Source organism: Vibrio limimangrovi (assembly GCF_054064025.1).
Map to the genome: position 1 here is coordinate 1 of NZ_JBSUGF010000010.1, position 57,671 is coordinate 57,671.

General features: G+C 45.3%; 47 protein-coding genes, 2 tRNA genes, 1 other RNA gene and 1 riboswitch (1 of these 51 running past the window's edge). Of the genes, 36 read left to right on the forward strand and 14 right to left on the reverse strand.

The window, feature by feature from the left end:
* Positions 1 to 189: 189 nt before the first annotated feature.
* Positions 190 to 274, reverse strand: a tRNA-Tyr gene (locus tag ACWYU8_RS14455).
* Between the two features lie 91 nt (positions 275 to 365).
* Positions 366 to 450, reverse strand: a tRNA-Tyr gene (locus ACWYU8_RS14460).
* Between the two features lie 296 nt (positions 451 to 746).
* Between ACWYU8_RS14460 and ACWYU8_RS14465 the strand changes: the two genes are divergently transcribed.
* The 3 genes from ACWYU8_RS14465 (at position 747) to ACWYU8_RS14475 (ending at position 5,513) form a co-directional block, all read left to right on the forward strand.
* Positions 747 to 1,835 carry an efflux RND transporter periplasmic adaptor subunit gene (locus tag ACWYU8_RS14465; RefSeq protein WP_457520358.1) on the forward strand — a complete coding sequence of 363 codons (1,089 nt, stop codon included), beginning with the start codon at positions 747 to 749 and terminating at the stop codon, positions 1,833 to 1,835.
* Positions 1,836 to 1,840: 5 nt separating this feature from the next.
* Positions 1,841 to 4,954 (forward strand): vibriobactin export RND transporter permease subunit VexH, encoded by a 3,114-nt coding sequence (vexH, locus tag ACWYU8_RS14470; RefSeq protein ID WP_457520359.1) that lies wholly within the window; start codon positions 1,841 to 1,843, stop codon positions 4,952 to 4,954.
* Positions 4,955 to 5,195: 241 nt separating this feature from the next.
* On the forward strand, positions 5,196 to 5,513 hold the full coding sequence (locus ACWYU8_RS14475; protein WP_014231244.1) for a DUF1244 domain-containing protein: 318 nt from the start codon (positions 5,196 to 5,198) through the stop codon (positions 5,511 to 5,513).
* A 79-nt stretch (positions 5,514 to 5,592) separates the two neighbouring features.
* Here the strand turns inward: ACWYU8_RS14475 and ACWYU8_RS14480 are convergent, their stop codons facing one another.
* A complete protein-coding gene (locus ACWYU8_RS14480) occupies positions 5,593 to 6,687 on the reverse strand; it encodes a PLP-dependent cysteine synthase family protein (protein ID WP_457520360.1) in 1,095 nt (364 codons plus the stop codon).
* A 133-nt stretch (positions 6,688 to 6,820) separates the two neighbouring features.
* Here ACWYU8_RS14480 and ACWYU8_RS14485 point away from each other — a divergent pair, with 133 nt between their 5' ends.
* Positions 6,821 to 7,294 (forward strand): Lrp/AsnC family transcriptional regulator, encoded by a 474-nt coding sequence (locus ACWYU8_RS14485; RefSeq protein ID WP_457520361.1) that lies wholly within the window; start codon positions 6,821 to 6,823, stop codon positions 7,292 to 7,294.
* Between the two features lie 63 nt (positions 7,295 to 7,357).
* On the opposite strand, the gene tesB is transcribed toward ACWYU8_RS14485, so the two are convergent.
* Positions 7,358 to 8,218: an acyl-CoA thioesterase II gene (gene tesB / locus ACWYU8_RS14490; protein WP_457520362.1), complete on the reverse strand. Its 861-nt coding sequence runs from the start codon at positions 8,216 to 8,218 to the stop codon at positions 7,358 to 7,360.
* Positions 8,219 to 8,446: 228 nt separating this feature from the next.
* Between tesB and ACWYU8_RS14495 the strand changes: the two genes are divergently transcribed.
* A complete protein-coding gene (locus ACWYU8_RS14495) occupies positions 8,447 to 8,881 on the forward strand; it encodes a YbaY family lipoprotein (RefSeq protein WP_457520363.1) in 435 nt (144 codons plus the stop codon).
* A 41-nt stretch (positions 8,882 to 8,922) separates the two neighbouring features.
* Here the strand turns inward: ACWYU8_RS14495 and ACWYU8_RS14500 are convergent, their stop codons facing one another.
* On the reverse strand, positions 8,923 to 9,225 hold the full coding sequence (locus tag ACWYU8_RS14500) for a DNA base-flipping protein (protein WP_457520562.1): 303 nt from the start codon (positions 9,223 to 9,225) through the stop codon (positions 8,923 to 8,925).
* A gap of 244 nt (positions 9,226 to 9,469) precedes the next feature.
* On the opposite strand from ACWYU8_RS14500, the gene ACWYU8_RS14505 reads away from it, so the two are divergent.
* From ACWYU8_RS14505 to ACWYU8_RS14515, 3 genes are all read left to right on the forward strand, one after another.
* Positions 9,470 to 10,213 carry a VP0952 family biofilm-associated protein gene (locus tag ACWYU8_RS14505; protein WP_457520364.1) on the forward strand — a complete coding sequence of 248 codons (744 nt, stop codon included), beginning with the start codon at positions 9,470 to 9,472 and terminating at the stop codon, positions 10,211 to 10,213.
* A gap of 147 nt (positions 10,214 to 10,360) precedes the next feature.
* Positions 10,361 to 10,457, forward strand: an RNA gene (gene ffs / locus ACWYU8_RS14510) — signal recognition particle sRNA small type.
* Between the two features lie 321 nt (positions 10,458 to 10,778).
* Entirely contained in the window at positions 10,779 to 11,087 is a 309-nt protein-coding gene (locus tag ACWYU8_RS14515) for an NIPSNAP family protein (protein WP_457520365.1), read from the forward strand.
* A gap of 251 nt (positions 11,088 to 11,338) precedes the next feature.
* Here the strand turns inward: ACWYU8_RS14515 and hisS are convergent, their stop codons facing one another.
* Positions 11,339 to 12,607 carry a histidine--tRNA ligase gene (gene hisS, locus ACWYU8_RS14520; protein WP_457520366.1) on the reverse strand — a complete coding sequence of 423 codons (1,269 nt, stop codon included), beginning with the start codon at positions 12,605 to 12,607 and terminating at the stop codon, positions 11,339 to 11,341.
* Positions 12,608 to 13,083: 476 nt separating this feature from the next.
* Between hisS and ACWYU8_RS14525 the strand changes: the two genes are divergently transcribed.
* The 4 genes from ACWYU8_RS14525 (at position 13,084) to ACWYU8_RS14540 (ending at position 18,592) form a co-directional block, all read left to right on the forward strand.
* Positions 13,084 to 14,400, forward strand: a complete 1,317-nt coding sequence (locus tag ACWYU8_RS14525) for a flavin-containing monooxygenase (RefSeq protein WP_457520367.1) — start codon at positions 13,084 to 13,086, stop codon at positions 14,398 to 14,400.
* Positions 14,401 to 14,721: 321 nt separating this feature from the next.
* Positions 14,722 to 15,876: an acetylornithine deacetylase gene (gene argE, locus ACWYU8_RS14530; protein WP_457520368.1), complete on the forward strand. Its 1,155-nt coding sequence runs from the start codon at positions 14,722 to 14,724 to the stop codon at positions 15,874 to 15,876.
* A 35-nt stretch (positions 15,877 to 15,911) separates the two neighbouring features.
* Positions 15,912 to 17,351, forward strand: a complete 1,440-nt coding sequence (locus tag ACWYU8_RS14535) for an APC family permease (RefSeq protein ID WP_457520369.1) — start codon at positions 15,912 to 15,914, stop codon at positions 17,349 to 17,351.
* A 782-nt stretch (positions 17,352 to 18,133) separates the two neighbouring features.
* Positions 18,134 to 18,592: a nuclear transport factor 2 family protein gene (locus ACWYU8_RS14540; protein ID WP_457520370.1), complete on the forward strand. Its 459-nt coding sequence runs from the start codon at positions 18,134 to 18,136 to the stop codon at positions 18,590 to 18,592.
* 179 nt (positions 18,593 to 18,771) lie between these two features.
* Here the strand turns inward: ACWYU8_RS14540 and ACWYU8_RS14545 are convergent, their stop codons facing one another.
* The gene (locus tag ACWYU8_RS14545; RefSeq protein ID WP_457520371.1) at positions 18,772 to 19,680 is read right to left on the reverse strand and encodes a LysR substrate-binding domain-containing protein; all 909 of its coding nucleotides are present in this window, start codon (positions 19,678 to 19,680) and stop codon (positions 18,772 to 18,774) included.
* 125 nt (positions 19,681 to 19,805) lie between these two features.
* Here ACWYU8_RS14545 and ACWYU8_RS14550 point away from each other — a divergent pair, with 125 nt between their 5' ends.
* The 10 genes from ACWYU8_RS14550 (at position 19,806) to ACWYU8_RS14595 (ending at position 32,831) form a co-directional block, all read left to right on the forward strand.
* Positions 19,806 to 21,212, forward strand: a complete 1,407-nt coding sequence (locus tag ACWYU8_RS14550; protein ID WP_457520372.1) for a glycoside hydrolase family 1 protein — start codon at positions 19,806 to 19,808, stop codon at positions 21,210 to 21,212.
* Between the two features lie 253 nt (positions 21,213 to 21,465).
* A riboswitch (guanidine-I (ykkC/yxkD leader) is annotated at positions 21,466 to 21,565 on the forward strand.
* A gap of 68 nt (positions 21,566 to 21,633) precedes the next feature.
* On the forward strand, positions 21,634 to 22,719 hold the full coding sequence (locus tag ACWYU8_RS14555) for a putative urea ABC transporter substrate-binding protein (RefSeq protein ID WP_457520373.1): 1,086 nt from the start codon (positions 21,634 to 21,636) through the stop codon (positions 22,717 to 22,719).
* A 35-nt stretch (positions 22,720 to 22,754) separates the two neighbouring features.
* A complete protein-coding gene (locus ACWYU8_RS14560) occupies positions 22,755 to 23,576 on the forward strand; it encodes an ABC transporter permease (protein WP_457520374.1) in 822 nt (273 codons plus the stop codon).
* Between the two features lie 2 nt (positions 23,577 to 23,578).
* Entirely contained in the window at positions 23,579 to 24,370 is a 792-nt protein-coding gene (locus tag ACWYU8_RS14565) for an ABC transporter ATP-binding protein (protein WP_457520375.1), read from the forward strand.
* A 7-nt stretch (positions 24,371 to 24,377) separates the two neighbouring features.
* Entirely contained in the window at positions 24,378 to 25,118 is a 741-nt protein-coding gene (locus ACWYU8_RS14570) for an urea amidolyase associated protein UAAP1 (RefSeq protein ID WP_457520376.1), read from the forward strand.
* A gap of 12 nt (positions 25,119 to 25,130) precedes the next feature.
* A complete protein-coding gene (locus ACWYU8_RS14575) occupies positions 25,131 to 25,769 on the forward strand; it encodes an urea amidolyase associated protein UAAP2 (protein ID WP_457520377.1) in 639 nt (212 codons plus the stop codon).
* A gap of 91 nt (positions 25,770 to 25,860) precedes the next feature.
* A complete protein-coding gene (gene uca, locus ACWYU8_RS14580; protein ID WP_457520378.1) occupies positions 25,861 to 29,472 on the forward strand; it encodes an urea carboxylase in 3,612 nt (1,203 codons plus the stop codon).
* 12 nt (positions 29,473 to 29,484) lie between these two features.
* Positions 29,485 to 31,248 (forward strand): allophanate hydrolase, encoded by a 1,764-nt coding sequence (gene atzF, locus ACWYU8_RS14585; protein WP_457520379.1) that lies wholly within the window; start codon positions 29,485 to 29,487, stop codon positions 31,246 to 31,248.
* A 190-nt stretch (positions 31,249 to 31,438) separates the two neighbouring features.
* The gene (locus ACWYU8_RS14590) at positions 31,439 to 31,921 is read left to right on the forward strand and encodes a type VI secretion system tube protein Hcp (RefSeq protein WP_457520380.1); all 483 of its coding nucleotides are present in this window, start codon (positions 31,439 to 31,441) and stop codon (positions 31,919 to 31,921) included.
* 175 nt (positions 31,922 to 32,096) lie between these two features.
* On the forward strand, positions 32,097 to 32,831 hold the full coding sequence (locus tag ACWYU8_RS14595) for a TrmH family RNA methyltransferase (protein ID WP_457520381.1): 735 nt from the start codon (positions 32,097 to 32,099) through the stop codon (positions 32,829 to 32,831).
* Between the two features lie 74 nt (positions 32,832 to 32,905).
* Here the strand turns inward: ACWYU8_RS14595 and fdxA are convergent, their stop codons facing one another.
* The gene (gene fdxA, locus ACWYU8_RS14600) at positions 32,906 to 33,229 is read right to left on the reverse strand and encodes a ferredoxin FdxA (protein ID WP_444495767.1); all 324 of its coding nucleotides are present in this window, start codon (positions 33,227 to 33,229) and stop codon (positions 32,906 to 32,908) included.
* 222 nt (positions 33,230 to 33,451) lie between these two features.
* On the opposite strand from fdxA, the gene ACWYU8_RS14605 reads away from it, so the two are divergent.
* The 4 genes from ACWYU8_RS14605 (at position 33,452) to udp (ending at position 39,357) form a co-directional block, all read left to right on the forward strand.
* Positions 33,452 to 35,071 (forward strand): NAD(P)/FAD-dependent oxidoreductase, encoded by a 1,620-nt coding sequence (locus ACWYU8_RS14605; RefSeq protein ID WP_457520382.1) that lies wholly within the window; start codon positions 33,452 to 33,454, stop codon positions 35,069 to 35,071.
* Positions 35,072 to 35,402: 331 nt separating this feature from the next.
* Complete coding sequence (locus tag ACWYU8_RS14610; RefSeq protein WP_457520383.1) at positions 35,403 to 35,822, forward strand: CBS domain-containing protein; 420 nt, start codon at positions 35,403 to 35,405, stop codon at positions 35,820 to 35,822.
* Between the two features lie 164 nt (positions 35,823 to 35,986).
* A complete protein-coding gene (locus tag ACWYU8_RS14615; protein ID WP_457520384.1) occupies positions 35,987 to 38,293 on the forward strand; it encodes a zinc/cadmium/mercury/lead-transporting ATPase in 2,307 nt (768 codons plus the stop codon).
* Between the two features lie 305 nt (positions 38,294 to 38,598).
* A complete protein-coding gene (gene udp, locus ACWYU8_RS14620) occupies positions 38,599 to 39,357 on the forward strand; it encodes a uridine phosphorylase (RefSeq protein ID WP_457520385.1) in 759 nt (252 codons plus the stop codon).
* 81 nt (positions 39,358 to 39,438) lie between these two features.
* On the opposite strand, the gene ACWYU8_RS14625 is transcribed toward udp, so the two are convergent.
* The gene (locus ACWYU8_RS14625; protein ID WP_457520386.1) at positions 39,439 to 40,599 is read right to left on the reverse strand and encodes a DUF1887 family protein; all 1,161 of its coding nucleotides are present in this window, start codon (positions 40,597 to 40,599) and stop codon (positions 39,439 to 39,441) included.
* A gap of 153 nt (positions 40,600 to 40,752) precedes the next feature.
* Positions 40,753 to 42,744 carry a methyl-accepting chemotaxis protein gene (locus tag ACWYU8_RS14630; protein ID WP_457520387.1) on the reverse strand — a complete coding sequence of 664 codons (1,992 nt, stop codon included), beginning with the start codon at positions 42,742 to 42,744 and terminating at the stop codon, positions 40,753 to 40,755.
* Positions 42,745 to 43,056: 312 nt separating this feature from the next.
* Between ACWYU8_RS14630 and hinT the strand changes: the two genes are divergently transcribed.
* The 7 genes from hinT to ACWYU8_RS14665 all read left to right on the forward strand — a co-directional run bounded on the left by hinT (position 43,057) and on the right by ACWYU8_RS14665 (position 49,426).
* The gene (gene hinT, locus ACWYU8_RS14635) at positions 43,057 to 43,407 is read left to right on the forward strand and encodes a purine nucleoside phosphoramidase (protein ID WP_457520388.1); all 351 of its coding nucleotides are present in this window, start codon (positions 43,057 to 43,059) and stop codon (positions 43,405 to 43,407) included.
* A 235-nt stretch (positions 43,408 to 43,642) separates the two neighbouring features.
* A complete protein-coding gene (locus tag ACWYU8_RS14640) occupies positions 43,643 to 45,040 on the forward strand; it encodes a COG3014 family protein (protein ID WP_457520389.1) in 1,398 nt (465 codons plus the stop codon).
* Entirely contained in the window at positions 45,040 to 45,432 is a 393-nt protein-coding gene (locus ACWYU8_RS14645; RefSeq protein ID WP_457520390.1) for a YcfL family protein, read from the forward strand. The genes ACWYU8_RS14640 and ACWYU8_RS14645 overlap by 1 nt, the downstream gene beginning before the upstream one ends.
* A gap of 52 nt (positions 45,433 to 45,484) precedes the next feature.
* Positions 45,485 to 46,075: a penicillin-binding protein activator LpoB gene (lpoB, locus tag ACWYU8_RS14650; RefSeq protein WP_457520391.1), complete on the forward strand. Its 591-nt coding sequence runs from the start codon at positions 45,485 to 45,487 to the stop codon at positions 46,073 to 46,075.
* Between the two features lie 24 nt (positions 46,076 to 46,099).
* Positions 46,100 to 46,972 carry a thiamine kinase gene (gene thiK / locus ACWYU8_RS14655; RefSeq protein ID WP_457520392.1) on the forward strand — a complete coding sequence of 291 codons (873 nt, stop codon included), beginning with the start codon at positions 46,100 to 46,102 and terminating at the stop codon, positions 46,970 to 46,972.
* Positions 46,973 to 47,099: 127 nt separating this feature from the next.
* Complete coding sequence (gene ycfP / locus ACWYU8_RS14660) at positions 47,100 to 47,639, forward strand: alpha/beta hydrolase YcfP (RefSeq protein ID WP_457520393.1); 540 nt, start codon at positions 47,100 to 47,102, stop codon at positions 47,637 to 47,639.
* Between the two features lie 497 nt (positions 47,640 to 48,136).
* Positions 48,137 to 49,426, forward strand: a complete 1,290-nt coding sequence (locus tag ACWYU8_RS14665) for an NAD(P)/FAD-dependent oxidoreductase (protein WP_457520394.1) — start codon at positions 48,137 to 48,139, stop codon at positions 49,424 to 49,426.
* 106 nt (positions 49,427 to 49,532) lie between these two features.
* Here the strand turns inward: ACWYU8_RS14665 and ACWYU8_RS14670 are convergent, their stop codons facing one another.
* From ACWYU8_RS14670 to ACWYU8_RS14685, 4 genes are all read right to left on the reverse strand, one after another.
* The gene (locus ACWYU8_RS14670; protein ID WP_457520395.1) at positions 49,533 to 50,081 is read right to left on the reverse strand and encodes a GNAT family N-acetyltransferase; all 549 of its coding nucleotides are present in this window, start codon (positions 50,079 to 50,081) and stop codon (positions 49,533 to 49,535) included.
* A gap of 101 nt (positions 50,082 to 50,182) precedes the next feature.
* Positions 50,183 to 50,953: a peptidoglycan binding protein CsiV gene (locus tag ACWYU8_RS14675; protein WP_457520396.1), complete on the reverse strand. Its 771-nt coding sequence runs from the start codon at positions 50,951 to 50,953 to the stop codon at positions 50,183 to 50,185.
* A 7-nt stretch (positions 50,954 to 50,960) separates the two neighbouring features.
* Positions 50,961 to 54,422: a transcription-repair coupling factor gene (mfd, locus tag ACWYU8_RS14680; protein WP_457520397.1), complete on the reverse strand. Its 3,462-nt coding sequence runs from the start codon at positions 54,420 to 54,422 to the stop codon at positions 50,961 to 50,963.
* Positions 54,423 to 54,427: 5 nt separating this feature from the next.
* Positions 54,428 to 54,997 carry a PilZ domain-containing protein gene (locus ACWYU8_RS14685; RefSeq protein WP_457520398.1) on the reverse strand — a complete coding sequence of 190 codons (570 nt, stop codon included), beginning with the start codon at positions 54,995 to 54,997 and terminating at the stop codon, positions 54,428 to 54,430.
* 303 nt (positions 54,998 to 55,300) lie between these two features.
* Here ACWYU8_RS14685 and lolC point away from each other — a divergent pair, with 303 nt between their 5' ends.
* The 3 genes in view from lolC to lolE are tightly spaced (at most 2 nt apart) and all read left to right on the forward strand, a layout consistent with a single transcriptional unit that may run on beyond the window.
* Positions 55,301 to 56,509 (forward strand): lipoprotein-releasing ABC transporter permease subunit LolC, encoded by a 1,209-nt coding sequence (gene lolC / locus ACWYU8_RS14690; protein WP_457520399.1) that lies wholly within the window; start codon positions 55,301 to 55,303, stop codon positions 56,507 to 56,509.
* Positions 56,502 to 57,209, forward strand: a complete 708-nt coding sequence (gene lolD, locus ACWYU8_RS14695) for a lipoprotein-releasing ABC transporter ATP-binding protein LolD (protein WP_457520400.1) — start codon at positions 56,502 to 56,504, stop codon at positions 57,207 to 57,209. The genes lolC and lolD overlap by 8 nt, the downstream gene beginning before the upstream one ends.
* A gap of 2 nt (positions 57,210 to 57,211) precedes the next feature.
* Positions 57,212 to 57,671, forward strand: the 5' end (the start) of a protein-coding gene (gene lolE, locus ACWYU8_RS14700; RefSeq protein ID WP_457520401.1) for a lipoprotein-releasing ABC transporter permease subunit LolE. The gene runs 785 nt beyond the window's last position; only the first 460 of its 1,245 coding nucleotides appear in the window; it begins with the start codon at positions 57,212 to 57,214; its stop codon lies beyond the right edge, outside the window.

Sequence of the window (57,671 nt, forward strand, 5' to 3'; positions counted from 1 at the left end):
CGGATTCGAACCATCGAAGGCGGAGCCGGCAGATTTACAGTCTGCTCCCTTTGGCCACTCGGGAACCCCTCCAGGGTGTTTTTATGCTCTAAAAAGCATACTCAGAAAAGGTTTTCCCAACACGTTTTCCAAGGGTTTCTCACAATCTATCCAAAGGCTATTAACCGAAAGGAAGTCGCAAGAAGAATATGGTGGAGGGGGACGGATTCGAACCATCGAAGGCGGAGCCGGCAGATTTACAGTCTGCTCCCTTTGGCCACTCGGGAACCCCTCCAGGGTATTTTTATACTTAAAAGGTGTTTTCCCAACGCAATCTTTCAAGTGTTTCCCACAATCTATCCAAAGGATGATCACAAGAAGAAATATGGTGGAGGGGGACGGATTCGAACCATCGAAGGCGGAGCCGGCAGATTTACAGTCTGCTCCCTTTGGCCACTCGGGAACCCCTCCAGGGTATTTTTCATGCTCTAAAAAGCATACTTAACAGATGTTTTCCCAACTCATCTCTCAAGTGCGGAGCGAATCATAGCAAACTCGCTCGGGCTGTAAAGCGTTTTTCTTACGTTTTCGCATTGAACGCTGTCTTTTTAGGCAAAGATGTTAGAAAGTCAGCGTTTTGTTTGTCCTTTATACAGAGAAACTTACACTTTTTTCCTTAATTTACACTACTTGACGTTAGACGACGTAACTATTGATAAACTGTATCTAGTTTAATGACATGAATTTATTCGTTAAGTAATCAAAATATGAACATGAAAGCCACTTTACCCTTATCAGTTTTATTGCTTTCTATATTAATGGCATCGCAAACCTCATTGGCGGCTCAGCGAGGCCCATCTTCTGTAACAGTTGTGACAGAACAAGTAGAAACGCACGAAATCAATCAGTCTTTGTCTCTTATTGGCAAGTTAGAGGCAGCGGAGTCTGTTGTCGTTGCTTCGGAAGTCTCGGGCAAAGTAGAGGCCATTGCCGTCAAAGCAAATCAGAATGTTCAGCAAGGACAGCTAATGATTAAGCTTAACGACGATAAAGCTCGCGCAGCGCTTGTGGAGGCACAGGCTTACCTGAAAGATGAGAAGCGTAAACTCACTGAATTCCAGCGTTTGGTTAAGCGCAATGCGATCACCCAAACCGAGATTGATGCACAAAAGGCCAGTGTTCAGATAGCTGAAGCACGCCTGGATTTAGCAAAAGCAAATCTCGCCGATCTTCACATCGGTGCGCCTTTCGCCGGCACGGTTGGTTTTATTGATTTTAGCCGCGGGAAAATGGTTAGTGTCGGTACTGAACTCTTAACGCTTGATGATCTCTCTGTTATGGAACTTGATCTACAAGTGCCAGAGCGCTACTTGTCGATGCTCTCGGTCGGGATGCAAGTACAAGCAAAAACGAGTGCATGGGGAGATCAAACCTTCGTCGGTAAAGTGACTGGAATTGATACTCGCATTAGCACCGAAACCTTAAACCTTCGCGTGCGTATTGAATTTGATAATCCGGAAAATCGCCTGAAACCGGGAATGCTAATGAATGCCTCTTTGGCATTTCCAGCGATTAAGGCCCCAATCATTCCCGTTCAAGCGCTGGAGTACTCTGGCACCAAACGATTTGTTTATGTGATTGATGCAGAAAACAAAGCGACTCGTACAGAGGTGCTACTTGGCGCTCGTGTTGAGAATGACGTAGTTATCGAATCGGGCCTTAACATCGGTGATAAGATCGTTGTGCAAGGCATCGTTAATATGCGCGATGGTGTAAAAGTCGAAGAAATTATTGCTCCCCTAAAAACCAAAAAACTGACGTCAACTGGTGCAAACAGTGAATCGGATAAGGAATAAAACTAATGTTACTTTCTGACATTTCCGTTAAACGTCCTATTGCGTCACTGGTATTGAGCATGCTGCTTTGTGTGTTTGGCTTTGTGTCATTCACCAAACTTTCCGTCCGTGAGATGCCAGATATTGAAAGCCCGGTTGTATCGGTCACAACACGCTACGAAGGTGCGTCTGCCACTATCATTGAAAGCCAGATTACTTCCGTACTGGAAGATCAGCTTTCAGGTATTAGTGGTATTGATGAGATTAGCTCAACCACGCGAAACAGCTCTTCACGAATTACTATCACGTTTGAGCTGGGTTACGACCTTAACACTGGCGTTAGTGATGTACGAGATGCTGTGGCTCGCGCTCAACGCTCATTGCCTGATGAAGCGGATGATCCGATTGTTTTCAAGAACAATGGTTCTGGAGAGGCTTCTCTTTATATCAATCTCAGTTCATCAGAAATGGATCGTACCCAACTGACGGACTATGCAGAACGCGTGTTGATGGATCGCTTTAGTCTTATCTCCGGCGTGAGTTCGATAGACCTTTCCGGTGGCTTGTACAAAGTGATGTACGTGAAGTTAAAGCCTGATCTCATGGCTGGGCGGGCGGTCACTGCATCAGATATTACCGAGGCACTGCAGAACGAAAACCTGGAGAGCCCGGGTGGTGAAGTGCGTAATGACTCGACCGTTATGTCCGTACGTACGGCAAGAACTTATAACACGCCGGAAGACTTTCAATATCTGGTCATTAAACGCGCATCGGATAACACACCTATCTATTTGAAAGACGTGGCGGATGTGTTTATCGGTGCCGAAAACGAGAACTCAACCTTTAAAAGTGATGGTGTGGTCAACATCAGTTTAGGGGTGATACCTCAGTCTGATGCTAACCCGCTGGAAGTGGCCGAGTCGGTGCGTTCCGAAGTGGATAACATTCAGAAGTTCTTGCCTGATGGCACTCGTCTGGCGATTGACTACGATGCGACGGTGTTTATCGAGCGATCGATTGAAGAGGTTTATAGCACACTGTTTATTACCGGTGGTCTGGTTATCCTGGTGCTGTACATCTTCATTGGTCAGGCGCGAGCAACATTGATCCCGGCGGTTACGGTTCCTGTATCGCTGATTTCTTCTTTTATTGCGGCGTATTACTTCGGATTTTCTATCAACCTGATCACATTGATGGCACTGATCTTGTCTATTGGTCTGGTGGTCGATGATGCGATTGTTGTCGTAGAGAATATTTTCCATCACATTGAGCGTGGTGAATCACCATTGTTAGCGGCATACAAGGGAACCAGAGAAGTAGGATTTGCTGTTGTCGCGACCACATTCGTGCTTGTCATGGTTTTCTTGCCGATTTCATTTATGGACGGCATGGTTGGTTTGCTATTTACCGAGTTCTCGGTGTTGTTAGCCATGTCGGTGATTTTTTCATCATTGATTGCCCTGACATTAACGCCTGTGCTCGGCAGCCAAATTTTGAAAGTGAACGTGAAACAGAATCGCTTCAACAGCGCAGTCGATCGGCTGTTTGCTAAACTCGAAAGCGGTTATCGTCGCGCACTTAAAAGTGCGCTAAAAGTTCGTTTAGTTGCTCCGCTGGTTATTTTAGCGTGTATCGGCGGTAGTTACGTTCTGATGAATCAGGTCCCAGCGCAGTTAACACCTCAGGAAGACAGAGGTGTGATCTTCGCCTTTGTCCGAGGCGCTGATGCAACCTCATACAACCGCATGGCCGCAAACATGGATATTGTGGAAAACCGACTAATACCATTACTTGGGCAAGGTTTCCTGAAATCATTCAGTATCCAGACTCCGGCGTTTGGTGGTCAGGCTGGTGACCAAACGGGTTTCGTGATCATGATTCTTGAAGACTGGAAAGAGCGAAATATCACGGCTCAACAGGCATTGGGTAAGATTCGTGCTGAATTAGCTGGGATTCCAGATGTTCGGGTGTTCCCATTTATGCCCGGTTTTCAGGGTGGTTCGACCGAACCTGTCCAGTTTGTCTTAGGTGGTTCAGATTATGATGAGCTGCTGGTTTGGGCGGAAGAACTGAAGAACAAGGCCGAAGAGTCTCCAATGATGGAAGGGGCTGAAATTGATTATTCTGAGAAGACGCCTGAGCTTTTAGTTACTGTCGACAGACAACGCGCTGCGGAGCTTGGCGTAAGCGTAAAAGACATCTCTGATACGCTTGAAATCATGTTGGGTGGTAAAAGTGAGACTACCTACGTTGATCGCGGTGAAGAATACGATGTGTATCTGCGTGGCGATGAGAACAGCTTTAATAATGCGGCAGATTTGAGTCAAATTTACTTGCGTACCAACAATGGTGAATTGGTGACGCTTGATACCGTGACTAAGATAGATGAAGTGGCGGCCTCAATTCGACTTTCCCACTACAACAAACAGAAATCGATCACGATTACAGCAAACTTATCGGATGGATACACACTAGGCGAAGCGCTAAACTTCCTCGACCAGGAAGCCATTGATTCGTTACCAAGTGATATTTCAGTCAGCTATTCTGGCGAGTCAAAAGACTTTAAAGAGAATCAATCCAGCATCGTCGTTGTGTTTGCGCTGGCTTTATTAGTTGCCTATTTAGTACTGGCCGCTCAGTTTGAAAGCTTCGTGAACCCGCTGGTTGTCATGTTTACCGTTCCTATGGGGGTATTTGGAGGATTCTTGGGCTTGGTGGTCATGAGTCAGGGGATGAACATTTACAGTCAGATCGGTATGGTCATGCTAATTGGTATGGTGACGAAAAACGGCATCTTGATTGTTGAGTTTGCTAACCAGCTTCGCGACCGCGGTGTTGAATTTGAAAAAGCGATCATTGATGCTGCTGCGCGTCGTTTACGCCCAATTCTGATGACGGCATTCACCACTCTGGCGGGAGCAATACCGTTGATCCTATCTAACGGGGCGGGCTATGAAAGCCGAGTCGCTGTTGGTACAGTGATTTTCTTTGGTATGGGCTTCGCGACACTTGTTACTTTGTTTGTTATCCCTGCGATGTACAGACTGATTGCGGCGAATACCCGTGCGCCAGGTCATGTAGAAGCGGAACTCAATAAGGCATTGAGTCAGGACACCAAAGGTCGTATTGCTCACCCATAGAAAGGCGAAGTTGTTGATGACAAAAAGCACCGATCGATTTTTCCATTCGGTGCTTTTTTGTTTTGTCTAAACCCGTTTTGCGTATGACGCAATGGCGTTTTGGGTAACTTGGCGCTACCCTGTGTGACGAATCATTTTTACAATAATAGTGCTTGTTGTTCACGCTTTAGCGATGGATGCGATTGCGTTACTCCAACATATGCTGGCAGCAGCAAGTAAAATAGTCGAGAAGGAAAGTAAAGTGGCTGAATTTAAATACAAAAATCTTACGCAAGAAGAGCAAGATAAACTTGATGCAGCGACATTCCGTCGTCTTTTAGCCCACTTGGATGCAAATAAAGACGTACAGAATATTGACCTAATGATCCTAGCGGGTTTCTGCCGTAACTGCTTTAGCAAGTGGTACACCGCAGAGGCAGAAAAACTGGGTGTCGACTTAGACATCGATGATGCTCGTGAGCGTGTTTACGGTATGACTTACGATGAGTGGAAGCAAAACCACCAACCAGCAGCGACACCAGAGCAGCTAGCGGCTTTTGAAGCACGTCAGAAAAAATAGCGCTATAAACGGACATTTATAGATAACAGCCCGCATCGTGCGGGCTGTTTTGTTTTTCCTATCTCGCTGTTTAGAATCTTTAGGCGACGACCGGCTCACAGCATGCAGGCTCAACACAGCCTTTCGCCTGAATAATTTCGAGTTGGGTTAGATAAGGCTGAATATCGCCGATGTTTGTCTTAACCCATTCCATATTGAAGTAAGTATCCAAGTAGCGATCACCAGAATCACACATCAGAGTCACGATAGATCCCGTTTCACCACGCAGTTTCATTTCACAAGCAAGCTGAAGCACTGCATACAGGTTAGTTCCCGTAGAAGCGCCTACCTTGCGACCAATCAAGTGAGAAACCCAATGTGCAGTCGCTACGCTTGCCGTATCTGGTATTTTGCGCATTTCATCGACCACGCCGGCGATAAAGCTTGGCTCTACCCGAGGGCGACCAATGCCTTCAATTTTGCTTCCGCTCTCGCACTTCAAATCGGAGTTTCCTGACTTGAATGCATCATAAAATACCGAGTTTTCTGGGTCGGCTACACAGAGTTTCGTTTCGTATTTTTGGTAGCGGATAAATCGTCCGATGGTTGCCGATGTACCACCTGTGCCCGGGCTCATTACCACCCAACTTGGAATAGGATGGTCTTCTAACAGCATTTGGCTGAAGATAGAGTTCGCGATGTTGTTGTTTCCGCGCCAGTCGGTCGCACGCTCTGCGTAAGTAAACTGATCCATATAATGCCCGTTCAATTCTTCGGCGAGGCGTCGAGACTCGTCATAGATTTGAACTGAGCGTTCGACTAAATGGGCTTTGCCACCATAAAACTCTATTTGTTCTATTTTCTTACAGGCCGTACTTTTTGGCATAACGGCAATAAATGGCAGGCCAAGCAGACGCGCGAAGTAGGCTTCAGAAACCGCAGTGCTTCCCGACGAGGCTTCAATGACAGTGGTTTCAGGGCCAATCCAGCCGTTGCAAATTGCATACAGGAAAAGAGAACGCGCTAAACGGTGTTTTAATGAACCAGTAGGGTGTGTGCTCTCATCTTTTAAGTAGATATCGATACCATCAAGAGAAGGAAGGTCGAGTTTAAACAGATGAGTGTCTGCAGAGCGTTGAAAATCCGCTTCAATTTTACGTACTGCATTATTGATCCACTGGTGATCAGTACACATAGCGTCTCTCCTTGAAAGTGATGATTTAGGTTTTGTTTGGAAATAATTTACCTATAATTTGGGAGAAAAACTTTGCTATATTTGTTCTATGATGATTATTTTGTAGAAATAAATTCTCTTTAAATTAGTTTTTATGGAAAATAATTTAGATAAAATTGACAGGCAGTTACTTGCTTTACTTCAGACCGACGGAACACTGTCTTTAAACGAGTTGGCCGAACGGGTTAACCTCACCACAACGCCGTGTTGGAAGCGCCTTAAGAAACTGGAGGACGACGGGTTCATTGAAAAGCGAGTTGCGCTGTTAAGTGCGGAAAAACTGGATCTGTCGTTCATTGCGTTTGTGCAACTTAAGACAATTGATCACTCTGAAGAGTGGTACCACCAATTTGTTACTACAGTGAGTGATTTTCCTGAAGTCATGGAATTCTATCGGATGGCGGGTGAGTACGATTACATGATGAAAGTGTTGGTCAAGGACATGAAATGCTTTGATAAGTTTTACAAGCGGCTGGTAAATAGTGTGAAAGGGCTGTCGAATGTGACGTCTACGTTTGCTATGGAGTCGATCAAATATACGACTGAATTACCTATTGGCCGTATTTAATCAACAGTAATCAGTGACTAAAAAGGAGCGCGCGTCGCTCCTTTGTCATATTTGAAACACAATCTATTTGGTGAAACGCATGACGCCTTCTTGGACGGCAGTTGCGACCAGGTGACCTTGTTGGTTGTATATCTCGCCACGAACTAACCCACGAGTATGACTCGCCGTTGGGCTTTCAATCGCATACAGCAACCACTCATCCATCTTAAACGGACGATGGAACCAGATGGAGTGGTCGATGGTTGCTACCTGGAAGTTTGGCGTCATCAAAGACACGCCATGTGGATGTAGTGCCGTGACAAGGAAACCCCAATCCGACGCATAAGCTAATAAATATTGGTGGATCAGTTGGTTATCCGGCATGTCACCGTTAGCACGAATCCAAAGGTACTGTTTGGGTTCTGCTTTTTCGGGTTTTAATGGATTGATTACTGTGACTGGTCGTGTCTCAATCGGTTTTTCACCACAAAACGTTTTGCGTAACCGCTCTGGAAGATATTCCGCAATATGGCTCGCGAGTTCGCTTTCAGAAGGGTAGTTTTCCGGCCCTGGAATATCAGGCATGGTCTTCTGATGGTCGAACCCTGGTTGATCACCATGATAGGAAGCCGTCAGGTAAAATATAGGGCGACCATTTTGGATGGCTTTGACACGCCTGGTACTAAAACTGCGACCATCTCGCAGGTTTTCTACATCATAAATGATGGGTTTTTCTGAATCGCCAGGATACAAAAAGTAGCTGTGAAATGAGTGTACGGTACGAGTGTCTTCGACGGTGTAACGTGCAGCAGAGAGCGCTTGCCCAATCACTTGCCCCCCGTACACTTGAGGTAAACCTAAGTTCTCGCTTTGTCCGCGGAACAAGCCTTCTTCTAATTGTTCGAGTTGTAGCAGGCTGAGCAGTTCTCTTAATGGTTTACTCATTCTCTCTCCTCACCGTGTATGTTGAACATCAAGTTAACCCATTTCCCATCAGTCTGTGAAGTGGATCTTAAACTAAATGAGTATAGACTGTAACAAAATTGAAACAAAATCAAATGCTTGGTATATCGGTACTCCGTCAAACTATTGTTAAATCAAGCAGCTATTAGAAGACAGTTTGCGATTACGACCCTATACTTAACGCGGTTTAATACTCATCCAGAGGAATATATGAAAAAAACACTATTACTTGTCACATCTTTATTTTTTGGCGCAGCGCTAATGGGTTGCCAAACTTCTCAAACAACAGAAATGGATTCTGCTGAGGTGTCAATGAAGACGATTACAGGTACAGTGGCTTACCGTGAACGTATCGCTTTGCCACCAAATGCTGTGGTTAGCGTATCACTAGAAGATGTTTCTCTGGCTGATGCCCCATCAAAAGTGCTCGCTAAACAGACCTTTGAGACGGAAGGAAAGCAAGTTCCTTTTGCATTTGAGCTTAGTTACGACAGCAACGCAATTCAAGCGAAGCATACTTACAGCGTTCGCGCGCGCATTGAAGTCGACGGTAAGTTACGATTTATCAGCGACACTCGCCACGCGGTTATTACTGATCCTGAGCAAACTCATCAACTAGATATCAGACTGGTTGGGGTGCGTTAATTGCCATTCGTTAAAGTGCGAATGAAAGATGGCAGCTTGAGTTAAGGCTGCCATTTGTATTTTCTGAGCGACACTTTTCCTATTTCAGACACTTCTATTCCTTCAGCTTCCAACTGCTTTTTCTGCCTGTCCAGATCCCTGCCTTGTAATGAAATTTTTCCCTGACTGTTTATCACCCTAAACCATGGAAGCTTGCTGCCTTCCGGCAAATTACCGAGTGCTTTTCCTACCTGGCGTGCGTATCCCGGATAGCCTGCCATTTTTGCGATCGCCCCGTAAGTTGAAACTCTCCCAGGTGGGATTTGGTGAATTACAGCAAAGATTTGCGCTAAGAATTGGTCCATACTCAAAATGTCCGTTGTGGATTGCCAAGGAATGGTAATACAGGCGGCCAGTATTTCGCCATTAGTTATTACGCTTGCTGCATTCCAGTTTATTGCGCTTGAACGCATACTTACTTTTCGCAGCGCAGTGTTATTGGTGAAATCTGTGAGATACAAAGTGATTGTCTAGACCCACTTAACGATAGATGAGCACGTGTTCTATTTATCGTTGAGTTCCAGGTTGGTGGGGAAGCCAGGAGGCGCTATGATTTTTTCAACCATTCAGTTTTTTATTGCGACTCTACTTGCCGTAGTGTGTGCCAGAGCCATGAGTTTGAGTGAGGGAGAGCTACCCGTTCTCGCACTCATGATCCCTGCGTTATGGATACTACCGCAAGGCGGTTTGGCTGGTTTTGTCTTGCTCGGCGCTATGATGGCATTTGGTGCAACCTTATCCATACAGCCGATTGCTTTGTCCGTCGGGATACTGATTCTTTTTCCTTTGTTAATGGTGGTATTTTCTCACCGAAGTTCTCTGGGTGTGTTAGTAACGACGGGGTTAATTGTCCTGACTTTGCAGGTCGGCATTATGGTGACTCAGCAGGGCGGTAAACTGGCTGGTTCTGCGTCGATAACAGTTGTTCAAACACTTGCTGTTGTTGTGATGTGGTGGTCGATAACCCATTGGAAAGCATCTAATCAGCACAGCTGGTGGCCATTATTACTCTTACTTCCTCTGTGGGTGGCCGATTTAACTTATGCGGCTCTGCTAGCACTTTGTCTTACCGGTATGCTTGCCTCGATGGAAACCCTGACCAAGTTAAAACAGTCGATTCACTGGAGCAAATTGCTTTGTTGGACATTACCGACCGTAGGCTTCGCTGCGCTGGTGGTAAGCCCGACAACAGACGTACCTAAACCAGTCTTCGTTGTTTGGATCTGTTTGCTGGGGACGGCTTGGATGACAGATTACATCCTCCGTAGTAGCGATGAGCAAGCGGAGTTATAGCTGCTGAGTAGATCCGAGATTGACCGCGTTTTGTTCAAACGATCGCTAATTGGTGAAATTAAAGGTTTTTGCCCTTGCATTATGGACACTGATACTGAATAATCGCCCCATCGTTTGAGGCAAGCCCTCAACAAAAGCATTATGGGGCTCTGGTCCTCTCGCAACAATAGCTCGTGAACTCGGTCAGGTCCGGAAGGAAGCAGCCGCAGCGTGTGACTTGTGTGCCGGGATGTGGCTGGGGTCCCACCCATCAAAAAGCCTGCAGTGTTTAAATACATTGCAGGCTTTTTTCGTTGTAGGTTTACAACAAAACAATGTTCGACCAGATCTAAAAATCGCCCCACGCTTACCATCTCTGTAGATTTATGAACTTGAAGATATTCTAAGGCTCTCTCAGAGCTAACTGGCTTATATAACAAGTGGACGGACTAGCATGTTAATTCTGAAAAGTCTGTGCCTCATTCGGCGCTAATCATTTCAATAGCTTAGCTTGAATTCCAGATTCTTTGACCAAATTTATCTAATACTCAGGATGTGAGTAGCCGATAAATAGAAGGAGCTGTCAGTGATCACCTGTTACGTTAGATACGTTATTGACCCTAAGAAAATTCCTGAATTTGAACATTATGCCCGTATGTGGATTCCACTCGTTGAACAGTTTGGTGGTATACATCATGGATATTTTTTACCGTCGGAAGGCGCTAATAACATTGCAATGGCGTTGTTTTCATTCTCATCTTTATCCGAATATGAAAAATACCGTTATGAATCCGCATTAGACGAAAACTGTAAAGCTGCATTCAAGTATGCAGAAGAAACAGATTGTGTAGTGAGCTACGAGCGTAGCTTTTTCCGTCCAATTCTTACTGAGTGATTGTTGTGTTAGCAGTGATAATTTCTGACATTAATCTGCCAATCATCGAGTCAACCAGCTCTGAGTTGACTCATCGTGCACCATTCGTAGTTATGCCTAGTTGACTCATTATTTCAAAGTGGGGGTGATTTGACATACTTAAACGTATGGCAAGATCATTCTCAAGTTCTCTTGCACAAGGTAACAGAAACGACATAAGACTTTTCGTGATACCAAATAAAAGCTAACACATCAGTCATTCGATTCATCTGTCACAAATTCGCAACTAACTGCTGAGATATAAGTGTTTGATCTACGACCCATTGTTCTCCAGTGGAGAGTTTTTTTAAGATGACGGTATTATTGTTTACTTCGTCTTCTCCAAGAGCTAACGCGAACATGGCTCTGGCATGATCAGCTCGCTTAAACTGTTTCCTGAAACTGCCACCTCCGCAATTCGTCATTATGTTCAAGTCAGGCAGTTCATCCCTAAGTCTTTCTGACAAACAGAGTGCTTTAGAAAGTACATTGTTACCTGATGCAATAATATAAACATCTACAGGTGAACGTGTTTCAGCTGGTGTTAAGGTTTCGAGCATAAGGACCAGTCGCTCTAATCCCATTGCGAATCCCACAGCCGAGGTTGGCTTTCCGCCTAATTGTTCCACTAAGCCATCATATCGGCCACCGCCACATACTGTTCCTTGAGAGCCTAGTGAGTCAGTTATCCATTCGAAAACCGTTTTGTTGTAATAATCTAAGCCTCGAACCAAGCGTTCATTGATAGTGTATTGAATTTTGGCTGCATCCAATATTGAACGAAGGCCTGCAAGGTGGCTCTTAGAATCTTCATCTAAGTAATCTGATAGTTTAGGGGCGTCATCGAGCAGAGAAATAATTTGAGGATTTTTCGTATCAAGGACGCGAAGTGGATTTGTATACATGCGACGTTTGCAATCATCATCAAGTAGATCAACGTGTTGTTCTAAAAACGCAATCAATGCATTTCTGTAGGATGCACGAGCTTCTGAAGAACCAATTGAATTCAGCTCCAGCCTTACGTGTTTTTCAATGCCCAGCTCTCTCCATAGCCGTGCAGTCATGATGATAAGTTCGGCATCAATATCAGGACCATCGACCCCAAATACCTCTACTCCACACTGATGGAATTGACGGTAGCGGCCTTTTTGTGGACGTTCATGACGGAACATCGGACCGATATACCATAAACGCTGTTCTTGATTGTAAATTAGTCCACTTTCAAGGCATGCACGAACACAACTGGCTGTTCCCTCTGGGCGTAGAGTTATGTTGTCTCCATTTCGATCGTTAAAGCTATACATCTCCTTTTCAACCACATCGGTTACTTCGCCAATAGCACGAGAAAAAAGATTCGTCGGCTCCAGAAGCGGCATACGAATTTCACTATACCCGTAAGTTCTGATCGTTTTTATTACGGTATTTTCAAGTTTTTGCCATAATGGCGATTCGTTAGGTAAGCAATCATTCATGCCGCGGATTGCTTGAATTGTTTTAGCCATAATATGTACCTGCTAAACGAAGTTTCGCACTCTGGCTTTAGAGTGCTCTCTATTAAGTAATAAATCGGTGAGCCAACTAATTGGTATGGTTTGACTTTTAATAACTATTTAAAAGGGGCAGTTTCTGTCCACATTAAAACCACTAATAAATTTCTTTGCTAGTGCTTTTAATTGTGATTGTTTTTAAAGTGATGAAATATATGCTGTTTTGTTGATTATGAAAATTCAATGTATTGGTTAGATAAAATCTATATAAGAACTAGCTCGGATGGTTAATTGTTTTATCCACGTGGCGAATTAGTCGTTTAGTTTCATTAGAAGAGAGTCATTTTAATTGGTTAAATATCTGCATAGTTTTTTTTTATGCAAAGGAGAGGGTTAATATGTTTTACAAAATCAAGAAAGATAAAGTAGTTTAATATCCATGTTACAGGAGCTATATACAACCGACTATATCAGAGGATTCAGGTATTACGATGAACAAGGAAGAATATATCAATACTGTTGTCATAGGTGCAGGACAGGCAGGAATTGCAACAAGTGAACACTTAAAAAACAACAACATTAAGCATGTTGTACTAGAAAAATCCCAAATTGCAGATAGCTGGAGAAACCGTCGTTGGGACTCGCTAGTTGCAAACGGACCGGCTTGGCATGATCGTTTTCCTAATATGACATTCGAAGGCCACGATAAAGACTCATTTGTAGATAAGGAATCCGTTGCGGACTATTTTGTTAAGTACGTTGACCAGTTTAAGCTTAATGTTAAATGCGGAATTGAAGTAAAAAAACTCACTAAATTAGAAGGCCGTTATGGCTTCAAGGTTGAAACTAACGACAAAACGTACATCTGTGAGCGGGTAGTTGTTGCAACCGGTGCATTTCAGTCTCCAGTAATTCCTCCTATTATTAACGATTCTGATGTCGAGCAAATTCACTCTGCTAACTATTTTAATCCAGAGCAATTGCCTGAAGGTAATGTTTTAGTCATCGGTTCCGGCTCTTCTGGCGTTCAGATCGCGGATGAACTGAATCGCAGTGGTAAGAAAGTGTTCTTGTCAGTTGGCCCACATAACCGTCCCCCTCGTCAATACCGAGGTCGTGATTTCTGCTGGTGGCTAGGTGTTTTAGGTGAGTGGGATGATACGGAAAGTTCGACAAACACACAGCATATTGCTATTGCAGTAAGTGGCGCTCGTGGTGGTCATACGGTTGATTTTAAGGAACTAGCAGCAAACGGTGTCGAACTACTAGGAATGAGTGCTAAGTATTCGAATGGTGTCTTATCATTTAACGATGACCTTACCGAGAATGTCGAGAACGGAAACGCAAATTATCTTAAGTTCTTAGATGATGCAGATGCCTATATCGAGAAGAATGGATTAAGCCTTCCTGAAGAGCCTGTAGCTCGTAAACAATTAAAATCTCCTGAGTGCATGTTAAACCCGACACTAGAACTGAACCTGGAAGAAGCTGGAATTACAAGTGTAATCTGGGCGACGGGTTTCAAATGTGAGTATGAGTGGTTACAAGTTAATGCATTAGATGATGCTGGTAAGCCAAATCACCAACGTGGCGTATCAAGTGAACCCGGTGTTTATTTTGTTGGGTTACCTTGGCTATCGCGTCGTGGCTCTGCATTTATTTGGGGTGTTTGGCATGACGCCAAATATGTCGTAGATCACATGCTGACGCAGCAAAGTTATTTTAATTATCATCAAGAAAATCCGAAAATAGAACTCGCTTCTGAAAGTGCAAAAGAAATACAGTCAAGTGAATCACTAGTTTATTAATCGTGGAACACGGCGTTTCGCTATGTCCATACATGCAAGAATTAGAAGACTTCATATTCCGTTTGTGAATATTGTTTACTAGTCGATTTGTATTTTAAATCAAACGTGGGCAGGTAAATTCTTGGATTAATTTTTCTTATATAGAGGAAATAAATTAGTTATTTTACTAATGGTTCTTTAATTCTTATTGTCGTTAACGCCTTTTTAAAAGCAATGGCACTCATAGGTCAGCTCGATAATTAAGGCTTGAATTCTGACGTGCCATCGATTTTGTCCAGCTTAAAAGGACTTGGATCAAGGTAGTAGACTAAAGGGTAAAACATGAAAAGCCTAACTCAAGAAATCTTAAGCAAACTGATTTCTTTCGATACCACGAGTGCGAAATCTAACTTAGAAATGATTTCCTACATTCAGGAATATTTATGTGTTTTTGGTGTGGAGTCGACTTTAGTCCGTGATCCAATCAAGAATAAAGCAAACCTCTACACTACGATCGGTCCTAAAGGTAAACCCGGAGTCCTCTTGTCCGGACATACAGATACTGTCCCCGTTACTGGTCAGGCTTGGGATACAAACCCATATGAGTTGGTAGACAGAGACGGTAAATTGTTTGGACGTGGTACGACAGACATGAAAGGGTTTATCGCTGCAGTTCTGTCTTCAGTACCCGTTATGGTTGAAAAGCCGCTAGCAACTCCTATTCACTTTGCTTTCTCTTATGATGAAGAAGTTGGATGTCTCGGTGTCAGGCACTTGCTGGAATTTTTATACAAGCAGGATGTTAGACCGAGTATGTGTATCATCGGGGAGCCTACCTCGATGAAGATCGTTAATACACACAAAGGTAAAATTGCAGCAAAAGTTACGGTGAATGGAAAAGAGTGTCACTCTGGAATGGCGCCTAAAGGTGTAAACGCTATTAATATCGCTTCTAGACTGATTTGCTGGTTAGAAGATCTCGCTAATAAAAAAGCAAGCGATGGGCCTTTTGATGATCGATATGAAATTAATCATACAACTGTCCATACAGGTGTAGTAAACGGGGGAACGGCTCTGAATATAGTACCTAAACATTGCGAGTTTGTTTTTGAAATCAGGAACATCAGTGAAGATGAACCTCAAGAGCTTTTACATGAGTTTCGCCAATATTGTGAAACTTTAGAGCTGAAAATGAAACAGATTGATGATAGCTGTTTCATAAATATCGATATTGCTACTGAATACCCAGGTTTAGATACGGATGAAAACAGTGATATCGTCAGATTTATAAAAGGTGTCACAGGAAATAATTCGATTAACTCTGTTAATTTTGGTACAGAGGGAGGCTTATTTACCGATGTGTTGGGCGTCCCTAGTGTAGTATATGGTCCAGGTTCTATGGAGCAAGGGCATAAGCCTAATGAATATATTACTAAATCTCAAATGTCAGAGGCAGACGCGTTTCTAGAGAAGTTAATATTCGAGTTAAGAGAATAAGTATTAATTTAAGCAACTTCATATTAAGGATAATTATGAATAATAATCAAAGGACTTTAGACTCCGAGCATATAAATGCAACGGAGGTAAATACTACGAATAAAAGAGACTTCAAAAGAGTACTGGGGCTTAAATCATTAATATCTGTAGCCGTTGGCTTAGTCGTAACTCAGGGTGTCATGGTTCTGATGCTGCAAGGTGTTGGCATATCCGGCCTTGGATTTATTATCCCATTGACAATTGGTTACTTACTTGCATTAACTTATATTTATTCTTTTTCAGAGCTCTCACTTATGATTCCGAGAGCGGGTTCATTAAGTAGCTATACAGAAGCCGCTATTGGTCAGTTTCCTGCAATACTTTCCGTATTTTCGGGATATGTCGTTGTTGCCATGTTCGCTCTTTCCGCCGAACTTTTACTTGTAGATTTAATATTTAGTGAAATATTCCCGGGTGTATTTCCGGATTATTTTGTCGGTTTATTTATTCTCGGCGCTTTCACTTGGTTGAACCTAATGAAAATTGACATTTTTTCAAAGATTCAAACCACATTGGCGTTTGTAATGGTGCTGACGTTGTTACTGTTTGGTTTTAGTGCGTTGACTGGTGGCTTTACCCCCCATCCAACTGACGTTGAGTTTCCAACGACATTCAATCCAATGGGAATAAGTGTATTAGGTCTTGTTGCCTTGGCGGTATGGGGATTTGTTGGTGCTGAGTTTGTTTGCCCTTTAGTTGAAGAGACTAAGAACCCTGAAGTGAATATACCTAAGTCAATGATTCTAGGTGCGACGGTTATCTTCTTTACCATTGTAATCTACTGCTTAGGCGCGCTGTTTTACATTCCTACGGAACAGTTAAGCTCTTCAGCGCTACCTCACCTTGACTATACCTTAGCCGTCTTTGGTGAAAATGGCTTAATTCTACTCGCTGTTGTTGCTGTGACAGCTACGGGCTCATCAGTTAACACTTCTTTGGCGGCTATTCCCCGAATGCTCTATGGTATGGCTGAAAATGGCCAGGCTTTCCCTCAGTTTAAAATACTGACTAAAGATAATACTCCTTGGGTTGCGGTAATCTTTGTTGCAATTATTAGTGGCGCGCCAATGGTATTGTTGGGTAACTCTGGTGTGGATACAATTGGTCTTCTCTTATTGGCTGCCTCTGTAGCTTGGTTGGTTGCTTATATCATCACTCATGTAAACGTACTGGTATTGAGAAAACGCTATCCTGACGCGAATCGTCCATTTAAAACTCCATTTTATCCACTACCTCAAGTATTAGGTATTGCTGGAATGGTATACGCGATTATTTATGTTTCTCCTTCGGATGATTTAACACAACAAATATTCACCATGGCAGGTGCTGTTCTTGGTATTACATCTGTGATTGGTTTTCTATGGGTTAAATTTGTAATGAAACAACCTTTATTTAAGCCGAAGGACATTACCGATATTTTGTATAAAACCAAATAGAAACTAAACAAAGGATATGTAAAAAATGATTATTGGTTCTCCTAAAGAAATTAAAAATCATGAGTACCGTGTTGGTCTAACTCCTGCTAGTGTCATTTAAGGTAAAGTGACTTGCTGAGAAGTTGCTGAAAACTTTAATATGGAATACGTAGAGCCAGCGAAAGCACTTGGATATAGCCGTTAGGAGCTTGTAATTGAGTTGGTAAATAAAATAATGCCTCGATGATGTTCGAGGCATTATTTTATGAGTAGATAGTAAATGACAACATCGCGGCATGTACTTCTCATGTTTTACAGAATGTTGGGCGCTCTAACCTCACTGCTTTTATTATGTACATCTCTTTCGGCTGTACCTTTAGCACCGATACTTAATAACGGCTGATAAATCAACAGGCTAAAAATTTGGCAGATGGGATTTTGGCCCTAATATCTTTTACTACACTACCAGATATCACAACCAGTAAACTCAGCTTTCAGGAAGTCAAAAGTTAGACGAAGAAGTCTAGAAATTAGTCTTTCTATCATGGTGCAATAATTTGTAATGCAACCTAATTTTTTCATTAACCTATTGATTATCAATGGAAGGGCGATAAGAAAGACTGCATCATGAGTCAATTAGAAATTCATACTTACCCAAAAGTACGTACTTACATTTTGTAAGATCAGGTGGCACACTGCATTCATTCATCATTTGAGAACATATCTGCAATACCAAATTTAAGTAGCATCAACAATAGTATCTATATTGCTATTTATTGATGATTAACCTAGAGGAATTCAATATGCGTAAAATTCTCCAAACCTTGTTGCTATCTGTTTTACTTTTCAATTTTAGTTTTTCTGTCTTTGCAGATGAACAGCTCTCTCAAAAAGAACAGAACCGTCAAACGGTTCTCAATTTTTATGATGCAGGACTAAATAAGAAGGACGCTGATACGGCGTTAAAATACGTGGGTGATCGTTATATACAGCACAACCCTAATGCTGCTGATGGCCCTGAAGGATTTCGCGGTTTCGTTACCTTTTTACGCGAGAAATATCCTGATTCCCATAGTGAAATCAAAGCCAGCTTTGTCGATGGCGATTACGTTATTCTTCACGTCCACGCAGTGAGAAATCCCGGGGAAAAAGGTGTGGCTATTGTCGATATCTTTAGATTAGAGAATGGAAAAATTGTTGAACACTGGGATGTTAGCCAACCGGTTCCAGAAAAAGCGGCGAATAATAACACTATGTTCTAACTCCGTCAGTATTGTTCGTTCACTACCTGGTGACCAAAACAGAAGAGGCTCGCCAAGGTAAATGTAACGTATCTGTACATCACTTTTGTTTTGACACGTAGGTTTGAGGATGGCCTCTTTTTAGCCATCCTTAACTTATGCCAACTTTTTCCTTTTTGCTTCTGGTAACGTTGTTTAATTTAATTACCTTCAACTAGCTGACTACGTAACCACGACGTAAATGCTTTGAACCTTGGTCGCTCTTCCATCCCTTTCGGGCAAATAAGTAAGTACTTCATGTCGGCTGGAATAACGCCAAATGGTGCAATCAGCTCTCCGCTATCAAGATAGGGCTGAATGAGCGCGACACGCCCCATACCGACTCCCATATGGTTTTTAACTGCAGATACCGCCATCTCGCCATGGTTAAAGACATAGTAGTTGGAAGTGGGACGGATCTGTTCCGTTTGCTGCTTGAGCCAGTGTTGCCATTCAAAATCGTAGCTGGCTGAGTCGATAGATTCTGTGCAGTGGATTAAATTGGCGTTAGCTAAACTACTCACCTTGCTAGTTATCTTATGTTTTTCGGCATATAGCGGAGTGCAAACAGGGGTCAGATACTCTTCAAACAGCTCTTCATTATGCATATCGGGTTGGGGGTTGCGACTGTAGTAGATAGCTAAATCCACGGGCTCGTGATGAAAGTCGAGATGGCTGGCTTTCACTCTGATTTTTAAATTCAAACTAGGGTAACGAGCCTGAAAATTGGCCAACTTAGGTAACAGCCATGACTGCGCAAACGTCGGTGCAACCCCGATGTATAGCTCTCCGGTGAGTTCATTAAAGCGAATATCATCAATGTCAGAAAAGATGGTGGCAAAAGAGCTATTAACGGTTTCGTATAGTCGCTTCCCTTCCTCCGTCAGCTCAAGTTTTCTGGTCAGCCGAACAAAAAGCTTAAATCCTAACTGCTGCTCCAGTTGTTTTATTCTCTGACTTACTGCTCCCTGAGTTAAATGCAGCTCCTCAGCTGCGTTGGTAAAGCTTAAACACTTTGCGGCAACGTTGAAGGTATACAGGTTTGAGACGACGTGCTGTTTGTTTTCCATTTTGTTCTTATCTATTAGCTTGGCTAATTCATACTGTACTCGAATTGAGTTGTGGCGATCAAAGTGTTCCTTTTAAATTAGCTTGTCTTATGTAAATTTAATAGCCAGCTTTTAAGGAGCAACCTATGTCTTTTCGTTTTCCCGATGATTTTCTGTGGGGTGGGGCAACTGCGGCTAACCAAATTGAAGGTGCGCATACTGCTGATGGTAAGGGACTGTCGACCTCCGATATTCAGCCTTTTGGCTCGTTCGGGGAGTTAAAGCATCGACAGGACAGTGACTTTAATATCAAAGACATAGCGATCGATTTTTATCATCGTTATCCGCAAGATATTGAGTTGTTTTCTGAACTTGGTTTTACCTGTTTTCGCCTTTCGATTGCCTGGAGCCGAATCTTTCCCAAGGGTGATGAATTAGAGCCTAATGAGTTGGGACTGGCTTACTACGACAAAATTTTTGATGAACTCGAAAAACACGGCATCACGCCAGTAGTCACGTTGTCCCACTATGAAATGCCATTGCATTTAGCTGAGACATATGACGGTTGGACAAGCAGAGAACTCATCGGGTTCTTTGAACGTTACGCTACTGCGGTATTCTCCCGATTTGGACACCGCGTTAAGTACTGGCTGACCTTCAATGAAATCAATGCCACGTTACATGAGTCGTTCACGGGGGCCGGAATTCCACGCGGCAGTAATGCTCAGGCACTTTACCAAGGAATACATCACCAGTTGGTTGCCAGTGCAAAAGCGGTGAAAGTTTGTCATGAGTTGCTGCCAGATGCCAAGATCGGCAACATGATGTTAGGCGCAATTCAGTATGCATTAACCAGCCATCCGGACGATGTGTTTGAAGCGATGCAACAGAACCGCGAATGGCTATTTTTTGGTGATGTACAGAGCCGTGGTTACTACCCGGCTTATATGACGCGTAAATTCAAAGAAATGGGCGTTGTTCTCAACATCACGGACGAAGATAAAGAAGCACTAAAAGAAACGGTCGATTTTATTTCATTCAGTTACTACATGACTGGCTGTGTTAGTGTTCAGAACGAAAATTTAGAGATGACCGATCAGGAAGCTTTCAAAATGGGAAGCAACCCGTATCTGGAGTCAACGGATTGGGGATGGCAAATCGATCCGAAAGGCTTGCGTATTGTTTTGAACCTACTTTATGACCGATACCAAAAGCCATTGTTCATAGTAGAAAACGGTCTTGGAGCGGCGGATAGCGTCAATGAAAATGGTGAGATTGAGGATGATTACCGAATTCAGTACCTCAATGATCATTTATATCAGGTTGGTGAAGCGCTTCAGGATGGTGTCGAGATCATGGGTTATACCTGCTGGGGCCCGATTGATTTAGTCAGTGCTTCAACCGCACAGATGTCCAAACGATACGGCCTAATCTATGTTGACCGTGACAACGATGGACAGGGCACTTTAACTCGTTCAAGGAAAAAGAGCTTTTTCTGGTACCAAAACGTGATTCAAACCAACGGTGAAGCGCTGACTCCACCAAAAGCATGATGTAAGTTACAAGGGCTTTGGTAGTCGGTTCGGCTACCCAAGCCTTTTTTATGAATATGCACAGTCCTTTGCGCTTAATTGGTGCGCGCAGCGTGTCGATTTGGTGCGCTTGGGTGATATTTTGTTCTTCGTTCAAAAGTAAGTTTATGTTTTTAAATGTCATTTTGTTTTGGCATTCGAATTGCTTTGATAAAATTGTTCGTAGCAAAGAGTCATTTGCCAGTGGATAGGAGTGCACTGGATACAATTTGATAAAACAGACATCTAGGGTTCCGGCTAATTTTGATTAGTGTCTGGTCCGAGAGTTGTCAACCTCTTATGAGGTCACACGGCGGGACAAAAGCCCGGGAGGCCATCCAATTTTATTGGTGATGTCTCTGCGCGCTTGTTCAATTTATGTGATTCACATCGGAGGTGGTCCATGTCACTTTTTTCTAAACGCTCTGTTATCTCAATCACTTTATCCACCAGTTTGCTTTCCGCCCCTTTTATTTCCACCACTGCGTCCGCAGAAGAAAAGAAAGATTTCACTATCGCCTGGTCCATTTACGTGGGTTGGATGCCTTGGGACTACGCAAAATATTCGGGAATTATTGATAAATGGGCGGACAAATACGGCATTAATATCGATGTCATTCAGGTGAATGACTACGTTGAATCGATTAACCAATACACCGCAGGCCAGTTCGATGCCACGGTAATGACCAACATGGATGCGCTTACAATCCCTGCTGCAAGTGGTGTGGACTCAACCGCAGTCATCGTTGGTGACTTCTCTGATGGTAACGATGGCATCGTACTGAAAGGTGAGAACAAATCACTGGAAGACATCAAAGGTCAGAATGTTAACCTGGTCGAACTTAGCGTTTCACACTACTTGATGGCACGAGGCCTTGAAAGCGTAGGTCTTAGCGAGCGAGATGTGAAAGTCGTCAACACTTCAGATGCGGATATGGTTGCTGCATTCAGCACCGATGATGTAACAACCGCAGTCACCTGGAACCCGTTACTCAGCGAAATCAAATCCCAACCTAATAGCACACTTGTTTTTGACTCCTCTAAAATCCCGGGTGAAATCATTGACCTGATGGTTGCCAATACAGAAACACTGCAAGACAACCCTGCACTAGGCAAAGCGTTAACTGGTGCGTGGTACGAAATCATGTCGATCATGTCTGGTGAAGACAAAGCCGCGGCTGATGAAGCAAAAACCTACATGGCGAAAGCGTCTGGTACGGATTTGGCGGGTTATAACGACCAGCTGGCTGCAACCAAGATGTACTTCTCTGCGTCAGAGGCGGTTAACTTTACCACCAGTGAAGATTTGAAATCGACAATGCAAAAGGTTGCGGGCTTTTCATTCGATCATGGCCTGCTGGGTGAAGGCGCGCCCGATGCGAGCTTTATCGGTATTGAAACGCCATCCGGTGTTTACGGTGACCCAAGCAATATCAAACTGCGCTTTACTGCTGAGTACATGCAATTGGCAGCAGACGGCAAATTATAAGTTGAGATATTCATTCGAGAGTTTTAGGAGTTGCCATGACAAAACTCATCAACCGTCAACCTTCTCGCTTTAGTAAGTTGATGCTGGGGTTGTTGCCGTTCGTCATCTTGCTGTTTGTTTATATCTCGGCATCTGATGCGCGTTTGGCGGTGAATCCATCCGACAAACTGTTGCCGGCATTTAGTAGTTTTGCCGATGCGATTGATCGGATGGCGTTTACACCAAGCAAACGTACCGGGGAATATCTGTTCTGGACTGACACCTTAGCCAGTCTGCAACGTTTAGCGATTGGCGTGGGAGCGAGTGCGTTGTTCGGATTAGCGATTGGTGTGGCGAACGGGATGTTACCTGTCGTTCGCTCTTCGCTTTCCCCCGTTGTTACTGCGGTTTCATTGATTCCACCAATGGCGATTCTTCCCATTTTGTTTATTACTTTTGGCTTGGGTGAAGTTTCCAAAGTGGTTCTGATTTTTATCGGGATTTGCCCAATTATCGTCCGGGATCTTCAACTTAAATCTCAGTCATTGCCTCAGGAACAACTGATCAAAGCTCAGACTCTAGGTGCGAACAGCTGGCAAATTATTGTGCGGGTGGTACTGCCTCAGATATTTCCGCGTTTGATTGAGGCTGTTCGTCTGACGTTGGGTAGTGCATGGCTGTTTTTGATTGCGGCTGAGGCGATTGTCGCAACGGATGGTCTTGGTTACCGCATCTTCCTTGTCCGTCGTTATTTGTCTATGGATGTCATTCTTCCATACGTGCTCTGGATAACCATTCTGGCGTACACCATGGACTGGTTACTAAGAAAACTGTCTGAGAAGACATGTCCTTGGTATCACGAAGCACAGGGAGAATAAGCATGAATACCAGAAAACCCATCATCCAGATTAAGAAAGTCTGGAAAGAGTACGGCGATAACATCGTTTTAGAGAAACTAAATCTCGATGTTTATCCCGGTGACTTTGTCAGTATCATTGGTGCTTCAGGATGCGGCAAAACGACCATGCTCAACATGTTACTGGGCACAGAAAAGCAAACTCGCGGCGAGATTTTGCTTGATGGCCAGCCGTTGTCTACAGAACCCGGTGTTGAACGAGGCATTGTCTTTCAGAAGTATTCCGTGTTTCCCCATCTGACTTGTCTACAGAATGTCATGCTGGGTAAGGAATTAGAGTCGAGAAGTGTTCTGACCTATCTGACTGGCCGTGGATTTGGTGCCAACAAGAAAAAAGCTCAGGAAGAAGCGACTGCGATCCTTAAGCAAGTAGGGCTGGGACATGCGTTGGGTAAATACCCGCATGAGCTATCTGGCGGGATGAGACAACGATTGTCTATTGCCCAAGCCCTGATTAAAAAACCACGTATTTTGCTGTTGGATGAGCCGTTTGGTGCACTTGACCCAGGCATCCGTAAAGACATGCACAGTTTAATTAAGTCACTTTGGCAGGAGCAGCAGCTCACCGTGTTCATGATCACTCATGATCTCAGCGAAGGTTTCCACTTAGGCAACCGACTGTGGGTATTTGATCATGTCAGAAATGACGAACAGGCTCCTGAACGTTATGGCGCGCAAGTTACTTTTGATATCGATTTGAGAAAAGCAGAGCAAGCCGAAGTGGTTACTAGTTTATTAGAGAAGAAGATTGCATAGGAGGACAATGATGTCGTCTAACACACCTATTTTTACCGATACGATTCCAGGGGCTGCACACTGGTCAATGGTCGTTCCAAAAGGACATGTATTAAAAGCGAAGGACCTGCAAGGTCGCGCAAACCTAAGCATGCTGTTCTACAACCCGACTAACTTACTGGAGCGCTATAACGCGCCAGATACCCTAAAGTGCCAGCACACTTTTAAACTGACTGCCGGTCATTGCCTTTATTCAGATATGGGGCGCGTATTCTGCTCAATCGTTCGCGATGATACCCAATGGATCGATTCCGTATGTGGCGTTGCCAATAAGCAGAAAGTCACAGAAAAATGGGGCGAACGTGATTATCAGAAAGACAGAAACCTGTGGAAACAAAATGGCTATGATGCGCTGTTAGTTGAAGTGGCGAAATATGGACTGGGTCAACGTGATTTAGCCGCCAACCTGAACCTGTTCAGTCGCGTAAAAACCGATGAGTTCGGCAATTTGCACTATGTAGAAGACCACAGTAAAGCAGGGGATTGTATCGAACTGCGTTTTGAAATGGATACGCTGGTTGTACTTACCACTTGTCCTCACCCAATGAACCCAGCGGAAGAATACCCATTTAAACCGGTTGAAATCGCAATGTTTGAAGCAGAACCGGTCAGTGAAGGTGACGCTTGTGTGACTTCCCGAGAAGAGAACGGGCGCGGTTTTGAAAACAACCGCCGTTACCACATGCATTCAGCGTGCTGTCACGAGTAAGGAGGACGAAAGATGATTGTTGAAAGTAAACTTGAGCCCCAGAACGCGATTCGTCGAGATATCGTACCGGCAGGCGATTACTACATGAAAGTGGTGAAAGCGGGTCAGACATTCCGAATCCTCGATCTGGAAGGAAATCAAGCCGCAGACACTCTGTTTTACAACGCCAATGACCCTGCTGAGCGTTACAGCGCTATCGACACCATTCGAGAACAGGGCAATGTGTACCTGACCGCAGGCACCAGGATTTTATCAAACCATGGTAATGAGATGCTGAAAATTGTGGCGGATACCTGTGGCCGTCACGACACCTTGGGCGGTGCCTGTGCGACAGAGAGTAATACTGTGCGCTATGCAATTGAAAAGAAATGCATGCATGCTTGCCGTGATAGCTGGCTACTGGCTGTTGCAGAAAACGAAGAGTTCGGCATGAGCAAGCGCGATATCACGCACAACATTAACTTCTTTATGAATGTCCCAATCACGGAGTCCGGCGGGTTAACCTTCGAAGATGGTATCAGCGCGCCGGGTAAGTACGTGGAACTCACTGCCAAAATGGATGTGATCGTTCTCATCTCGAACTGCCCTCAATTGAACAATCCATGTAATGCCTATAACCCAACGCCAGTTGAAGTTCTGGTCTGGGAATAAACTGAGCGCATCCATTATAGAGTCGGGGACGACCCCAAAATAAGACTCTGAGCTTTAGCCGGGACGACCCGGACAAGAATTGGAATCGTCTATGTTTAACAAGGTACTTATTGCAAACCGCGGCGCTATCGCTACCCGTGTGATCAGAACGCTAAAAAAATTAGGCATCACCAGTGTTGCGATATACAGCGAAGCTGATGCGCAAAGTCTCCACGTAACTCAGGCTGATGAAGCCTACTCACTAGGCCAAGGTGCAGCAGCAGACACCTATCTCGACCAGAAAAAAATCATCGCTATTGCCAAGCAGGCGGGTGTGGAAGCGATCCATCCTGGCTATGGCTTTTTGAGCGAAAACCCAGATTTTGTCGGCTTGTGTGAAACCAATGGTCTGGTATTCCTTGGCCCGACTCCAGAACAAATGAATGTTTTTGGCCTTAAACATTCCGCACGTGCGATTGCAGAAAAATCGGGCGTTCCCCTGTTACCGGGAACCGGGCTGCTTAAGGACAAACAGCAAGCCTTAGAAGAGGCAAAACGCATTGGTTACCCAGTCATGCTGAAAAGTACCGCCGGTGGTGGTGGTATCGGCATGCAATGCTGCTATGACGAAGCGTCTCTGGCGGCCGCTTTCGACTCAGTGAAACGCCTGAGTGAGAACAACTTCAGTAACAGCGGCGTTTTTCTCGAAAAGTTCATTGAACGTGCACGTCACATTGAAGTTCAGATTTTTGGCGACGGGCATGGGACGGTGGTTGCTCTTGGTGAACGTGACTGTTCTTCTCAACGCCGTAATCAGAAAGTCATTGAAGAGACACCAGCGCCAAACTTAACCGATAAAACCCGTGAATCGCTTCACCAGACGGCAATTAATCTGGCTAAAGAAGTGAATTATCGTAACGCCGGTACCGTTGAGTTCGTTGTTGACCAAATCACAGAAGAATTTTACTTCCTAGAGGTGAATACTCGCTTACAGGTTGAGCACGGTGTGACAGAAGAAGTGTTTGGCGTCGATCTTGTCGAGTGGATGGTGAAGTTGGGCGCTGGCGAGTTAACGCAAGCAGAACTGCTGACAGAGCGTGAGCCAAAGGGACATGCAGTGCAAGTGCGTTTGTACGCCGAAGACGCCAACAAAAACTTTCAGCCATGTGCAGGGTTACTCAGTCACGTTGAGTGGCCAAAAGTGGATGGATTACGCATAGAGCACTGGATTGAAGCGGGTGTCGAAGTCTCACCTTTCTTCGACCCGATGTTAGCGAAGATCATTACCTTGGGCGAATCCCGAACTGAAGCCCTGGATAAAATGTCTGAGTCGCTACAAACGATGTCTATTTATGGTATCGAGCATAACCAGAAATATTTACAACAATTGATTCTCTCTGACCTTGTTCAGAATGGGACAGTATTAACCCGATCTCTAAATGACTTCGCTTACCAACCCGCTTCAGTTGATGTGATTAGCGGCGGTACGCAGACGACCATTCAGGATTATCCGGGTCGTTCTGGCTACTGGCACATTGGCGTTCCACCTTCAGGTCCGATGGACTCATTGAGTTTTCGTCTTGGTAACCGAATGCTGAACAATGATGAATCCTGTGCTGGTCTGGAGATCATTATTTCTGGCCCGACGCTGAAATTTAACATCGAGCAATCTTTCGTTCTCACCGGAGCACATCTTGATGCCACGCTGGATGGCGTAGAGATTGAACACGGTGTCGTTACCATGGCCAAAGCCGGCCAGATTCTGAAAACCGGTTTCGTCAAAGGAGATGGTGCACGCAGTTACCTACTGTTTGATGGTGGCATCCAATGTCCGGACTACCTTGGCAGTAAATCAACCTTCACTTTAGGTCAGTTTGGCGGTCACGCAGGCCGTGCCATTGTCGCTGGTGACGTATTACATGTCACAGGTTCTGATCCAGAGGTTACGGTTGAATCACCACAGGTTCAGTTACCTGAACTGACGACCGAATGGACAGTACGCGTGATTTACGGACCTCACGGTGCGCCGGACTTCTTTACTGATGAAGACATTGACGCCTTCTTTTCTGCAACCTGGAAAGTCCATTTCAACTCAAGTCGAACTGGTGTGCGCCTGATTGGTCCTAAGCCGAACTGGGCGCGTCAGGATGGCGGGGAAGCGGGGCTGCACCCGTCGAACATTCACGATAACGCTTATGCTGTCGGTACAATCGACTTTACTGGTGACATGCCGGTAATTCTTGGTCCTGATGGTCCGAGCTTAGGCGGTTTTGTTTGCCCGGCGACCATCATCAAAGCGGATTTATGGAAAGCCGGTCAATTTAAAGCGGGTGACAAAATACGTTTTGTTCCGGTAACGATTGAGCAAGCAGAAATGGCAGAGCGAGCACAACTTGATGGCATCGAAGCTCTGAACATTGAAGCTTTTAGCATTAAAGAAAGTGATCTTGAAGCTGTCGAGCTGTCTTCTCCGGTCATTAAAACACTGCCTAAAGCGATCTTCGGCGAGGACGTGGTTTATCGTCCGAGTGGTGAAGACTTCCTGCTGGTGGAATACGGTCCGCAAGTATTAGATATTCGACTTCGTTTCCGTGTGCATGCGTTGATGATGAAGATCGAAGATATGGATATAGAAGGAGTTAAAGAGCTCACGCCGGGGATTCGTTCTCTGCAGATCCATTACGATAACCTGACGCTGCCTCGTCATAAATTGCTGAAATACCTCGAACAGCTGGAAACTCAGTTAACGGATATTGATGAACTGACGGTTCCTGCTCGTGTCGTTCACATTCCATTGTCCTGGGATGATGAAGCAACGCGACTCGCGATTCGTAAGTATGACGAAGTGGTACGTAAAAATGCGCCTTGGTGTCCGGACAATATTGAGTTCATTCGTCGTATTAATGGTCTGGATTCTGTCGAAGATGTGAAAAAAATTGTCTTTGATGCGAGCTACTTAGTGATGGGCTTGGGCGATGTTTATCTGGGAGCACCGGTGGCGACTCCGATGGATCCTCGTCATCGTCTGGTTACCACGAAATATAACCCGGCACGTACCTGGACACCTGAAAACGCGGTTGGTATCGGCGGTGCATATCTGTGTGTTTACGGCATGGAAGGGCCTGGCGGCTATCAGTTTGTTGGTCGAACATTGCAGATGTGGAACCGCTATCGTCAGACTAAAGAGTTTGAGCTGCCTTGGCTGTTACGATTCTTTGACCAGATTAAGTTTTACGAAGTCAGCGCGGAAGAGCTGCTGGAAATAAGACGCAAGCACCCACTTGGTCAGTATCCACTGCAAATTGAAGAGACGGAATTCTCACTGGCGAGCTATCAGGCGCTGATTGATGAACACTCTGAGGAAATTAATGCCTGTAAACAGCGTCAGCAAACCGCTTTTGAGGCGGAGCGCCAACGCTGGGTTGAAAGTGGACAGGCAAACTTCGTGGTTGAAGAGGCGGAAGAAGAAGATCAAACGCAACTCGTGTTAGAAGAAGGCCAAGCGCTGGTGGAAAGCCACGTCGCAGGCAATGTCTGGCAGGCTTTAGTAAAACCGGGAGATACGGTGAAAGTCGGGCAGGTCATCATGGTGTTGGAAGCGATGAAAATGGAACTGGAAGTTGTCGCTTCAGAGTCTGGCATTATTGATCAAGTGTGTGCGGATAAAGGCGCTCAGGTTAGTGCTGGTCAGCCACTTGTCATTATTAATACTCAAGCAGCATAAGGAGTAAAAGGGATGAATACTCCAGTTACTATCGAACAATTACTTGCAGGATACCGTTCCGGCGAACTGAATATCCGAACGTTTCTCAAACAGAAATATAAACTGGCTCAGAAAGATACGAACAATACCTGGATCTCTCTGATTTCAGAGTCACAGCTGGATGACTATCTTTCTGCGTTGGAGACAAAAGACAGTCAATCATTACCGTTGTACGGTGTGCCATTTGCGATAAAAGACAACATTGATCTGCAAGATTTACCTACAACCGCGGGATGCAAAGAGTTTGCTTACCAACCGACAGAGTCTGCGTTTGTCGTAGAACAGCTGATCAAAGCAGGAGCGGTACCGCTGGGAAAAACGAATCTGGATCAGTTCGCCACTGGATTAGTTGGGGTTCGTAGCCCATGGGGAGCAGGAAAAAACAGTTTTGACCCGCAGTATATATCCGGCGGCTCTAGTGCAGGCAGTGCCATCAGTGTGGCGCTCAATCAGGTGTTTTTCTCGCTGGGAACCGATACCGCAGGCTCAGGGCGTGTTCCTGCTGCGTTCAACAATATTTTGGGCCTAAAGCCGACCAAAGGTTTACTGAGCTGCAGCGGCGTCGTCCCCGCTTGTCGTACTCTGGACTGCGTGACCTTCTTTGCCCGCAGTGCGGCTGATCTGGAAACGCTGGTTGATGTTGCCGCGGTGTATGACGAGAAAGATAGTTATGCGCGTGAAAATGTTCAGCAGACACTACCTGATGAATTCTGTGGTCTGAAAGTAGGTGTACCTACAGAAGAGCAACTGGCGTTTTTTGGTAATGAGCACTACAAAAAACAGTTTGCTTTAGCTCTGGAAAGAATGAAATCCATGGGTGCTGATCTGGTTGAATTTAATCTGCAACCGTTCATCGATGCGGCGAAACTTCTGTACCAAGGCCCTTGGGTTGCAGAGCGCTACGCTGCGATAAATTCATTTTTTGACGAAGACAGCAGTCGTTGCTTACCCGTGATTGAAACGATTATTGGCGGCGCGAAAAACTACACGGCCGCCGATACGTTTCAGTTCATGTATCAGCTTCAGGACTATAAAGTCCAGTGTGACCGACTACTGAAAGAGGTGGATGTGGTTATCACACCGACTGCCGGAAGCACTTACACCATAGAAGAAGTTGAAGCCAATCCGATTGAACTTAACAGTAACCTCGGCTACTACACTAACTTCATGAACTTATTGGATTATACGGCGATAGCGATTCCGTCATCGTTCTGTGAATCTGGCTTACCGTTTGGTTTTACGCTTTTTGCGCCCGCGTTTACAGACTCGGGTTTGGTCAAGCTTGCAAAGGAGTGGCAAAAAGAAACTTGTCTTCCTCTCGGAGCGACACAGCAATTTTTACCTGAAGATGAACGTGTTGATCTGTTGGTGTGCGGTGCCCATATGGAAGGGTTGCCACTGAATCATCAATTAACGGGAGAGGGCGCAATACTCAAATCGAAAGGTGAAACCAGCAAGTCTTATCGGATGTACGCACTGGCTGGTGGTCCGCCAGCTCGTCCGGGTCTCGTTCGTGACGAAGGTAATGGTCAGGCCATAGAAATCGAAGTGTGGTCGTTCCCTAAATCAGCATTGGGTACTCTGCTATGCCAGATCCCACATCCGTTAGGATTAGGAAAAGTCGAACTCAGCGATGGCAGTTGGGTGACAGGATTTATCTGTGAAGCGATTGGAATCAAAGGTGCTGAGGATATTACCGAGTTAGGTGGATGGCGAAATTATCTTGGGAGTCACTAAAAACTCTATTTATAAAATAGCCATTTAAATCTAAGGGTTAGGATGAGGAGGGGTCGGTTTCTCCTCATTTTTATATCGTTTTTCAACGAGATAACTTTCTTGACTTGCTGGCCTCTTGGTTTCTTGTTTCGCCCTTTAACTCTGCACGCTATCTATACTGTAACTGAACTTTGACCGAGGAGAGCAGTTCATGAGTATAAGAAATAAAGCAATAGTAATGGTCGCCAGCGCTTTAATCGGAGTGAGTAGCGCGGCATCAGCGAAAGTAGATGGACCTATGGTGATGACCATCGAAGGGGTTGGCTCTTCAGAGCTCTTAGGCTGGTCATGGCAAGCCAGCCAAAATATTAGTTATCCAATAAGCTCTGGAGGTGGTGGTGCGGGAAAAGCGAATATTGGTGAGCTCAATGTCACCCGTTACAGTGATGCTCAATCCGCTGCACTCTTAAGGTATATAGTAACAGGAAGCCACTTTGATACAGTCGAATTCGCCCGGGATGGATTAAAAATCACGTTGAAAAATGTCCTAATAAGCTCTTTTAATGTTGGCAGTTCAGACGATATGAAAGAGCCTCAAACAGAAAACCTAGCGTTTGCGTTTGGGCAGATCACTTATGAAGTTGATGGCAGTCCGGCTTATTGCTATGACAGGGTAAGCAATACCCAATGTTAGTTTGAATATTATCCATATGATTGACATAGGCACCATTTCTTTAAGCCCGTAGTATGGTCAGGTGGCGGGCTTTTATTTCGCTTCTCACTTTAACCTCTCTTTAGCTATGCACGTCTTTACTCTATAATCCCCCCGTTTTATTCGGTACTTAACCATTTTCTCCCGGGATATTTTCATGATTTCAAAAAACCAATTAAAACTGCTTCGTTCTTTGGGTCAAAAGAAGCAACGTAAAGCACACGGATTATTTCTGGTTCAGGGTGAAAAGAACGTACTGGAGTTGGCGACAAGTTCGTTAAAGGTGAAACAGATATTTGCAACGGCGGAGTTTCTTGAACAGCACAGCCAAGAGCTTGGGCAATTTGACTGCATCGAAGCGTCACTGGACGATCTCACCAAAGCAAGCACTCTGGTAAGCAACAACGCGGCAATCGCTGTAGTAGAAATCCCAAGTGTGAAAGTGCCTGAGGCGAAAGGCTTGATGATCGCATTGGATGGTGTGTCTGATCCGGGTAACTTAGGTACTATTATTCGCGTAGCGGATTGGTATGGCATTAAGCACATTGTCGCAAGTGCAGACTGCGCGGATCCATACAACCCTAAAACCATCAGCGCGACGATGGGCAGCTTTGGTCGCGTTCAGGTTAGCCTTGTCGATCTGCCTAGCTACTTAGAACAAGCGAACTTGCCAGTCTACGGCGCGTTTCTGGAAGGGGAAAGCGTGCATAAGACAAATTTTTCTGCTGAAGGCATTTTATTGATGGGCAGTGAATCTCACGGCGTGCGTGAGGAAGCGTCGAAGTTCGTGACCGACAAGATCACCATTCCGGCTTTTGGCGGCGCAGAATCGCTTAATGTTGCAATGGCGACGGGAATTATTCTGGATAATATGCGTCGTCAGCATAGCTGATTGATTCGGCGAAATTGAGAGTCAAAAAAAGCGTAATGGCTGCCGTCATTACGCTTTTTTCGTTTTAAGTGCTGTTATTTTTCCAACATGTCTAACTTGTTTGGCACGCCATTCCACTTCTCGGCTTCTTCCATTGCGGGTTTTACCTCAGTTTGTACTGGCCAAATTTCAGCGAGTTCAGCATTAAGCTCTATATAGATCTGCTGATCTTCAGGGACTTCATCTTCCTGAAAAATCGCATGAGCGTCGCACTCGTCGACACACAAACCGCAGTCTATGCACTCTATTGGATTGATTACCATGAAGTTCGGCCCTTCGTGAAAGGCGTCAGCCGGGCACACCGCGACACAGTCGGTGTATTTACATTGGATACAGTTATCGGTTACGACAAACGCCATGATAATCAGCTCTTAAGTTAGTCAAAATGAAGGAATGGGGGATGATACTCATCCCAAGGTAAAATTCAACTCGAAAGGTCAACAGCCCCTAAGTTAAATTCGCCACCTATTTTTGATTTAGTATGACAGACAATTCAATTTCTCGTAAAATGCGCGCCATTGTGAGCTGACCCTGTATTTCGCAGAGTTTTGGCTAAGACACCTACTATCCGAGACATCGACATGATTCGTATTAATGAAATTAAACTTCCTCTTGATCACGAGGGAGGCGCGCTACTAGACGCGATTACTAAAAAGCTTGGCATTCCTGCTGAGAAAGTTATCTCTTTTAACGTCTTTAGACGCGGGTACGATGCTCGAAAGAAAACTAACATTCATCTTATTTACACGCTGGATATCATCGTTGAAGGCGATGAAGAAGCGCTGTTAGGTAAGTTTACGAAAGATCCACACGTTCGCCAAACTCCGGATATGGAGTACAAGTATGTTGCGAAAGCACCTGAAAACCTGAAAGAGCGCCCGGTTGTTATCGGCTTTGGTCCTTGTGGTTTATTTGCTGGTCTTGTTCTGGCTCAAATGGGCTTTAACCCGATTATTGTTGAGCGTGGTAAAGAAGTTCGCGAGCGTACGAAAGACACATTTGGCTTCTGGCGTAAGCGTGCACTAAACACCGAATCAAACGTACAGTTTGGTGAGGGCGGTGCAGGTACATTCTCTGACGGTAAGCTGTACAGCCAGGTTAAAGATCCAAACTTCTACGGCCGTAAAGTGATCACTGAATTTGTCGACGCTGGCGCACCAGAAGAAATTCTGTATGTAAGCAAACCGCACATCGGTACTTTTAAATTGGTAACGATGATCGAAAAAATGCGCGCGAAAATCATCGAACTGGGTGGCGAAATCCGCTTTAGCACACGTGTTGATGATCTTCATATTGAAGATGGTCAGATTACGGGCGTAACTCTGTCTAATGGTGAAGAAATCAAATCCCGCCACATTGTTCTGGCTGTTGGCCACAGTGCGCGTGACACATTTGAAATGCTGCATGAACGCGGTGTTTACATGGAAGCAAAACCATTCTCGGTTGGCTTCCGTATTGAACACAAACAATCAATGATTGACGAAGCACGTTTTGGTCCAAGCGCAGGACATCCCATTCTTGGTGCGGCGGATTACAAACTGGTTCACCACTGTAAGAACGGCCGCACGGTTTACAGCTTCTGTATGTGTCCGGGTGGAACTGTGGTAGCAGCAACATCAGAAGAAGGCCGCGTAGTAACAAATGGTATGAGCCAATACTCTCGTTCAGAGCGTAACGCAAACAGTGCCATTGTTGTTGGAATCTCTCCAGAGGTGGATTACCCTGGTGATCCGCTAGCAGGTATTCGCTTCCAGCGTGAGTTGGAATCTGGCGCTTATATGTTGGGTGGTGAGACTTACGACGCACCAGCACAAAAGATTGGAGACTTCCTGAAAGGTCGCGATCCAAGCGAGCTCGGTGATGTTGAACCATCATTCACACCAGGTATCAAGCTTACTGACCTATCGAAAGCGCTGCCATCGTTTGCAATTGAGGCAATTCGTGAAGCGATTCCGGCATTCGATCGCAAGATCAAAGGTTTTGCTTCAGACGACGGTTTGCTGACGGGTGTAGAAACACGTACGTCTTCACCAGTGTGCATTAAACGTGGCAAAGACTTCCAAAGCATCAACTTGAAAGGCTTCTACCCAGCGGGTGAAGGTGCGGGTTACGCTGGCGGTATCTTATCGGCTGGCATCGACGGCATCAAAGTTGCTGAAGCAGTAGCTCGCGATATCGTCGCCGCGATGGAAAACGCTTAATTTCATCCTCGTTATAAAGACCGCAAAGCCAGTCAATTTCCCCGACTGGCTTTTTTGTGCGCGGTGCTTCAGCTTTTTCTGGTAAACATCCCACCAAAAGCGTGTTTTATGTGACACACATTGTCTAATTCTACGAGTCATAAAGTTTGGTGCCGTGAGAAGTTATATAAATATGTCACTGCGTCTTTGTTGATTTTTAAGTCTCTTTAATTCGGATAGAGATCAATAGACTAGCGCCAGAAGCAAAATTGACACTTTCCATTTAGTAAAATCAGAAAATTAGACGACACTTAACTAAAGGCCGCAAGAATATGGTGCTAAGGAGATTAGGATGGCTTCATTAAAAGTAAAAGATTACATGACGTTGCAAGCAGTGACCTTCACCAAAGATATGTCGCTTACGGCTGCGTTGAATAAGGTAATGAAAAGTTTGACGCTGGGTGGTCCTGTCATCGATGAGAACAAAAAGGTGATTGGTTTCTTATCGGAACAAGACTTGCTGGATAAGTTAGTGAAAGCGAGCTACCACTGCCAGGATACGCACACGGTTCAGGAATGCATGCATCCGGATGTACTGTCAGTTTCGCCCGAAATGTCGATTATTGACTTGGCTGACATGATGAAAGTCGGTAAGCCCAAAGTATATCCCGTCATTGATGATAAGGGGAAATTGGTCGGGATTATCACCAGACGAGATGTATTAAGGGCACTCGGAGTAACACTAAACGAATGTTTCATGCATCCGGTGTAACTACCGACTTACCAAACCTACACCAAAAAGGCGCATCTGCGCCTTTTGGCGTTTAGTCTGCGGGTGGCGTCAAAATTTATCCGAATTAGCTTGACCCTGGAGCTTACTCCAAGGTTTATCCTTGTTGTCAGATGAACAGGTTATCTCAATAAGGAAAATGGCTTATGTGCACGAAACATAAAGGTTGCCAAGCTGGCAAAATTAAATCGGCGCTGCCGTTAGGGGCGAATGACTCCTGTTGTGCGTCGACGACACCGATCCTTAACATTACCAAAGCAACGGTCGATACAGGTGAAAGTGCCTGTTGCAGCGGTAGTTGCTGCAGTTCGGAATCTACAGCTGACGAAGTACCCGAAAGAGCGCCCAAATCTTTAATTCGGAGCAGTTGGCTCGTCGCAGACATGGACTGCCCATCATGTGCACTAAAGCTTGAAAAGGCGATTACAGGGTTAGAAGGTGTAAGCAACGCCAGAGTCATGTTTGCTACCGAGAAATTGATTGTTGATTTTGATGACCACTCACTGACCTCTATTATTGAACAAACTGCTCGCCAGACAGGCTTCCCTCTCGCCTCACTGGATAAACCAAATAAGCAAAGTGAAATTAAAGGTTGGCGTGGTCTGGTCAAAGATAATCGGCATATTTTCCTTATTTCTTTCGCAATGCTGATTGCAGCCATTGTTTCCAATATAAGCCCTCAAATTGGCACCTGGATATTCACCTTAACTTGTCTGCTGGGTTTGTATCCCATTGCGCGGAAAGCCGTTCAGTTAGCGAAAGGAGGAACGCCGTTTGCTATTGAGACCTTAATGAGCGTTGCTGCGTTAGGTGCGCTGTATTTAGGTGAAACGGCAGAAGCCGCTATGGTGCTGTTGCTATTCCTTATCGGTGAAAAGTTAGAAGCATATGCATCCTCCCGAGCACGAAGCGGCATTCAGGCTCTGATGAACTTAGTCCCGGAGAACACCATTTTGATTAAAGATGGTGTGCGCACTGAAGTACCTGCCTCGCAACTTGAGCCAGGAGATGTCATTGAAGTCGCTCCCGGAGGTCGCATGCCAGCCGATGGGATTATGATGAACTCGTTAGCAAGCTTTGACGAAAGTGCGCTTACTGGTGAATCGATTCCTGCTGAGCGCGGTGAGGGCGATAAGATAATGGCGGGTGTTGTTGTCGTCGACAAAGTCGTGCGGATTCAGGTGACCTCGAGACAAGGTGACAATGCTATTGACCGTATCCTGCACTTAATTGAAGAGGCGGAATCACGAAAAGCACCGCTAGAACGTTTTCTGGATAAGTTTAGCCGCTGGTATACGCCGTTTATGATGTTGGTGTCACTGGTCGTGGTCATCACTCCACCGCTCCTGTTCGCTCAGCCTTGGGAAACATGGATTTACCGTGGTTTAGCGCTATTACTTATCGCTTGTCCATGTGCATTGGTTATCTCAACGCCCGCTGCGATTACGTCTGGTTTAGCCGCTGCGGCACGACGTGGCGCATTAATCAAAGGCGGTGCGGCTCTAGAAATACTAGGAAAAGTGGAGGCTATTGCGTTTGACAAAACTGGTACGCTGACGCAAGGCAAGCCACAAGTCACCGATGTCCTTTCATTCGAAGTGACTGAAGCGCAGCTACTGAGTCTTGCCACTGCGGTTGAGGTTGGGATAAGTCACCCATTGGCGGTATCTCTGGTCAATAAAGCTGAAGGTTTAGGTATTGTTATTCCCGAAGCCAGTGAAAAAACCGCACAAGTGGGTTCGGGTGTGACGGGTGTTGTGGAAGGAACGTTGGTTCAGGTTATCGCACCTTCCAAAGTCGACTTTCAACTTTCACAATCGCTTGAAGAACAGATCGTTGAGTTGGAAGATTCGGGCAAAACCGTCGTTATTGTTCGCCGTGAGGAAGAAGTAATTGGTGTCATTGCCTGGCAGGACACGTTACGCCATGACGCACATCAAGCAGTGCAGGCTCTAAAGGCACTCGGGATCTCTTCGGTGATGTTAACCGGAGACAACCCTCGCAGTGCTGAATCGATCGCGACCCAAATAGGGTTAGATTATCAAGCTAGCTTGCTGCCAGCAGATAAAGTGCATTACGTTGAAACGCTTTCTAAACAGCACACGGTTGCAATGCTCGGAGACGGTATCAATGATGCACCAGCGATGAAAGCGTCCAGTATTGGTATTGCGATGGGAGGAGGCACAGATGTTGCGCTGGAAACCGCAGATGCCGCACTGACTCACAATCGCTTGCTGGAGCTGCCCGCAATGATCGAGCTGTCACGCGCGACGATGAATAATATTCGCCAGAACGTTGCATTGGCGCTTGGTCTGAAAGGGGTGTTTCTGGTGACCAGCCTTCTGGGTATTACGGGGCTTTGGGTTGCGGTGCTGGCAGACAGTGGAGCAACGGCCCTGGTAACACTCAATGCTTTGCGGCTGTTACGTTTTAAATCGAAACAGATGCCGTAGTGAAACAAAGTTGCACTATAGTTAATCCGAGGCACTTGGTGTCTCGGATTTTTATTTTTTCCGTTCTTATCGGCTCTTGCGAATAACTGAGTTCAATAATCCACACTTCTGATATGCAACAGGTCTTTATTTTCATTTTTAATGTGATTTAAATCTATTTTTAATGAAAGTGTGTGTTCATTGCATTATGTCTGTGTGACAGATGTCACTATAATGCCCGGAAAGGTTGGTTAAAGTGCTTCTGTACCCAATCACATTTATATGAGCTTATTACTCACAAAATAAGCCAGAACAAGGAGCGACTTATGTCTCAAGCTGTATTCCATCTCGGTGTTACTGAAGCTGATCTTAATGGTGCAACGCTAGCCATTATTCCCGGTGATCCTGCTCGCGTACAAAAAATCGCGGAGCAAATGGAGAACCCAGTATTCCTGGCCAGTCAACGTGAATACACGCTATACCGTGCAGAATTGGATGGTAAGCCTGTTGTGGTTTGTTCAACTGGTATCGGTGGTCCATCTACGTCTATCGCTGTTGAAGAGTTGGCTCAGCTTGGTGTTCGCACTTTCTTACGCGTTGGTACTACGGGTGCGATCCAACCTCATGTAAATGTAGGTGATATGATCGTGACAACAGGTTCTGTTCGTCTGGATGGCGCAAGCCTGCACTTCGCACCTATGGAGTTCCCAGCGGTTGCGGACTTTGATGTTGCGACGGCAATGAAAGCCGCAGTAGAAGAGTCTGGCGCAACGGTTCACATGGGTGTGACGGCTTCAAGTGACACTTTCTACCCGGGTCAAGAGCGTTACGATACGTTCACAGGTCGTGTGGTTAAACGCTTTCAGGGTTCAATGAAAGAGTGGCAAGAGATGGGCGTTCTGAACTTTGAAATGGAGTCAGCAACACTACTCACTATGTGTGCAAGCTCCGGTCTAAAAGCGGGTTGTGTCGCGGGTGTTATTATCAACCGCACCCAAAAAGAGATTCCAGATCATTCAACTCTGAAAGAGACGGAAGCTCGCTCAATCAAAATTGTGGTAGAAGCAGCACGTAAAATGCTTTAAGTCGTTATCTGACTGAAAATAAAAAGCCAGAGGTTCAATTCAACCTCTGGCTTTTTTGTATCGATATAATTTATCTTTTGACTAAACTTCGTCTGAACCACCAGCGGCCACAAACCAAGCCGTAAGGTGAGTTTTAAGGTCTTTTAACTCATCAGGGCCAATCAGAGCCAGTCCTAAATCTTCTGCGCGAGTGATGTCGTTATGACGTAAAGGGCGGAAGCTCACCAGCATAGCTCGTGCTTGCAGGCCACCTAGTAAATCACGAAGTGATTCCAGTTTGTACAGCGTATCGTCACCGTCATCACGCATGCCTTTCGTTTTGCACTCAATGATGTGGAGCTTGTTGTTTACCACTGTCGCCACATCAAGTTCGTTTCGCACTTCACTTTCGCCAAGCTTACGATAAACCTGAACATTCAAAGATCGGTCCTGGATCGTTGGCATGGTGTCTTGAATCTGTTTAACCGTACTGTGTACCAGCGTTTCCAGCCATTCGCCGTTAGAAAAACGACGTGCATCTTCATTCGCGAACGTTAGGATGCCGTTTTCATAAGTGGCAATTTCGGCTTCAACAAGATCGCTAATCAGCATGTTTAGTTCACGATAGCCTTGTTGTTTCTCAGAAAGCTCTACATCGAGTTTCTGCTCTTTGCGACAAGTGGTAGCAAGGTAGTTTAGCGTGGCAAGACCAGGGCCAAGCTCAAGGGCGTTTGATGCCCAACGCTCACCAAGTTCATACAATTTTTTATCAAGAAGAGGCGGTAAATCAATGTGTTGGAATTCGCCTCGCGCACCAAAAATCGTTAGGTAGTCAGCAATCGTAATATGATCTTCAACCTGAGTATCCTTTTGGCCATCAGGGTAAAGCCAACATAATCGGTCACTGTTTGGCTCAACAACGAAAATTGGCCAGTGGTAGGTGCGGAAAACCTCATACACCGAAAGCAATCGGTGGCGAAGGCCGCAACTGGCATTCAATTTTACATCCTCACCTCGGTCGTGAAGATCTTTAGCCAACTTCTGAATCGATTGCTTAATCAAAGTAGTATTAACGGCAGAAGGGATCTCAAAGAATTCGGAGGTAATCTCTCGCTGCGCTAGAACGTTACTCAGTCGGTTGTACATATCCTTCTGGCTTGCATCGCCTATGAAGACTATATGAGAACTTAGTGTGCGATTATCCAATAGAGGGGTAACCAATCTCACTGGGTCTTGGTCAATAATACCAACATGAACAGCCATAGATTTTCCTTTTTATGCGGCCGCTCTAAATTAGATATGAAAAGGGTTGAGTCGGCCATAATAACCATATGTAGACACGGCCGATAAAAAACAAGGGCGATCTAATAAAAAGTCGCCCTTATACAATTGGTTGAACCAGTTAAATATCCCTATTTATAATTTAAATCGATGTACCAGCTCGTTTTGTTGATGTGCTAAATGAGTCAGGGACTCACTGGTCTGTGCGATGTTTGACATCGCTTGGTAGCTTTCATCCGCGATGTGGTTGATATCCTCGATATTTCGTGCGATGTCTGCAGACGTTTCACTTTGCTCCGCAGCGGCTTGTGAAATGTGGATACTCATTTGACTGATTTCGATGATCAGTGCCTGAATTTCTTCCATTGCACTATTTGCCTTGGACGCTTGTTCGACAGACATCTCCATCTCATTCATACAGCTTTGGATGACGTAATTCGCTGACTGCGACCTTGATTGCAGATTACTGATCATCGATTCAATTTCAGTGGTCGACTGCGTCGTCTTTGAAGCAAGCACGCGAACTTCATCGGCTACGACGGCAAAACCGCGTCCTTGTTCTCCTGCGCGAGCAGCTTCAATAGCGGCATTGAGCGCCAGCAGATTGGTTTGCTCGGCTATGTTACGGATGACATCCAGAATCGAGCCAATTTGAGCACTCATCTTCTGCAATTCAGAGACGGCGCAGACAGACTCATGTAGGCGAGTTTCTAATTGGTTAATCGTTGTGATATTGCCGCTCATAATAGTGCGACCCTCTTCTGATGCAGATTCGACGCGTTTTACCATCTCTAACGAGCCCTGAGCACTGTGCGCTACTTCATGAACCGAATGTGACATCTCGGTCATCGCCGTTGCAACGTTAGCGGTTTGCTCTCGTTGAGCGCTCAATTGCTGTTGTGCTTGAGAAGAGGTTTGTTCGTTGGTTGCGGCCGTCGACGCCAGATTTTCAGAGGCTTCATTCAGTTTGAGTAGAATGTCATGCAGACTGTCGGCTAAGGAGTTAATGTGGCCGCTCACACGACTGAATTCATTCTTGTATCGAACATCAATGCGCTGCGTCATGTCACCTTCGGTGAGGCTTTCAAGAACGTTAAGAATCTTAGTCAGTGGCTCACGAACGCTGTGCGCAATGTGATAACCAATCGCAGCGGCAAAAAGTACTACTACCATACCAATGATCAGCGCTTTCGTTACGCCGGCAGAGTAGATGTCACCTGCCTCCGTCAGGGACTGATTCAATTTATCGGTAGCGGTTGTGGTGAACTGTTCGAGAATAGTTTTCGTCGCATCAACTTTGATAGCAAGGTTAGTGATGTTGTTATACAACGCTGCGCGGGCGATCAGGAAGTTATTGTGCTGATCCAGTACCCCGCCACGTTTACCTACGTCACGAGTAAACTGTTCGACGGAATCCCCAAAGGCTTGTTCTACCCCTGGCAAATGAGCGGCCAGAGCACGGAACGTATCGTTTAAGTGAATGAGTGCTTTGCGGTTTTTAGCGACGGCTTTGGTGACAAACGCTGAGTCGGAACTTGCTAATGCGTCAGACGTGATCACTTCTGCTTCTTTCAACTTAATGAAGTAGCTTTTCGCCATCACCTTCACCGGAATGCTGGAGTAATCGGCAACGTACTCTTTCAGCCCGACAGAGAGTTCGGTATTCAGTTTTTGGAAACGGCGAGAAGATTTTTGCACTTCTTCTTGCGCAGAAAACATCGCTTCGTAGTTATCCATTGCTTCAAGAGCCTCAGAAAAATAGCTCTTCTCTAACTTTTTTAGCTCAGAAAAGGGTTCTGCTAGAGAGGGGTAAATTTGACTGGCGGATTCTAACTGCGCCAAGGTTACCTCGAAACTCTGTAGAGATTTGGCGAACTCCTGACGCATTTCGTCCATACGCTGCTTATTCTCAGTGGTTAGGAAGTCTTTAAAAGATTTGTCAGCAGACAGTAGTTCGACACTGGTTTGGTTGGATAAAGAAACGAGTGGTAAAGATGATTTAGATACGGTCTCGAACTTACCGTGAATGTCTTGCATACCGCCCATCATAATGGCAATTGTGACTGCAAATAGGATGATAATCAGTGCAAAACCCGCATACATCCGTCTAATAACTGAACCTCGCATAAGTGAGCGTCCTCTCCCGAAAATAGACAAAAAGGTTCCAAATGACTTAAAAGTGCAGTTTGAGGAGTGTTAGAACTAACTCTTGCAAGCAACTCAGGTGATTTGGGGATAATTTATAATTGTCTTAAAAAAGTACCAAATTTCGCTGGATTGTATTGACTCTGAGACGCACATTTTATGACGCACACGACAAAAATAGCTTAGTTTTAAACACCTTAATGAATAGTGTTAAGTGAACGCTGTTTTTATTGAGCTATGCTTTTGCTTGGCGCATACTAAATGGGTTCCACAACCTTATAAAATGGAGTACCCATGCCGGAAGAGACTATCTTTAGTAAAATTATTCGTAAGGAAATCCCAGCAGACATTCTTTACCAAGATGATTTAGTGACCGCTTTTCGTGATATCAACCCGCGTGCGCCTAGCCATATTCTTATCATCCCAAATAAATTGATTCCTACCGTTAATGATGTGGAAGTTGAAGATGAAGCGGTAATGGGGCGACTATTTACCGTTGCGAAAAAACTGGCAAAAGAAGAAGGCATTGCCGAAGACGGTTACCGCTTGATCCTGAACTGCAACCCTCATGGTGGTCAGGAAGTTTATCATATTCACATGCATCTTTTAGGTGGTCGTCCTTTAGGCCCAATGGTGCTGAGCTAAGCGACTTAAATTGGGTGGTACAATTATACCAATCGTAGTAAATAACTGGTCATTCTAGCTTGTTAAAATACTCGATAACTGCATTAGAATTTTTGATTGTAGAATAACTACTTATCTAAAAATTCTGCCTTGTTCTCAAGCATTTTTCCTGCGCTATTTCTGATCACTTACATACTGTGATTGGTATTGCCGCCCAATTTATTTACTTTCTGAGCACACATTTGTGGAGATAAATGTGAAATTAGGTGTGAAGCTGTTAGGGCTGGTGAGTTGGGCTCTTATGGCGTCTGGTTGTGCTAATTTATCTGCTGGTAACTTATTTAGTCACTATAGTGATCAGAACCAAGACGTTTATCAGGCCGTCGTCGCTGGCGAATATGCAAAAGCCAAACAACTTCAATCACCGGATGTTGGTGGTGAGATACTTGGCAACTTCGAAAGAGGCCGACTTTCATTTCTTGCTCAAGATTACCCCACCAGCCTTAGCGCATTAGAAAACAGTGATCGTGCTGTCCGTACTCAACAAGATCGTGCCATCATTTCTGTCTCTGAAACGGCCACTAGTGTCGGTTCTATCGCGGTTAATGATAATCTTCAAGATTACCATCCTGCCGATTATGAGCTTGGTTTTTTACACTTGTATCTGGCGCTGAATTATTTGCAGAAAAATGATCTGGAAGGCTCATTAGTCGAGGTTCGCCGAGCAAATCAGGTACAGGAAGCGGCAAGAAAAGCGCGTGAAAAAGAGTTACAAGCTGCAGAAAAAGATCTGAATAGCCAAGGCATGTCCGCTAATTTGGGGAGTGTGCTAGCCAGATACCCTGATGCAGGGAAAAAACTTGGCGCCGTACAAAATGGGTATCTGTTCTACCTTTCCGGTTTGTTGTATGAAGCTTCGCGAGACCTCAACAGCGCTTATGTCGATTATCGACGTGCGCTGGCAGTGATGCCTGATAATCGACAAGTTATCGAAAGCACAATGTACGCAGCTAAAAAATTGGGTATGAGTGAAGACCTCAGATTGCTTGAAAAACGCTATGGTAATGCGCCAACGAGCCTAAGTAATATGCAAGGCCGGGTTATCATTCTGGATGAGCAGGGTGTGGTTGAAGCTCTTAAAGGATGGCGCATCGATTTACCCATTTACGATAGCCGCGACAGGTGGGGAATCTACTCGTTAGCTTTGCCTTATTACCCGAATCAAGGCTCGCAACGGTTTGCAGAAGTCAGCCTGAATGGTAACAAACTGAATGCCAGTACATTGGCAGATGTAAATGCAATGGCACAAAACGATCTCAATGAGCGTTTGATGTCTATCGTTATTCGCCAGGCAATCCGCGTTTGGGCTAAAGATCGTATTCGGAAACAAGCCGCCCAGAAAGGTGATGATGTTGGCAACCTTTTGTTCAATGTCTGGAATACATTAACGGAACAACCGGATACCCGAAGCTGGCAAACGCTGCCTGCACAAGTAAAAACGGCATCACAAATAGTGAAGCCAGGAACACAGAGTTTAAACTTAGGTGATCAAGTCTATCAATTTGATGTGCCTGCACAGCAAACCACGTTGGTGTGGGTCTCTCGTCAGGGATCGCACTCGACTGTGTGGCATAAGCAATTAGGGAGATTGTAATGAGAGTATGGCTTATTGGCTTAGCGATGCTTGTGGGGTTGGCTGGATGTGCCGACAATACCGCGGGTATCCGAATTGACGGCCCGACACAGCAAGTCTTTTTTAATGACAATGTATTAGGTAGCCGACTGCAGGTGGATAACATTCGGACTACTTATGTCGATGACCGTCCAAGAGGTGTCGTCCAGCTGAGCAGTAACTATCAGGGTGATCAACATGTCCTTTACCGTTTTTACTGGTATGACAATAACGGACTGGAAGTAAACACCAAGCCGGGTCCGTGGCGAAAGATGATTGTGCGTGGGTTTGAGTCGGTTGTACTTTCTGAAGTCACTGTGAACCCGAATGGCACGCGATTTCGCGTTCAAATCAGACAAGCACAAGATAATTAAGTGTACCCCGCGTCCTGAGCGCGAGGGTATTGTATGAAATTAAGGAACTCTCATGAAAAAAAGTATTATTGCTGTTTTAGGTCTTGCCGTCATTCTGGGTGGTTGTGCTAACAAGGTCTCATACGGTGATGCTCAGCAGACAGAAACCACAACCATCGAATTTGGTTCTACTGATCTGCAAAAAATTGCTGCTGAAATGGTCGATAGCATGATGATGTCTGGCTCTGTAGCGGCAATTACTCGCGACCAACGTCCAATCGTGTTTGTTGAGCGCATTAAGAATAAGACCAGTGAGCACATTGATACTGAATCAATTACTGACACAATTTCAACCCAGATGCTGAATTCAGGTAAGTTCCGTTTTGTTGATATGGAGCGCGTCGAGTCTGTGCGCCAACAACTGAACTTCCAGAATACGGATGAGCTGGTCAATCAGAGTGCTGCGATTCAGTTCGGTAAAATGGTCGGCGCCCAATACATGCTTTACGGCAACCTTTCCAGTATTGTGAAGAATGCCGGAAGCGATAAAGATGTGTACTACAAAATGACCATGCGACTCATGGATTTGGAAACTGGCTTGATCGAATGGGCAGATGAAACTGAAATTCGTAAGGCACAATCTAAGAGCTTGTTTGGGCTTTAATCGGTAGTGATGGAGAAGTCATCGATGGCATTGTTTTCCTGGCCTCAGGCGAAGCAGCTCGATCCGACCCTAAATGCGCTTGATGGCTTTTTCGTTGAACCTCCGGTGAAAGTACAAACGCTCACCGGAGGGCTAACTAACCGCTGTTGGCACTTAGAAACGTCAGATGGTCTTGCTTATGTCTGGCGACCTCTAAGTAAAGTCTGTAAGGCGTTTTTTATTACCCGTCACAACGAATATCAGGTTCTCAGTGCCATTGAGCCTCTTGGTATTGGCCCGAAGCCGGTGTTTGTCCATGAGCAAGGTCTGTTGGTTGAGTGGGTAGAAGGCGAAACACTGACTAATGTCGGCATTGAATTGGACGAGTTATTGTCCGTCGCAGCGACGATCCACCAATCTCCAACGAATGTTATTCCTGTTGTCCCATTCTCTTATCTCTCGCGAATTGACCATTATTGGCTAGAATTAGGCGGAAAATACTCGGGAACCGAGTTTGAGTTGCTCTATCAGAAGTGGCGAACTGAGCCGAGCATCGAGCCACTGCCTATCGCGCTGTGTCATTTTGATTTAGGTAGCTATAACCTGGTCAGGGGCGCTGATGGTGTCAAAGTGATTGATTGGGAATATGCAGGGTTGGCTGATCCTCGATTAGACTTAACCATCACGCTGCAGGTCGCTGATGTGCCTATTCAGGATGCGGTAGTACGCTATTGTAAAATGAGAGGCATTGAGAATGTGTCTGTCTGGTTGGAAGGGGTCATCGCTTGGCATCCTCGAGTTTTAGTCATGGCTATGCTTTGGTACTTACTGGCTTATCAATTGTGGGGAGATGAACAATACTTAATCTGTGCACACGAGTGTAGAGACTTATTGTGTTTAGATACGTATTGTGTCTAGAGGATCAGAGGACCAATTGTGTATAGACGATCACTGTTTTTAGAACTCGTGACATATTCCCCTTTAAGAGTAAGGAAATAGTGTTAGTTTTAAGAAAAGTACCAGATATTTACAGGGAGAGGTACAAATGATTATTTACTTGCATGGCTTTGATAGTACTAGCCCGGGTAACCACGAAAAAGTTCTTCAGTTACAATTTATCGACGATGACGTCCGCTTTATCAATTACAGCACGCTTCATCCTAAACATGACATGCAGCACCTGCTCAAAGAGGTGTCGAAAGTAATTGATCAATCTGATGACCCAAATCCGCTGATTTGTGGCGTGGGTCTTGGTGGTTATTGGTCTGAACGGATTGGTTTTCTCTGTGGTATCAAGCAGGTTATGTTTAACCCGAACCTACATCCAGAGAAGAACATGGCTGGGCGTATCGACCGTCCTGAAGAGTACGAAGACATTGCAACCAAGTGTGTCGACCAGTTCCGGGCGAAAAATCAGGGGCATTGCTTGGTTATTTTGACTAAAGAGGACGAGGTACGCGACAATCAGGAAAGCGCCGCTGAGCTGGAAAAGCATTATCCTATCATTTGGGATGACACCCAAACGCACAAGTTTAAAAAGATCTCTCACCATCTTCAAACGGTCAAGGAGTTTAAGAACTCCTAGATTGGCACGACTTTCCACTCTGAATCAGCACTCTTTAGAGTGCTGTTTTTTTTGTATCCCTGATAGCCCCTGTTTAAAACGATTATTGTGCTCTGCCCAGTGTTTTGCTGGTCGGAAGCTATGTAGCACGGGTATGCTGTTGTAGAGTAATCGAAAAGTAGACAAACCGTATCCACAGAAAGGATTTTGGTTGCCTTCAAAAGACGGCTCTATATAATGAGCGGGATTAAAATTATTTGACGAACATCAAAAAAATTATTGAGAGCAAGAACAAACTTGCCCACATTTTGTCCGGGTTTGAGCTCCTGACATTGTAAGAGATGCGCAATAAAAAACTGATACGAATGAACAACAAGCAATGCATCCATTTTAATCCAAACAGATCGAGACACCTCTAAAAGAACCAAGAATTCATCGGTTGGATGCTTTTCATCAGTGTGACTGAAATTGAAGCATCGGGCTGAACCCATTTATTCATTTTGTAGAGGAAAATCATTGTGACACGCATTATCGTTGTAGGCGGCGGTGCTGGTGGCCTGGAATTGGCAACTAAGCTTGGTCGCACACTTGGTCGAAAGAAACGCGCCCACATTACGTTAGTAGACCGTAAAGCGAGCCACTTGTGGAAACCGTTGTTACATGAAGTAGCAACCGGATCATTAGACGAGGGTGTCGACGCTCTGAGTTATCGTGCTCATGCGAAGAATCATAGTTTCGACTTCCAAATGGGCAGTCTTCAAGACATTGACCGTGAACGTAAAATCATCACTCTGAGTGAATTGAAAGACGAGCACGGTGAACTTCTGATGCCAGGTCGTGAGTTGGAATATGACATTCTGGTCATGGCGATTGGCTCTACTTCAAACGATTTCAATACCCCTGGCGTACGTGAAAACTGTATTTTCCTGGACAGCCCAGAGCAAGCTCATCGTTTCCGCACTGAAATGAACAATGAGTTTCTTAAGCTTCACGCGAAAAATGGTAACGGTACGGTTGATATCGCGATTGTTGGTGCCGGTGCTACGGGTGTAGAATTGAGTGCTGAGTTGCATAATGCAATCAAAGAGCTGCGTGCCTACGGTTTTGGTGATTTAGACTCGAGTAAACTCAATGTAAACCTTGTTGAGGCTGGTGCTCGTATCCTTCCAGCGCTTCCATCACGTATTTCTACTGCGGCACACCAGGAATTAGTAAAACTTGGCGTGACTGTCCGCACTTCCACTATGGTGACAAAAGCCGAGAAAGATGGCTTGACGACCAAAGATGGTGAGAAGATTAACGCTAAAATCATGGTTTGGGCGGCAGGTATCAAAGCTCCTGATTTCATCAAGGACATTGCTGGTCTGGAAACGAACCGCATCAATCAGTTAGTGGTGAAAAGCACACTGCAAACGACGCGCGACGATAACATCTTTGTTATCGGTGATCTGGCTCAGTGTACACAGGCTGACGGCACGTTCGTTCCGCCTCGAGCTCAAGCTGCGCACCAAATGGCAAGCCGAGCGTTTAGCAACATCGTCGCGATGATTAATGGCCGTGAACTTAAAGACTATGTTTACAAGGACCATGGCTCTTTGGTTTCTCTAAGCCAGTTTTCTACCGTCGGTAGCTTGATGGGCAACCTGACTAAAGGCTCTATGATGGTTGAGGGGCGTATTGCTCGCGTGGTGTACATTTCGCTTTACCGCATGCACCAAATCGCGTTACACGGCATTTTTAAAACTGGTTTGATGATGCTGGTTGGCCGAATTAACCGCGTACTGCGTCCTAATCTGAAATTGCACTAATACAACAAGGGCTTGCTTAGTCTTAGCAAAGCGAGTTTATCTTCGGATACAAATACAAAAGTCACCGTTTACGGTGGCTTTTTTGTTTGTCGGACTCAGGAGAAGATCACTTCAGGTCTTGAGGTAGTAAAGAATAGACTACGCCATCTTTCGGTTTACCATTGAAAATAAAGCGGTTTCTCGCAACGATCTCTCTCTGTGCGCCAATCGATTCAATTAACGCCTGGCTGGCCGTGTTCTCTGGGTCGCAGACGATTTCTATTCGTGTCAGATTAAGTTTAGCGAAGCAGAACTCTGCAAGTGCAAAAACTGCCTCTTGTGCGTACCCCTGACGCTGATAACGATCGGCGACCCAGTAGCCGATACTCGCCATGTTAAAGGTGTGATATAGCTCGTTTACCGCCACCATACCTAATAGGGCATTATTCTCCCGGTCATAAATACCAAAGCCAAAGGCTTCTGTTTTTACCCAGTTTAAGCGTGTGGCAAGCAGAAAGTCTTGCGCGTCTTTGAGTGACACGTTGGCATCACACCAATCTAACCAGGTATGCAGAGAAGGTGAGTTCACAAGCAATTGGTGCAGAGCGTTGGCGTCTTCGGCGGGAATGAGGCGCAAAGCTAAGCGAGGAGTGATGATTTCAAAATCAGGGTTCATGAATCGAGCGGATTTCCATTTCTAATGAATGTTTTCTAACGGTCTTACTTAGGTATAAAGCAAAAGCGCAGCCGGGGCTGCGCTTTATTTAAATTTTCTGATTAGTCTACACGACGCACTTGAATGATCATGCCCATCAACGGGTTGTCCAGATAATGCGTTTCGCCACTTCGCATACGACGTTTCTGCTCAAGTCTGTAGGTCTTGAGGAACTTCTCTTCCGTCACGGTTGGTGACACATCCGCTAAGTTACCCACTTGGACGTTGCCATCTACTTCACCCATTTCGTCTGCCAGTTGCTCGGTCGGTTTTGCTTCGAAGCGAACTTGTCTCACGCCCGGCTCACGGAAATCCATCGTCGTTTCTGCAAACAAGTAGTGCTGAACATAAACTTGAATCTTGCCGTCTAACTCATACAGTGGGCCGTCAACATTGGACTCACTGTAACCGTCGCTCGCGAACGTTGTCACGCTACCGTCGTTAGGGCTACCATCTGCGTAATATGAACCTGAAAAGTCACGTCCACCTACGATACGGAAAGTTGGAGCACTTCCTTGGCCTTGCTCACCTTGTCTCCAGGCCACATGTTTAAGCACTTTAAATCCTGCGTGGTTGTTCAGCGCGGCTTCTTGTGGGTTCAGATGGAAAGCGGAACGAGGTAATAAGGTCACGCCTTTAGAAGAGCGATAAGCATCGCTGTCTAAACTGCCGACATTCGACATCTCAATCTGAGGCAGTTGGTCTGACCAGGATTCGCTCACGCTTTCAGCGTTGACTGCTCGCTTGAAAATGATCACTTCAATATCAAATTGGCGTTGTGCCCAAGAAGGCATAGAGACACATAGAAGTAATAACGGGATCAGTATTCTCATTCGACTGTTAGCTCGTTGGTAATAAATTCTGTTTAAAATCATTCAGTAAGTCGTTAACAAACTGAACTCGTTTACGTCGGTCTGTCAATGGTACGCTAAACTTGAACTTAGTTGGACCTTCCATTGCAAATTTTTGCGGCTGCGATTGAAGGAGTTTAACCAAATACACTGGATTTATGTCAGCATCAGGGTAAAACTCTACGAATCCGCCTTTGTCATGGGCTTCAATCTTCCTCGCTTTCAGGTTAGCTGCAGCAAGTTTCATTTCTGATACAGCTAAGAGGTTTTTCGCTGCATCAGGAAGCAGGCCAAATCGGTCAATCAGCTCCACTTTTAATTCCGACAACTCATCGGTATCTGTCACGCTGGCAATACGTTTGTACATTGACAGGCGCGTATTTACATCTGGGATGTAGTCATCCGGCAAAAGCGCTGGAATACGCATTTCCACTTCCGTTTGCTCTCGCAGCAACTCGTCCAGTGATGGTTCTTTGCCTTCTTTCAATGCTTCTACGGCTTGTTCCAGCATCTCCATATACAGTGTAAAGCCAACTGATTGAATTTGCCCACTTTGTTCATCACCAAGTAATTCACCAGCCCCACGGATTTCTAAGTCGTGAGTGGCGAGCGTAAAGCCTGCGCCAAGATCTTCCAGAGACGCAATCGCATCCAGACGTTTGATGGCATCTTTGGTCATTGCTTTTGGATGTGGCGTCAATAAATAGGCATAGGCTTGATGGTGAGAACGACCAACACGGCCACGCAACTGGTGTAACTGCGCCAGACCAAGGTTATCCGCTCGGTCCATGATGATGGTGTTCGCGGTTGGAACGTCGATACCTGTTTCAATGATAGTCGTACACACCAGAACATTGAAGCGTTGGTGGTAGAAGTCGTTCATCACGCGCTCTAGCTCACGTTCACGCATTTGACCATGTGCCACGGTTATACGGGCTTCTGGAATCAATTTCTGTATATCTTCGGCGGTCTTTTCGATGGTTTCGACCTGATTATGCAGGAAGTAAACCTGTCCACCACGCATGATTTCACGCAGTACGGCTTCACGTACAACCGACTCTTCACGCTCTCGAACAAACGTCTTGATGGCCAAGCGACGAGCTGGCGGGGTGGCGATGATGGATAAATCACGCATTCCGCTCATTGCCATGTTGAGAGTTCGTGGAATTGGTGTCGCAGTGAGGGTCAAGATGTCGACATCCGCCCGCATCGCCTTCACTTTCTCTTTTTGACGCACACCAAAGCGGTGTTCTTCATCGACAATCAGTAGGCCAAGATCTTTAAACCTGATGTCGCTGGACAGCAGTTTATGTGTACCTACGACGATATCTACTTTACCGTCAGCTACATCTTGCAAGATGACTTTTTGCTCTTTTGCGGACTTGAAGCGCGATAATACTTCTACGCGAATTGGCAAGTTAGCGAAACGGTCGCGGAAGTTTTCAAAATGCTGTTGTGCCAACAGGGTAGTTGGTACGAGTACCGCGACTTGTTTACCATTGTCTGTGGCGACAAATGCGGCGCGCATCGCCACTTCCGTTTTACCAAACCCAACGTCACCACAAACCAGTCGGTCCATCGCTTTTGCCTGGCACATATCTGACATCACCGCGTTTATCGCCGTTGATTGATCGTCGGTTTCCTCAAACGGGAAGGTTGCTTTGAAGGTGGCATACTGCCCACGATCCAGTTTGAACTTAAAGCCGGGTTTTAATTCACGCTTGGCATAAACATCCAGCAGCTCTGCGGCTACGTCACGCACTTTCTCTGCGGCTTTTCTGCGTGCTTTCGCCCAGGCTTCTCCGCCGAGTTTGTGTAACGGCGCACTTTCTTCTGCACCGCCGGAGTATCGGCTAATGAGATTCAGTGATGACACGGGTACGTAAAGCTTGGCATCGTTTTGATATTCCAGCGTTACGTATTCGGTTTTCATACCACCTGCTTCAAGGGTTTGCAGTCCAATGTAGCGGCCGATACCGTGGTCGATATGGACAACGGGTTGACCCGGCTTAAGTTCGGCAAGATGGCGAATGACGGTATCGCTATTGACTGCCTTTTTGTCTTTGCGGCGGCGTTGGATAACACGATCGCCAAGCAAATCACTTTCACAGATAAGTGCAAAGTTCAGTTCATCATGAATAAAACCGTGGTCAGCCGCGCCAAGAATTAAGCTAAAGCGGTTATCCGAATTCAATGCCTGGTACAAAGAGTTGTGTACTACAGGGCGAACTTTAATGCCTTGCAGAAGTTCAGTCAGTGCTTCGCGTCGACCTTCCGATTCTACAGAAAAAACGATTTTGCCAGAGAACTGTTCACTAAACTGGCGCAAGCGAGAAAGCGGCTCTTTGTTCTGCTGTTGCACGCCAAGCTCTGCCAAAGACTGTACTGCCAGGTTCTGACGACCTGCGCGCTTGACGATTTTTTCCAGATGTAACTGAGCTTGAGGTAGCTGTTTAAAGTGCGCGAAGAGCTCATCTTTTTTCAGCCACAAATCATGTGGCGCTAGAAGCGGACGTAATGGGTCGATTTTCTTCTGATCGTATCGATATTCAACGTCATTTAAGAAGGTCTCGGCGGCTGACTCAATATCGCCATAAGTGATCAGCTGGGAGTCTTCAGGTAAGTAATCGAACAGAGTTTCGGTATGTTCAAAGAACAGAGGCTGCCAATACTCGATACCTGCCGGCCATGTTCCTTTGGTTACCTGCATATAGATGGATTCAGGTTCACGACGCGCTTCAAACTGAGTACGCCAGCGAGTACGAAACTCTTCAATCGCCTCTTTTGTGGTCGGAAACTCGTGCGCAGGAAGCAGTTGGATCTGCTTAATGTCTTCGATAGAGCGTTGGTTTTCGGGATCGAAAGTTCGAATCGTGTCGATTTCATCATCAAAGAAATCGATACGGTATGGATCATCACTGCCCATTGGGAACAGATCGAGAATCGAGCCTCGGCTGGCGTATTCGCCAGGTCCGAATACTTGATCAACGTGGCGGTAACCGGAGTTTTCTAACTGTACCCGAAGTTTTTCGAGAGAGAATTGGTCGCCGGTTTTGACCATTAACGTGTGTTGCAGCAGGAAGTCACGCGGCGATTGGCGTTGTAAGGCGGTGCTGACAGGCACAATCGTAATACCGGTCTTTTGATGCGGTAGCTGGTACAAACGCGCAATTCGGTCAGAGATGATTTCCTGATGTGGAGAAAAGTTATCGTATGGCAGCGTTTCCCAATCAGGGAAAAGGCTCACTGGCTGGTCGGTGAATTGTTCAATTTCAGCTTGTAGTTTCAGGGCAAGCTGAGGATCCGGTACAACAAGTAGTGAATGACTGGAATGTTGTTTGGCAAGCTCTGCAATCGCAAGCGGAAGGGCTGCCCCAGGTAAATTACCTAGCTGTTTTTTATCGCCACGCTCAGATGGGTTGGTGACGGAAAGTATCGTTGCTTTTGTCATAGGAGTTATTTTTTATCTCGCTCCAGTGAGCGCTGACGGAGTAGTTTTTGTTGTTGATATAAAGCGGCTTTGATCAATAAATCCTGATCGGAGTCTCGTAGCATCTTGTACTTCAGGGTGATGAGAAAGCCTGATTCTGATGCTATACACTCTACCACTTCAGCGTAGCAGTATATTGCGGCCGCTGGTTGATCCAGAAACAGTTTAACACGCACTAATTGATTCGTTTCTAGCGCAGTATCGGTGCGGTAGCTGAGCTGACTCGCGCCAAATTGAGTTGTTTGAAATCGGGTTGCGGCGTCATCTTGCTGTGACAGCATAAAGCTTAACAACAGGTTAAGCTTCGTATTCTGCGTGTCGAGCAAATGAATCACGTGCTTTAACTCTTTGTTTTGTAATTCGAGACGCGCATTGTCTGACAGTGTATCTAACCTGCTGAATTCACTGGAAACAATGAATGGTGCAGGTATTTGGGAAGTAAAGGTTTCTTCATCTGGCAAAGCAAAGTCAGCACCTAACGCTTCCACGTTTATGGTCAGATTATGGTGAACGGTGAAATATTCTTGCTCTGTCATGTTGTCGATCCTTTTGCCAGCGAGCGCTCTCTGCTTCATTTGCGATACAGCTTTAAATTACGGTACAGCTTTATTTACGGAACAGCTGTATTTACGAAACAGAAAGTAAGGCACTGATTATCGCTAACTGAATGAAGTTATCAAGTTTACCCGTTTTCCAGCCTGAACTTTTTGCTCGAAATGCAGACTTATTGCATGTCGTTGACAAATTTAGTGATTATCTTGTCTTTTTCAGCGGAAGAGTAAGGTAAGATAGCCGACAACGTTTGTGTTCTATCAAAACAGCCAGTTGATTTATCTTTTATGTATCATCCTATCTCATTATTTATTGGTTTGAGATATCTTCGGGGACGCTCTGGAGATAGGTTTAGCCGATTTGTTTCTTATATGTCGACAGCAGGTATCACCATCGGTGTTATGTCGTTAGTGACTGTATTGTCGGTGATGAATGGCTTTGAAGCCCAGCTTAAAGAGCGCATTCTTGGCGTACTTCCTCATGCGGTTATCTCCCAACAAAATGGTGAAACTCCGTTGACAGAAACAGCTCCAGAATTCATCCAGAATATTTCTAAAGTGGCGGAACCTGAGCCAGTGGTTCGTGGTGAAGCGGTGATACAAAGTCCTGCGCAGTTAACGGCAGGGTATTTGATTGGTATTGAGCCGAAAAAGGGCGACCCAATCGCGAACCACTTAATTGCTGGCCGACTGTCTTCACTGCAGGCGGGAGAGTATCAAGTCTTTCTTGGTCACAGTTTGGCGCGCGCTCTGAAAGTTTCTATCGGTGACAAAGTTCGTTTAATGGTCACAAATGCAACTCAGTTTACGCCGATTGGGCGCATTCCAAGTCAACGTAACTTTACGGTCGCTGGTATATTCAATACCGGTTCTGACGTTGACGGTCAGTTAATGATCGTCAATATGACGGACGCCGCGAAGCTGATGCGCTTACCAGAAAATACGGTGTCTGGCTGGCGTGTCTTTTTCTCTGACCCTTTCATGGTGACAAATTTTGCTGATAAACCTATGCCAGAAGGATGGCAATGGAGTGACTGGCGTGTCCAGCGCGGCGAGCTTTTCCAGGCAGTAAAAATGGAAAAGAATATGATGGGTTTAATGCTGGGTCTGATCGTCGGTGTCGCTGCGTTTAATATCATCTCAGCACTCATCATGGTGGTGATGGAAAAGCAATCCGAGGTCGCCATTCTTAAAACTCAGGGCATGACCCAAGCTCAAGTCATGACCATCTTTATGGTTCAGGGTGCGAGCAGTGGCGTAATTGGCTCCATTGTAGGAGGCATAGTTGGGGTGACGGTTTCGCTTTATTTAAACGCCATTCTTGAATATGCGGGCGTTGCGTTATTTACCTTCGGTGGACATCTGCCAATTTTGATTGATTCATTTCAGATTTTATTAGTGGTGGTATTGGCTATTGCTCTAAGCCTTGCTGCTACCGTTTACCCTTCTTATCGAGCATCTTCTGTTAAACCTGCTGAGGCACTCCGCTATGAATAAGCTATTAGAATGTCGTGATATTCGTAAAGTCTACCGAGAAGGTTCGTTAGATACGGAAGTGTTGAAAGGTGTCAGTTTTGATCTGGAGAAAGGTGAGTTAGTTTCTATTGTTGGGTCATCTGGCTCGGGTAAAAGTACGCTGCTGCATATTCTTGGGGCCCTTGATGATGCTACGCATGGTGAAGTGGACTTCTTAGGGCAAAATCTGACTTCCTTGAGTTCTAATAAACAAGCAGCACTGCGTAACAAGCATCTGGGTTTTGTTTATCAGTTTCATCATTTGCTCGCTGACTTTACTGCTTTGGAAAATGTGGCAATGCCGCTATTGATCGGCGGTACTAAAGCGGTGGAAGCAAAAGCAGCGGCAAAAGCGTTACTTGATAAAGTGGGTTTGGGTCATCGTGTGGATCACAGACCATCGGAGCTCTCTGGGGGAGAACGTCAACGTGTTGCGATTGCGCGTGCGCTGGTCAATAAACCGGACTTAGTGTTAGCTGATGAGCCGACCGGTAATCTGGATCACAACACGGCACTGTCTATTTATGATCTGATGCGAGAGCTGAACCAAGAGTCGAATATTGCCTTTTTGGTTGTCACGCACGATAAGGAGTTGGCGGCAAAGATGGATCGTCAAATGCATATGCAGGATGGTTTGCTGGTGGATCGTTTGACGATTGAATCTGCAGTGGCGGAGGGCTAATTTTGTTTTCATCTTTAGCACTGATGATTGGTGGTCGTTTCAGTCGCGCTAAAAAGCGTAACAAGATGGTATCGTTCATCTCTTTATCTTCTACGATTGGTATTGCCGTTGGCGTTGCCGTCATCATCATTGGTTTATCTGCAATGAACGGGTTTGAGCGGGAATTGCAGTCACGAGTACTGTCCGTGATTCCGCATGGTGAGCTAGAAGGGGTAGATGGTCCGCTCCGTAATTACACGAAAACCATCAATCAAGCGTTAAAACATAAAAATGTCGTTGCTGCGGCCCCATATGTACGTTTCACCGGATTGGCAGAAAAGGGCAGTAAACTCAAAGCTGTCGAAGTGAGGGGCGTTGAACCTTCATTTGAGCAAGCGGTCTCCAGCATGTCTGATTTTATTGATCCAGCAGCATGGCAGAATTTCTATGCCGGACAACAACAAGTCATTTTAGGTCGTGGTG

Bases quoted from the DNA above. Each gene is read 5' to 3' on its own strand.
- ACWYU8_RS14465 (WP_457520358.1), top strand. From the start codon at position 747: ATGAACATGAAAGCCACTTTACCCTTATCAGTTTTATTGCTTTCTATA.
- vexH (WP_457520359.1), top strand. From the start codon at position 1,841: ATGTTACTTTCTGACATTTCCGTTAAACGTCCTATTGCGTCACTGGTA.
- ACWYU8_RS14480 (WP_457520360.1), bottom strand. From the start codon at position 6,687: ATGTGTACTGATCACCAGTGGATCAATAATGCAGTACGTAAAATTGAA.
- ACWYU8_RS14485 (WP_457520361.1), top strand. From the start codon at position 6,821: ATGGAAAATAATTTAGATAAAATTGACAGGCAGTTACTTGCTTTACTT.
- tesB (WP_457520362.1), bottom strand. From the start codon at position 8,218: ATGAGTAAACCATTAAGAGAACTGCTCAGCCTGCTACAACTCGAACAA.
- ACWYU8_RS14495 (WP_457520363.1), top strand. From the start codon at position 8,447: ATGAAAAAAACACTATTACTTGTCACATCTTTATTTTTTGGCGCAGCG.
- ACWYU8_RS14500 (WP_457520562.1), bottom strand. From the start codon at position 9,225: ATGGACCAATTCTTAGCGCAAATCTTTGCTGTAATTCACCAAATCCCA.
- ACWYU8_RS14505 (WP_457520364.1), top strand. From the start codon at position 9,470: ATGATTTTTTCAACCATTCAGTTTTTTATTGCGACTCTACTTGCCGTA.
- hisS (WP_457520366.1), bottom strand. From the start codon at position 12,607: ATGGCTAAAACAATTCAAGCAATCCGCGGCATGAATGATTGCTTACCT.
- ACWYU8_RS14525 (WP_457520367.1), top strand. From the start codon at position 13,084: ATGAACAAGGAAGAATATATCAATACTGTTGTCATAGGTGCAGGACAG.
- argE (WP_457520368.1), top strand. From the start codon at position 14,722: ATGAAAAGCCTAACTCAAGAAATCTTAAGCAAACTGATTTCTTTCGAT.
- ACWYU8_RS14535 (WP_457520369.1), top strand. From the start codon at position 15,912: ATGAATAATAATCAAAGGACTTTAGACTCCGAGCATATAAATGCAACG.
- ACWYU8_RS14540 (WP_457520370.1), top strand. From the start codon at position 18,134: ATGCGTAAAATTCTCCAAACCTTGTTGCTATCTGTTTTACTTTTCAAT.
- ACWYU8_RS14545 (WP_457520371.1), bottom strand. From the start codon at position 19,680: ATGGAAAACAAACAGCACGTCGTCTCAAACCTGTATACCTTCAACGTT.
- ACWYU8_RS14550 (WP_457520372.1), top strand. From the start codon at position 19,806: ATGTCTTTTCGTTTTCCCGATGATTTTCTGTGGGGTGGGGCAACTGCG.
- ACWYU8_RS14555 (WP_457520373.1), top strand. From the start codon at position 21,634: ATGTCACTTTTTTCTAAACGCTCTGTTATCTCAATCACTTTATCCACC.
- ACWYU8_RS14560 (WP_457520374.1), top strand. From the start codon at position 22,755: ATGACAAAACTCATCAACCGTCAACCTTCTCGCTTTAGTAAGTTGATG.
- ACWYU8_RS14565 (WP_457520375.1), top strand. From the start codon at position 23,579: ATGAATACCAGAAAACCCATCATCCAGATTAAGAAAGTCTGGAAAGAG.
- ACWYU8_RS14570 (WP_457520376.1), top strand. From the start codon at position 24,378: ATGATGTCGTCTAACACACCTATTTTTACCGATACGATTCCAGGGGCT.
- ACWYU8_RS14575 (WP_457520377.1), top strand. From the start codon at position 25,131: ATGATTGTTGAAAGTAAACTTGAGCCCCAGAACGCGATTCGTCGAGAT.
- uca (WP_457520378.1), top strand. From the start codon at position 25,861: ATGTTTAACAAGGTACTTATTGCAAACCGCGGCGCTATCGCTACCCGT.
- atzF (WP_457520379.1), top strand. From the start codon at position 29,485: ATGAATACTCCAGTTACTATCGAACAATTACTTGCAGGATACCGTTCC.
- ACWYU8_RS14590 (WP_457520380.1), top strand. From the start codon at position 31,439: ATGAGTATAAGAAATAAAGCAATAGTAATGGTCGCCAGCGCTTTAATC.
- ACWYU8_RS14595 (WP_457520381.1), top strand. From the start codon at position 32,097: ATGATTTCAAAAAACCAATTAAAACTGCTTCGTTCTTTGGGTCAAAAG.
- fdxA (WP_444495767.1), bottom strand. From the start codon at position 33,229: ATGGCGTTTGTCGTAACCGATAACTGTATCCAATGTAAATACACCGAC.
- ACWYU8_RS14605 (WP_457520382.1), top strand. From the start codon at position 33,452: ATGATTCGTATTAATGAAATTAAACTTCCTCTTGATCACGAGGGAGGC.
- ACWYU8_RS14610 (WP_457520383.1), top strand. From the start codon at position 35,403: ATGGCTTCATTAAAAGTAAAAGATTACATGACGTTGCAAGCAGTGACC.
- ACWYU8_RS14615 (WP_457520384.1), top strand. From the start codon at position 35,987: ATGTGCACGAAACATAAAGGTTGCCAAGCTGGCAAAATTAAATCGGCG.
- udp (WP_457520385.1), top strand. From the start codon at position 38,599: ATGTCTCAAGCTGTATTCCATCTCGGTGTTACTGAAGCTGATCTTAAT.
- ACWYU8_RS14625 (WP_457520386.1), bottom strand. From the start codon at position 40,599: ATGGCTGTTCATGTTGGTATTATTGACCAAGACCCAGTGAGATTGGTT.
- ACWYU8_RS14630 (WP_457520387.1), bottom strand. From the start codon at position 42,744: ATGCGAGGTTCAGTTATTAGACGGATGTATGCGGGTTTTGCACTGATT.
- hinT (WP_457520388.1), top strand. From the start codon at position 43,057: ATGCCGGAAGAGACTATCTTTAGTAAAATTATTCGTAAGGAAATCCCA.
- ACWYU8_RS14645 (WP_457520390.1), top strand. From the start codon at position 45,040: ATGAGAGTATGGCTTATTGGCTTAGCGATGCTTGTGGGGTTGGCTGGA.
- lpoB (WP_457520391.1), top strand. From the start codon at position 45,485: ATGAAAAAAAGTATTATTGCTGTTTTAGGTCTTGCCGTCATTCTGGGT.
- thiK (WP_457520392.1), top strand. From the start codon at position 46,100: ATGGCATTGTTTTCCTGGCCTCAGGCGAAGCAGCTCGATCCGACCCTA.
- ycfP (WP_457520393.1), top strand. From the start codon at position 47,100: ATGATTATTTACTTGCATGGCTTTGATAGTACTAGCCCGGGTAACCAC.
- ACWYU8_RS14670 (WP_457520395.1), bottom strand. From the start codon at position 50,081: ATGAACCCTGATTTTGAAATCATCACTCCTCGCTTAGCTTTGCGCCTC.
- ACWYU8_RS14675 (WP_457520396.1), bottom strand. From the start codon at position 50,953: ATGAGAATACTGATCCCGTTATTACTTCTATGTGTCTCTATGCCTTCT.
- mfd (WP_457520397.1), bottom strand. From the start codon at position 54,422: ATGACAAAAGCAACGATACTTTCCGTCACCAACCCATCTGAGCGTGGC.
- ACWYU8_RS14685 (WP_457520398.1), bottom strand. From the start codon at position 54,997: ATGACAGAGCAAGAATATTTCACCGTTCACCATAATCTGACCATAAAC.
- lolC (WP_457520399.1), top strand. From the start codon at position 55,301: ATGTATCATCCTATCTCATTATTTATTGGTTTGAGATATCTTCGGGGA.
- lolD (WP_457520400.1), top strand. From the start codon at position 56,502: ATGAATAAGCTATTAGAATGTCGTGATATTCGTAAAGTCTACCGAGAA.